At 46.4% G+C, this 52,058-nt stretch carries 50 protein-coding genes and 3 pseudogenes; 35 read left to right on the forward strand and 18 right to left on the reverse strand.

What is annotated here, in order from left to right:
* Positions 1-8: 8 nt before the first annotated feature.
* The 17 genes from fliR to IE163_RS10015 all read left to right on the forward strand — a co-directional run bounded on the left by fliR (position 9) and on the right by IE163_RS10015 (position 16,281).
* Positions 9-782, forward strand: a complete 774-nt coding sequence (gene fliR, locus IE163_RS09935) for a flagellar biosynthetic protein FliR (protein ID WP_189432770.1) — start codon at positions 9-11, stop codon at positions 780-782.
* Positions 783-791: 9 nt separating this feature from the next.
* Entirely contained in the window at positions 792-1,922 is a 1,131-nt protein-coding gene (gene flhB / locus IE163_RS09940; RefSeq protein WP_189432772.1) for a flagellar biosynthesis protein FlhB, read from the forward strand.
* A gap of 128 nt (positions 1,923-2,050) precedes the next feature.
* Positions 2,051-4,162: a flagellar biosynthesis protein FlhA gene (flhA, locus tag IE163_RS09945; RefSeq protein ID WP_189432775.1), complete on the forward strand. Its 2,112-nt coding sequence runs from the start codon at positions 2,051-2,053 to the stop codon at positions 4,160-4,162.
* A gap of 9 nt (positions 4,163-4,171) precedes the next feature.
* Positions 4,172-5,599 (forward strand): flagellar biosynthesis GTPase FlhF, encoded by a 1,428-nt coding sequence (flhF, locus tag IE163_RS09950; RefSeq protein ID WP_189432777.1) that lies wholly within the window; start codon positions 4,172-4,174, stop codon positions 5,597-5,599.
* Positions 5,592-6,458, forward strand: a complete 867-nt coding sequence (locus tag IE163_RS09955; protein WP_189432779.1) for a MinD/ParA family protein — start codon at positions 5,592-5,594, stop codon at positions 6,456-6,458. The genes flhF and IE163_RS09955 overlap by 8 nt, the downstream gene beginning before the upstream one ends.
* A gap of 9 nt (positions 6,459-6,467) precedes the next feature.
* Positions 6,468-7,187, forward strand: a complete 720-nt coding sequence (locus IE163_RS09960) for an RNA polymerase sigma factor FliA (protein ID WP_189432781.1) — start codon at positions 6,468-6,470, stop codon at positions 7,185-7,187.
* 42 nt (positions 7,188-7,229) lie between these two features.
* Entirely contained in the window at positions 7,230-7,613 is a 384-nt protein-coding gene (gene cheY / locus IE163_RS09965) for a chemotaxis response regulator CheY (protein WP_189432784.1), read from the forward strand.
* A gap of 25 nt (positions 7,614-7,638) precedes the next feature.
* Positions 7,639-8,391, forward strand: a complete 753-nt coding sequence (locus tag IE163_RS09970; RefSeq protein WP_189432787.1) for a protein phosphatase CheZ — start codon at positions 7,639-7,641, stop codon at positions 8,389-8,391.
* 15 nt (positions 8,392-8,406) lie between these two features.
* On the forward strand, positions 8,407-10,533 hold the full coding sequence (locus tag IE163_RS09975) for a chemotaxis protein CheA (RefSeq protein ID WP_189432789.1): 2,127 nt from the start codon (positions 8,407-8,409) through the stop codon (positions 10,531-10,533).
* 11 nt (positions 10,534-10,544) lie between these two features.
* Positions 10,545-11,720, forward strand: coding sequence for a protein-glutamate methylesterase/protein-glutamine glutaminase (locus IE163_RS09980; RefSeq protein WP_189432790.1), 1,176 nt, complete (start codon positions 10,545-10,547; stop codon positions 11,718-11,720).
* Complete coding sequence (locus IE163_RS09985; protein ID WP_189432792.1) at positions 11,713-12,456, forward strand: flagellar motor protein; 744 nt, start codon at positions 11,713-11,715, stop codon at positions 12,454-12,456. The genes IE163_RS09980 and IE163_RS09985 overlap by 8 nt, the downstream gene beginning before the upstream one ends.
* A gap of 3 nt (positions 12,457-12,459) precedes the next feature.
* Positions 12,460-13,422, forward strand: a complete 963-nt coding sequence (locus IE163_RS09990; protein ID WP_189432794.1) for an OmpA family protein — start codon at positions 12,460-12,462, stop codon at positions 13,420-13,422.
* A gap of 1 nt (position 13,423) precedes the next feature.
* Positions 13,424-14,200: a ParA family protein gene (locus IE163_RS09995; protein ID WP_189432999.1), complete on the forward strand. Its 777-nt coding sequence runs from the start codon at positions 13,424-13,426 to the stop codon at positions 14,198-14,200.
* A gap of 1 nt (position 14,201) precedes the next feature.
* Entirely contained in the window at positions 14,202-15,011 is an 810-nt protein-coding gene (locus IE163_RS10000) for a chemotaxis protein CheW (protein ID WP_189432797.1), read from the forward strand.
* Between the two features lie 26 nt (positions 15,012-15,037).
* Positions 15,038-15,532, forward strand: a complete 495-nt coding sequence (locus IE163_RS10005) for a chemotaxis protein CheW (RefSeq protein ID WP_189432799.1) — start codon at positions 15,038-15,040, stop codon at positions 15,530-15,532.
* The gene (locus IE163_RS10010; RefSeq protein ID WP_189432801.1) at positions 15,532-15,972 is read left to right on the forward strand and encodes a DUF2802 domain-containing protein; all 441 of its coding nucleotides are present in this window, start codon (positions 15,532-15,534) and stop codon (positions 15,970-15,972) included. Before IE163_RS10005 ends, IE163_RS10010 begins: the two co-directional genes overlap by 1 nt.
* A 3-nt stretch (positions 15,973-15,975) precedes the next feature.
* Positions 15,976-16,281, forward strand: a complete 306-nt coding sequence (locus tag IE163_RS10015; protein WP_189432803.1) for an EscU/YscU/HrcU family type III secretion system export apparatus switch protein — start codon at positions 15,976-15,978, stop codon at positions 16,279-16,281.
* 73 nt (positions 16,282-16,354) lie between these two features.
* Here the strand turns inward: IE163_RS10015 and IE163_RS10020 are convergent, their stop codons facing one another.
* From IE163_RS10020 to IE163_RS10030, 3 genes are all read right to left on the reverse strand, one after another.
* Complete coding sequence (locus tag IE163_RS10020) at positions 16,355-17,368, reverse strand: MJ1255/VC2487 family glycosyltransferase (RefSeq protein ID WP_189432805.1); 1,014 nt, start codon at positions 17,366-17,368, stop codon at positions 16,355-16,357.
* Positions 17,369-17,380: 12 nt separating this feature from the next.
* Positions 17,381-17,974 carry a thymidine kinase gene (locus tag IE163_RS10025; RefSeq protein WP_189432807.1) on the reverse strand — a complete coding sequence of 198 codons (594 nt, stop codon included), beginning with the start codon at positions 17,972-17,974 and terminating at the stop codon, positions 17,381-17,383.
* Between the two features lie 126 nt (positions 17,975-18,100).
* Entirely contained in the window at positions 18,101-20,149 is a 2,049-nt protein-coding gene (locus tag IE163_RS10030) for a transporter-like protein (protein WP_189432808.1), read from the reverse strand.
* 145 nt (positions 20,150-20,294) lie between these two features.
* Between IE163_RS10030 and IE163_RS10035 the strand changes: the two genes are divergently transcribed.
* Positions 20,295-20,714, forward strand: coding sequence for an MAPEG family protein (locus IE163_RS10035; RefSeq protein WP_189432810.1), 420 nt, complete (start codon positions 20,295-20,297; stop codon positions 20,712-20,714).
* A gap of 30 nt (positions 20,715-20,744) precedes the next feature.
* On the opposite strand, the pseudogene IE163_RS18040 reads toward IE163_RS10035, so the two are convergent.
* From IE163_RS18040 to IE163_RS10050, 4 genes and pseudogenes are all read right to left on the reverse strand, one after another.
* Positions 20,745-21,104: pseudogene (locus tag IE163_RS18040) on the reverse strand (ABC transporter permease); the annotation flags it as partial.
* 135 nt (positions 21,105-21,239) lie between these two features.
* Positions 21,240-21,971 (reverse strand): annotated as a pseudogene (locus IE163_RS18045) (ABC transporter permease); the annotation flags it as partial.
* Entirely contained in the window at positions 21,968-22,720 is a 753-nt protein-coding gene (locus IE163_RS10045; RefSeq protein WP_189432814.1) for an ABC transporter ATP-binding protein, read from the reverse strand. The gene IE163_RS10045 and the pseudogene IE163_RS18045, both read right to left, overlap by 4 nt.
* Positions 22,721-24,169 (reverse strand): efflux RND transporter periplasmic adaptor subunit, encoded by a 1,449-nt coding sequence (locus IE163_RS10050; RefSeq protein WP_229833513.1) that lies wholly within the window; start codon positions 24,167-24,169, stop codon positions 22,721-22,723.
* Positions 24,170-24,341: 172 nt separating this feature from the next.
* On the opposite strand from IE163_RS10050, the gene IE163_RS10055 reads away from it, so the two are divergent.
* From IE163_RS10055 to IE163_RS10075, 5 genes are all read left to right on the forward strand, one after another.
* A complete protein-coding gene (locus IE163_RS10055; protein WP_189432816.1) occupies positions 24,342-24,989 on the forward strand; it encodes an energy transducer TonB in 648 nt (215 codons plus the stop codon).
* A 116-nt stretch (positions 24,990-25,105) separates the two neighbouring features.
* Positions 25,106-25,690, forward strand: a complete 585-nt coding sequence (locus tag IE163_RS10060) for a sigma-70 family RNA polymerase sigma factor (RefSeq protein ID WP_189432817.1) — start codon at positions 25,106-25,108, stop codon at positions 25,688-25,690.
* Positions 25,683-26,306, forward strand: coding sequence for a hypothetical protein (locus IE163_RS10065; RefSeq protein WP_189432819.1), 624 nt, complete (start codon positions 25,683-25,685; stop codon positions 26,304-26,306). Before IE163_RS10060 ends, IE163_RS10065 begins: the two co-directional genes overlap by 8 nt.
* 72 nt (positions 26,307-26,378) lie before the next feature.
* A complete protein-coding gene (locus IE163_RS10070) occupies positions 26,379-27,569 on the forward strand; it encodes a serine hydrolase domain-containing protein (RefSeq protein ID WP_189432821.1) in 1,191 nt (396 codons plus the stop codon).
* Positions 27,570-27,797: 228 nt separating this feature from the next.
* A complete protein-coding gene (locus tag IE163_RS10075; protein WP_189432823.1) occupies positions 27,798-31,064 on the forward strand; it encodes a two-component regulator propeller domain-containing protein in 3,267 nt (1,088 codons plus the stop codon).
* A gap of 78 nt (positions 31,065-31,142) precedes the next feature.
* Here the strand turns inward: IE163_RS10075 and rlmA are convergent, their stop codons facing one another.
* The gene (gene rlmA, locus IE163_RS10080) at positions 31,143-31,940 is read right to left on the reverse strand and encodes a 23S rRNA (guanine(745)-N(1))-methyltransferase (RefSeq protein WP_189432825.1); all 798 of its coding nucleotides are present in this window, start codon (positions 31,938-31,940) and stop codon (positions 31,143-31,145) included.
* 96 nt (positions 31,941-32,036) lie between these two features.
* Here rlmA and IE163_RS10085 point away from each other — a divergent pair, with 96 nt between their 5' ends.
* Together IE163_RS10085 and IE163_RS10090 are read left to right on the forward strand one after the other, a co-directional pair.
* A complete protein-coding gene (locus tag IE163_RS10085) occupies positions 32,037-32,360 on the forward strand; it encodes a DUF440 family protein (RefSeq protein ID WP_189432827.1) in 324 nt (107 codons plus the stop codon).
* A gap of 51 nt (positions 32,361-32,411) precedes the next feature.
* On the forward strand, positions 32,412-32,957 hold the full coding sequence (locus IE163_RS10090) for an isochorismatase family protein (protein ID WP_189432829.1): 546 nt from the start codon (positions 32,412-32,414) through the stop codon (positions 32,955-32,957).
* Here the strand turns inward: IE163_RS10090 and IE163_RS10095 are convergent, their stop codons facing one another.
* The 3 genes from IE163_RS10095 to IE163_RS10105 form a co-directional block, all read right to left on the reverse strand.
* Positions 32,958-33,761, reverse strand: a complete 804-nt coding sequence (locus IE163_RS10095) for a S1/P1 nuclease (RefSeq protein ID WP_189432831.1) — start codon at positions 33,759-33,761, stop codon at positions 32,958-32,960.
* A gap of 2 nt (positions 33,762-33,763) precedes the next feature.
* On the reverse strand, positions 33,764-34,603 hold the full coding sequence (locus tag IE163_RS10100; protein WP_189432833.1) for a 23S rRNA (adenine(2030)-N(6))-methyltransferase RlmJ: 840 nt from the start codon (positions 34,601-34,603) through the stop codon (positions 33,764-33,766).
* Between the two features lie 140 nt (positions 34,604-34,743).
* Positions 34,744-35,556, reverse strand: coding sequence for a hypothetical protein (locus tag IE163_RS10105; protein ID WP_189432836.1), 813 nt, complete (start codon positions 35,554-35,556; stop codon positions 34,744-34,746).
* A gap of 197 nt (positions 35,557-35,753) precedes the next feature.
* On the opposite strand from IE163_RS10105, the gene IE163_RS10110 reads away from it, so the two are divergent.
* Positions 35,754-36,629 carry a tRNA/rRNA methyltransferase gene (locus IE163_RS10110; protein ID WP_189432838.1) on the forward strand — a complete coding sequence of 292 codons (876 nt, stop codon included), beginning with the start codon at positions 35,754-35,756 and terminating at the stop codon, positions 36,627-36,629.
* A gap of 125 nt (positions 36,630-36,754) precedes the next feature.
* Here IE163_RS10110 and IE163_RS10115 read toward each other — a convergent pair whose 3' ends face one another.
* From IE163_RS10115 to metK, 7 genes are all read right to left on the reverse strand, one after another.
* On the reverse strand, positions 36,755-37,021 hold the full coding sequence (locus IE163_RS10115; RefSeq protein ID WP_189432840.1) for a DUF1653 domain-containing protein: 267 nt from the start codon (positions 37,019-37,021) through the stop codon (positions 36,755-36,757).
* A complete protein-coding gene (gene ruvX / locus IE163_RS10120; protein WP_189432842.1) occupies positions 37,005-37,424 on the reverse strand; it encodes a Holliday junction resolvase RuvX in 420 nt (139 codons plus the stop codon). The genes IE163_RS10115 and ruvX overlap by 17 nt, the downstream gene beginning before the upstream one ends.
* Positions 37,424-37,981, reverse strand: coding sequence for a YqgE/AlgH family protein (locus IE163_RS10125; protein ID WP_189432844.1), 558 nt, complete (start codon positions 37,979-37,981; stop codon positions 37,424-37,426). The genes ruvX and IE163_RS10125 overlap by 1 nt, the downstream gene beginning before the upstream one ends.
* A 32-nt stretch (positions 37,982-38,013) precedes the next feature.
* Positions 38,014-38,979 (reverse strand): glutathione synthase, encoded by a 966-nt coding sequence (gshB, locus tag IE163_RS10130; protein ID WP_189432846.1) that lies wholly within the window; start codon positions 38,977-38,979, stop codon positions 38,014-38,016.
* A gap of 8 nt (positions 38,980-38,987) precedes the next feature.
* Positions 38,988-39,716: a 16S rRNA (uracil(1498)-N(3))-methyltransferase gene (gene rsmE, locus IE163_RS10135; RefSeq protein WP_189432847.1), complete on the reverse strand. Its 729-nt coding sequence runs from the start codon at positions 39,714-39,716 to the stop codon at positions 38,988-38,990.
* Between the two features lie 98 nt (positions 39,717-39,814).
* Positions 39,815-41,395 carry an AbgT family transporter gene (locus tag IE163_RS10140; protein ID WP_189432849.1) on the reverse strand — a complete coding sequence of 527 codons (1,581 nt, stop codon included), beginning with the start codon at positions 41,393-41,395 and terminating at the stop codon, positions 39,815-39,817.
* 187 nt (positions 41,396-41,582) lie between these two features.
* A complete protein-coding gene (gene metK / locus IE163_RS10145) occupies positions 41,583-42,731 on the reverse strand; it encodes a methionine adenosyltransferase (RefSeq protein ID WP_189432851.1) in 1,149 nt (382 codons plus the stop codon).
* A 378-nt stretch (positions 42,732-43,109) separates the two neighbouring features.
* Between metK and tkt the strand changes: the two genes are divergently transcribed.
* The 9 genes and pseudogenes from tkt to IE163_RS17990 all read left to right on the forward strand — a co-directional run.
* On the forward strand, positions 43,110-45,107 hold the full coding sequence (tkt, locus tag IE163_RS10150; RefSeq protein ID WP_189432853.1) for a transketolase: 1,998 nt from the start codon (positions 43,110-43,112) through the stop codon (positions 45,105-45,107).
* 47 nt (positions 45,108-45,154) lie between these two features.
* Complete coding sequence (gene epd, locus IE163_RS10155) at positions 45,155-46,162, forward strand: erythrose-4-phosphate dehydrogenase (protein WP_189432855.1); 1,008 nt, start codon at positions 45,155-45,157, stop codon at positions 46,160-46,162.
* 24 nt (positions 46,163-46,186) lie between these two features.
* On the forward strand, positions 46,187-47,368 hold the full coding sequence (locus tag IE163_RS10160; RefSeq protein ID WP_189432857.1) for a phosphoglycerate kinase: 1,182 nt from the start codon (positions 46,187-46,189) through the stop codon (positions 47,366-47,368).
* A 111-nt stretch (positions 47,369-47,479) separates the two neighbouring features.
* The gene (fba, locus tag IE163_RS10165) at positions 47,480-48,544 is read left to right on the forward strand and encodes a class II fructose-bisphosphate aldolase (RefSeq protein ID WP_189432859.1); all 1,065 of its coding nucleotides are present in this window, start codon (positions 47,480-47,482) and stop codon (positions 48,542-48,544) included.
* 245 nt (positions 48,545-48,789) lie between these two features.
* Entirely contained in the window at positions 48,790-49,560 is a 771-nt protein-coding gene (locus IE163_RS10170) for a DUF3450 domain-containing protein (protein ID WP_189432861.1), read from the forward strand.
* Between the two features lie 6 nt (positions 49,561-49,566).
* Entirely contained in the window at positions 49,567-50,934 is a 1,368-nt protein-coding gene (locus tag IE163_RS10175) for a MotA/TolQ/ExbB proton channel family protein (RefSeq protein ID WP_189432863.1), read from the forward strand.
* A 2-nt stretch (positions 50,935-50,936) separates the two neighbouring features.
* Positions 50,937-51,461, forward strand: coding sequence for a MotA/TolQ/ExbB proton channel family protein (locus IE163_RS10180; protein WP_189433001.1), 525 nt, complete (start codon positions 50,937-50,939; stop codon positions 51,459-51,461).
* 11 nt (positions 51,462-51,472) lie between these two features.
* Positions 51,473-51,877, forward strand: coding sequence for an ExbD/TolR family protein (locus IE163_RS10185; protein WP_189432865.1), 405 nt, complete (start codon positions 51,473-51,475; stop codon positions 51,875-51,877).
* Positions 51,878-51,879: 2 nt separating this feature from the next.
* A pseudogene (locus IE163_RS17990) lies at positions 51,880-52,058 on the forward strand (energy transducer TonB); the annotation flags it as partial.

Here is a 52,058-nt window from a genome sequence, read left to right on the forward strand (position 1 = left end):
TTGCCTAAATGGAAATTCTAATGGCGACCTTGATGCAGGCTATTGCCGACTTTTTACTGCCCCTGTGCAGGGTATCGGGCATGTTGATGATTATGGCAGGCCTGGGCGTTCGTAATATCCCAACACGTATCAAGACGGGGCTGGTGCTGCTGATTACTGTAGTCATGATGCCGATGTTGCCAAAAACCGTATATCCAGACCTTATTTCTTTGGCGATGGTACTAGAAGTCATGCTGCAGTTGACGATAGGTTTTGCTTTAGGTTTTATTTCTTTAATGTTTATCAATACTTTTGTGTTAGCTGGTCAATTGTTAGCAACACAAACAGGTTTGGCTTTTGCTTCTATGGCCGATCCGGCCAGTGGTATGACAGTGCCAGCAATTGGCCAGTTTTATTTAATTTTGGCGACCTTGTTATTTTTTGTCTTTAACGGTCACTTGATTATGATTCAGATGCTGGTATTCAGTTTTGACACCTTACCTATTACTGGACAATGGTGGGATGTGACTAGCTACTGGACTATTCTTGAGTTTGGCGGTTGGATGTTTGCTACTGCTCTGGCGATAGCGCTTGCTCCTATTGTCGCTATGCTTATGGTCAATTTATCTTTCGGTATTATGACGCGTGCCGCACCGCAGCTGAATATTTTCTCTATCGGTTTTCCGATAACGATGTTATCTGGTTTGTTAATTCTGTGGCTGACTTTAGATACCTTTTTATTCCACTATGATAAACAGTGGCAGCATGTAATAGATTACAGCTGTCGATTGATTGGCTGTTAGGAGGCTGAGATGTCAGAAGGTTCCGGCGGCGAAAAAACCGAACAGCCCACCCCCAAGAAGCTGCAAGACGCAGCGAAAAAAGGCCAGATAGCCCGTTCAAAAGACTTGGGTACTGCCTTTGTATTGATTGGTAGTGCGGCCGCCTTGCTGATATTTGGCAAAATGCTTGCTCTATCAGTGCTCACGATAGGGCAAAGGATGTTGCGTCTTGACCAAAAAGATATTTTTGAGACAAATTCGATGTTCAGTGCCTGGGGAGAAGTAGGCAGAGAACTCGCCTGGCCGATGGCTGGGATTTTCTTTTTTATCTTACTAGCTGCTTTTATTGGTAATACCTTGCTCGGAGGCTTTAATTTCAGTTGGGAAGCAGCAGGTCCAAAAGCGAGTAAAATGAGCCCGCTAAAAGGTTTTAAACGCATGTTCGGTTTACAGGCGTTGGTAGAGCTTGGCAAAAGTATCCTAAAAGTAGCCGTTGTGATTGGAGTGGCCTATTTACTATTAAACGTATTTTTTATGGATATTATGGCGCTGTCTTTAATGAGTGAGCCCAATAATATCGAATCGGCATTGTATTTTCTGGGCTGGTTGTTTTTGGGGCTGTGTGCCAGTATCTCTATTATCGCGCTGGTTGATGCACCTTATCAAAAATGGAATCACGTTAAGCAATTAAAAATGTCCTTGCAGGAAATCAAAGACGAACATAAGAACTCCGAGGGTAGTCCTGAAACGAAAGGCCGTATTCGCCGCACGCAAATGCAGATGTCGATGAAACGAATGATGCAACAAGTCCCTACCGCTGATGTAATTGTAACCAACCCCACACATTATGCGGTAGCGCTTAAATATGATCAGGGCAAATTCCGCGCTCCAGCTGTAGTCGCCAAGGGGGTTGATGAAGTTGCGATGCATATTCGTAAAATAGCAAACGAGCATAAGATCCCGGTATTGGAATCACCAGCACTGGCCCGCTCAATTTATTACACCACTAAGCTTGACCATCCAATACCTGAACAGCTATTTGCTGCTGTGGCACAGGTACTTGCCTACGTCTATCAATTGAAGATGTATCGTAAAGGTAAAGGCAGTCGGCCGAAAAACCTGGCAAAAGAGTTGCCAATCCCAGAAGATTTCCGGCATTAAGATAGCTAAAGAGCCGCTTTACGGTGTTGAATTATTCAGCGAACAGCGGCAATGTCTTTAGCTTACAGTAGAGCTGGAACGTTTTTTGCTAATGCATAGCAGTCCGTCAACAGATTGTCAGGTCTTACATGCAGTTACCCCAGTTTTTCAGCAAATTTGACAAGTCCCACTTACAGCACTTAAAAGGTATAGGCACACCATTATTGATCGTGGCCGCCTTGGCAATGATTGTCCTGCCGTTACCACCATTGATGTTAGACGTGTTGTTTTCGTTCAATATTGCGCTGGCGCTGGTGGTGTTACTGGTCACCGTCTACACTAGGCGTCCGCTGGACTTTGGTATCTTTCCCAGCGTGTTACTCGTAGCAACTATTCTGCGTTTAGCCTTAAACGTTGCCAGTACCCGGGTGGTATTGCTAGAAGGTCACAATGGCGGTGATGCCGCGGGTAAAGTTATTGAAGCCTTTGGCTCCGTAGTGATCGGCGGCAACTATGCTGTGGGTATCGTGGTATTCCTAATCTTGATTATTATCAACTTCGTGGTGGTGACCAAAGGTGCGGGGCGTATTGCCGAAGTATCCGCCCGTTTTACCTTAGATGCGATGCCAGGTAAACAAATGGCGATTGATGCTGATATGAATGCCGGGTTAATTACGCAAGAAGAAGCCCGAGCTCGTCGTGAAGAAGTCACCAGTGAAGCTGATTTTTATGGCTCGATGGACGGTGCCAGTAAATTTGTAAAAGGTGACGCCATTGCCGGTATTGTTATTTTAGTGATTAACCTTATCGGTGGGCTCTTCATCGGTATGATTCAACATGGCTTAAGCTTTGGTGATGCAATGGAAATCTATACCTTGCTGACCATTGGTGACGGCTTAGTGGCGCAGATCCCCGGCTTACTGCTTTCTATCGGTACTGCCATTATTGTTACCCGGCAAAATAAAGAAGGTGATTTGGGTAAACAAATGACCAGCCAGCTTGGTGATAATACCCAAGTCCTTTTCGTGGCGGCAGGGGTGATGACGTTAATGGGCATAGTACCTGGCATGCCACATTTTGCCTTTTTGACTCTAGCGGCTTTATTAGGTGGCGTTGCTTTTTATGTAAAACGGTTGGCCACGACCAAAGCTACACAGCTGATGCCCAAAAATACTGCGGCAGGTGGTGAGCAAAGAACCGAGCTGCAAACAGTCAAAGAAATTGGGTGGGATGATGTACAAGGTGTAGATACCATTGGTTTAGAAGTGGGGTATCGGCTGATTCCGCTGGTAGATAAAGCACAAGGCGGCGAACTGCTTAATCGCATTAAGGGTGTTCGTAAAAAATTATCACAGGAACTGGGGTTCCTGATCCCGCCTGTGCATATTCGTGACAACCTGGATTTAGAACCTAACAGCTATCGCGTTGCGTTAATGGGCGTAACAAATGGTGAAGGTGAATTAAGACATGACAACGAATTGGCGATTAATCCGGGCCAGGTATTCGGTACTGTGAAAGGTATTGCGACTAAAGATCCCGCTTTTGGCCTGGATGCGGTATGGATTAGTAAAGATCAGCGGGAACATGCGCAAACCTTGGGCTATACCGTGGTGGATGCAGCAACGGTCGTTGCGACTCATTTAAGCCAAATCCTGACCAATAGTGCTGCAAGCTTACTTGGCCATGAAGAGGTACAGAATCTGCTAGACATGTTGGCGAAGCATTCACCCAAATTAGTGGAGGGTTTAGTACCTGATACCCTGCCGCTTACCGCAGTCGTGAAAGTGTTACAAAACTTATTGCATGAAGGGGTTCCTATTCGCGATATGCGAACCATAGTGCAAACCTTGGTTGAATATGGCGCTAAGAGTCAGGATGTCGATGTGTTAACCGCTGCTTGTCGTATTGCACTGCGTCGTTTAATAGTGCAAGAGGTCGTGGGGAGTAAGCAAGAAATTCCGGTTATTACCTTTGCGCCAGAGCTTGAGCAAATGCTGCATCAGTCTATGCAGGCTGCCGGAAATGACGGTGCTGGCATAGAACCTGGGCTGGCTGACCGCATTCAACAATCGTTACAGGAAGCGCATCAGAATCAGGAACTAAGCGGTGAAAGTGCGATAATGCTAACGTCAGGAATTTTACGCACAGTTATGGCACGATTCGTGAAATACACTATTCCAGGATTGCGAGTGTTGTCTTATCAGGAAATACCAGACGACAAACAGATTCGCATTGTCAGTGTAATTGGCCAGTCGAACTAGGAGTAACTCATGAAAATAAAACGCTTTGTTGCCAAAGATATGCGCAGCGCCCTGGCAGACGTTAAAGAGTTTCTTGGACCTGATGCCATTATTCTGTCGAATAAGAAAGTCCCCGAGGGTGTTGAGATAGTGGCAGCCATAGATGCAGAGCCAGCAGCTGTCAAACCTCGGCAGAGCGCGCCGGCAAAGGTGGTGGCAGAAGATATTACACCAGTAACCAGGCGTGCTGAGCCAAGACTAGACATTAAAGTCGACGATCAAAGTGACGCTGAGCCAGCCGACTCTTTACGTGCTTTACTTGCCAGGCAAATGATTAAGCAGCAAGGTCGCGATATTGCTGCGGCACAAACGACAAAGCCAAAATTGACAGAGCCGAAAGTTAGTCGAGCGACACAGTTTGAGCGTCAAAACAATGACAACAATAGCAGCATGATGAGTGGTGCTATGCCAAATCAGTTGCAGGAGTTAAGCAAAGTACAGCAAGCACAGGCACAACTCATGCAACAGCAATTTGCCCAGATGCAAAATGAAATGCTCTCCATGCGTCAGCTATTGCAGCATCAGGTATCTGGATTAATGTGGCAGGATTTGGCGCGTAAAGAGCCGGTGCGTGCCTTAGTGATCGAAAACTTAAAGCAATTAGGATTATCAGAGCAAATAGCTGATCAATTAGCTTGTTTTATGCCAGATGATTTAAATGCAGCCGATGCTTGGGATACCGCATTAGAGTTACTAAGTGGTCAACTGACAACGACAAACGACGATATTTTACGTCGAGGTGGTATTATTGCACTGGTCGGGCCAACTGGTGTGGGTAAGACAACAACGGTTGCTAAGCTAGCAGCTGGTTTTGCCAAACGGCATGGCGTTGATCAGGTGGCTTTAATCACTACCGATTGTTTTCGTATCGGTGCTTTTGAACAATTAGCGACTTTTGGGCGCATTATTGGTTGTCCAGTGAAGCAAGCGAAAGACAGTGAAGAGCTATCAATATTGTTGAATCAGTTGCAACAGCGTAAACTTATTCTAATCGATACGGCAGGCATGAGTCAGCGCGATCTTCGGCTAGCTGAGAAACTGGCGTCTTTAGTACACAATTCTCGTGTTAAAATAAAAAGTTATCTGGTATTGTCTGCAACAGCACAAGCTAAAGTTATGCAAGAAAGCGTACAGCAATTTAAACGGATCGGTTTGTCTGGTTGTATTTTCACCAAGTTGGACGAGTGTCTTAGCTTAGGTGAGGTAATAAATGTTGCTATCCAAAATGCATTGCCTGTTAGCTATCTGACCAACGGCCAGCGTGTACCAGAGGATATTTGTATTGCCGATGCCGTTACCCTGGTGAAGGACGCTGAGCAGTTACGCCAGCAACACAGTGGTGATACGCATCAATGGTATCAAGATGATTCTAGCCGGGTAGAAGCAGTTTATGCGTGACGATGTAATAGCAGATGATCAAGCCAGTGGCCTAAGACAAATGAAGAAACAAATGGTGAAGGTAATCTCAGTAACCGGTGGTAAGGGCGGCGTAGGTAAAACTAACGTTACCCTTAACCTTGCTATGGCACTTGCTCAGTTGGGTAAAAAGGTGCTGGTTCTGGACGCCGATTTAGGCTTGGCCAATTGTGACGTTATGTTAGGGCTTCGAGTAGAAAAAAACCTCTCACATTTACTCGCAGGAACAGCCTCGTTGGATGATATTCTGGTTGAAGGCCCTTTTGGTATCAAGATTGTCCCTGCCACCTCGGGTAGTCAGAATATGACTGAGCTTTCTCAAGTGGAACATGCCAGTTTAATTAGAGCCTTTAGCGAGTTACAAACACCGGTTGACGTGTTATTAGTAGATACGGCTGCTGGTATTTCGGATATGGTATTAAGCTTTTCCAGGGCCTCACAGGATGTGCTTGTTGTGGTTTGCGATGAACCCTCTTCCATCACTGATGCCTACGCTTTGATGAAAATACTTAGCCGGGATCATGGTGTAGATAAATTCAAAATTGTTGCCAATATGGTACGCAGCCTGAAAGAAGGGCACGAATTATTTGCTAAACTTACCCGGGTAACAGACCGGTTTTTGGATGTGAGTTTAGAGTTAGTTGCAACAGTGCCGCATGATGAAAATGTGCGAAAAGCGGCACGCAAACAAAAAGCTTTTATTGAAGCCTTTCCGAAAACTCCTGCTAGTATGGCAATTAAGACATTGGCGCTAAAAGCGGTTAAGTGGCCGCTGCCAAGTAGTGCATCAGGGCATTTAGAGTTTTTTTTAGAACAATTAGTGCAGCCGCAGTCTGACTAAGGGGGACCTGTGAACAGTAAGGTGGCCGCTTATGGTGGTATAGACCACACGCAACAACTGGTGGAGCGGCATGCTTCACTGGTTAAACGTATTGCTTATCATCTATTGGCCCGTCTCCCGGCCAGTGTGCAGGTAGACGACTTAATTCAGTCCGGCATGATAGGTCTAATCGAAGCTGCAAAAAACTTTGATGGCAGCAAAGGCGCGAGTTTTGAGACCTTCGCTGGTATTCGTATTCGTGGCTCTATGCTGGATGAAATTCGCCGTGGTGACTGGACTCCTCGCTCCGTACATCGCAATGCCAGGTTAATAGCCGATACTATTGCTGAACTTGAAGCTATACTAGGCAGAGATGTAAAAGATCATGAAGTTGCAGAAAAACTTGCTATCTCTTTAGATGAATATCATCATATGCTATGTGACGTTAGCTCTGGTCGTATTATTGGTATAGAGGATCTGGGTATTTCTGAAGATGTGTTAGTTACATCAGATGACATAGACACTGACCAGCTGTACCATGAACAAGCAAATAGCGCTTTCAGTGAAGCTTTGGCAAAAAATATCAGTAGCTTGCCAGAGCGTGAGGCGTTAGTTCTGTCACTTTATTATAATGATGAGCTAAACTTGAAAGAGATCGGGGCGGTGCTGGATGTCAGCGAGTCACGGATCAGTCAGATTCATAGTCAGGCATTGGTGCGTTTAAAAGCCCGAATGCAGGCTTGGTTGTAATGCATCCTGAATGGCGGGATGACTTTCTCTTCGGAGGGGACTTTGGATAAAAATATGAAAATTCTCGTAGTCGACGATTTTTCGACCATGAGACGTATCATTAAAAACCTATTGCGCGATCTTGGTTTTACAAATATTTCAGAAGCTGACGATGGCAGCACGGCACTGCCGATGCTACAAAGCGGAGATTTTGACTTTGTGGTAACAGACTGGAATATGCCTGGTATGCAAGGTATAGACTTATTGCGGGCAATTCGTGCTGATGCAAAGCTAAAGCACATACCCGTATTAATGGTTACCGCCGAAGCTAAAAAGGAACAGATCATTGCGGCAGCGCAAGCTGGTGTAAATGGTTATATCGTCAAACCTTTTACTGCGGCGACGTTACAGGAAAAGCTGGCGAAAGTATTTGAGCGGATCGGTTAGGCCGTATCTTCCAAGGAGTAAAGCCATGCCTGAGACTACGGTCCCACTTATTACGCTTGAACAAGCCAAAGAACTAGTCCAATTATTGGAAATGGGAGAGCAGGATATCGCAAACCAGCTGGTACAACAGCTTGGTTTGCCCGGTTCTTCTGAACTCTTTGCTGAGGTGGGGAAATTAACCCGGCAGCTCCATGATTCACTTAAAAACTTTCAGATAGATCCCTCCTTAAGTAACATTCTGGAAGAGGATATCCCTGACGCTAAAAAGCGACTTAACCATGTCATTGATATGACAGAGCAAGCGGCTAATCGTACCATGGACGCCGTTGAGTCGTGTTTACCAATAGCGGACCAGATTAGTGCTCAATTAAACCAGCTCATGCCACAGTGGCAACGGTTGATGAACCGGGATTTAGAACTGGGTGAGTTTAAAACCTTATGCCACGGTATCGATAGTTTCTTATTACAGACGGTGGCTGAGTCTACTCGTTTGAATAATTTACTGACTGACGTGTTGATGGCGCAGGATTATCAGGATTTAACCGGGCAAATTCTACGGCGTGTGATTGAGCTGGTGCGGGAAGTAGAAGAAAGCCTAATTGGCTTATTAACTGCTTTTGGTAATGCGAATCCCAAACTGCTGGAACAAAAGCCGACGAAAAGCAAACCTAAAACAGCGGTTACCGCTGAAGGCCCCATTATTGATGCCGCTGAGCGGAATGATGTTGTTTCCGGGCAGGATGACGTTGATGATTTACTGTCGAGCTTAGGTTTTTAACAGAGGTGTCTGCAGATGAGTTTTGATATGGATGAAGATATTCTTCAGGATTTTCTGGTAGAAGCCGGTGAAATTCTGGAGTTGTTGCAAGAGCAGCTCGTTGAGTTAGAGAATAATCCTCAAGACGCCGCTTTGCTTAATGCTATTTTCCGTGGCTTCCATACAGTGAAAGGTGGTGCGGGTTTTCTGTCACTGACTGAACTGGTTGACGCTTGCCACGGTGCAGAGAACGTGTTTGATATTTTACGTACTGGCAAACGTAGCATTACACCTGAGCTTATGGACACCATCTTACAAGCACTGGATGCAGTAAATGGGATGTTTACAGAGGTCAATGCCAAACAACCTTTAACACCGGCAGCACCTGAGTTATTGGCTGCATTACACTATTACAGTGAGCCTGAAACTGCAGGCGAGGTGGCGCCTGTCGCTGTTAAAGCGCCCGAGCCGGTGAAAACCCCTGAACCTCAGCATACCAAGCCTGTTACAGCAGACACTGATAATCAGGACATTGAAAGTATTACTGAAGATGAATTCGAGCGAATGCTTGATGAATTGCATGGTGCTAAGGCTCCTGGTCAAGCGGTAACAGCAGTTGCTACCCCAAGTAATGCAGCCTCTGGCGATGATATTACTGACGATGAATTCGAAGCGTTACTTGATCAACTTCATGGCAAAGGTAGCTTCAAAGCAGAGAAGCCTGCCGATGCTGCTCCGGCACCCATTACCAACTCAGGTAATAGTGGTGACGATATTTCTGACGACGAATTTGAAGCGCTTCTTGATCAGTTACATGGCAAGGGTAAGGCACCTATCGTTGTGTCGAAACCCAATTCAGAGCCTGTCAGTGCGCCCGCACCTGTCACACCTTCTCCGGTACCGGCAAAAGCAGCAGATACTCCGCCAGCGCCTGTGGCAGATAAGGCTGCTGCGGCGGCTGAAACCACAGTGCGTGTTGATACAAAGCGGCTTGACCAGATTATGAATATGGTAGGTGAGCTGGTGCTGGTACGTAACCGGTTAGTCAGTCTGTCGGGTACGGCGCAAAATGAAGAAATGAGCAAAGCCATCGCAAATCTGGACGTAGTGACCGCTGATATTCAAGGCGCGGTGATGAAAACCCGGATGCAGCCTATTAAAAAGGTTTTCGGTCGTTTCCCCCGGGTTGTACGTGATTTAGCACGCTCCTTGAAAAAAGACATCGATCTGGTTTTGGAAGGCGAAGAAACTGATTTAGATAAAAACTTGGTTGAGGCTCTGGCTGATCCGCTGGTGCATTTGGTTAGAAACTCGGTAGATCATGGCATCGAAATGCCTGAAGTGCGCCAAGCAGCAGGAAAGCCACGAACCGGTGTTGTTAAGTTAGCGGCAACTCAGGCAGGGGATCATATTTTACTAACCATCCAAGACGATGGTGCAGGAATGGATCCTGAGAAACTAAAAGGTCTGGCTATTAAACGTGGTGTTATTGATGCTGATGCTGCGACCAGAATGTCTGATACTGAAGCCTTTAATCTGATTTTTGCCCCTGGTTTTTCTACCAAAGAGCAAATATCGGATATCTCGGGTCGTGGTGTGGGTATGGATGTGGTGAAAACCAAAATTACCCAGCTAAACGGCACTGTGCATATCCACTCCAAGCTGGGTGAAGGTACCTTGCTGGAAATTAAAGTACCACTCACGCTAGCTATTTTACCGACCTTAATGGTAATGGTAGGCAAGCAAACTTTTGCTTTACCCTTAGCTGGTGTGAATGAAATCTTCCATCTTGATCTGGCAAAAACTAACATCGTTGATGGTCAATTGACGATAGTGGTTAGGAACAAAGCCATACCGCTCTTTTATCTCGAGCACTGGCTGGTTAAAGGTTCAGATAGAAAAATACGGCGTGAACAAGGCCATGTGGTGATCGTGCAGATTGGTACACAGCAGGTTGGTTTTGTAGTCGATCAGTTAATTGGTCAAGAAGAAGTGGTGATTAAAGCGCTTGATGCCTTACTGCAGGGAACCCCTGGAATGGCCGGTGCAACTATTACCTCTGATGGCGGTATAGCCTTGATTTTAGATGTGCCCAACTTGCTAAAACATTATGCCAAGAAATCTAAGGTTAAATTTGAGCGGTTTAATAAACTGCATGCTTAAGTGAGAGTGGCATGACCATTAGGGTTTTGATTGTTGATGACTCCAGCTTCTTCCGACGTAGGCTCACCGAAATATTGTCGGCTGATGCAGAGTTAGAGGTGATAGACACTGCTAACAATGGTCGTGAAGCTGTTGACAAAGCCTTAGCGCTAAAGCCTGATGTTATTACGATGGATATTGAAATGCCAGTTTTGGATGGGATTTCAGCGGTACGCGAAATAATGCAGGCGCAGCGGATCCCTATCCTTATGTTTTCTTCGTTAACCCACGAAGGCGCTAAGGCTACGTTAGATGCGTTAGATGCCGGTGCGGTTGATTTCTTACCTAAGAAGTTCGAGGATATTGCCCGGGATAAACAAGAGGCTGCCGAGGTATTGCGGGAACGCGTTAAAGCGGTGGCTCGGCGTCGGCCTCTGGGACGGACGACCTTTAGTAACTCGGCTTTAGCACGCAGTTCCTCTTTAACTGGACGAACATTGAGTGAACCACAACGAGCAGTAACTGAGCCAGCCAAGCCGTTAACCGCCCGCAGTATGTTAGAGCGTCCCAAGCTGACTGAGCGTGCGGCCTTAGTCGCTGGTAGACATCATGCCACAAGCAGTGGTAAAGAGTACAAATTGGTTGCTATAGGTACTTCTACCGGGGGACCGGTTGCCTTGCAACGTATTTTAACGGCGCTACCGGCGAGTTTTCCCTTACCGATAATTCTGATACAGCACATGCCAGCAGCTTTTACGGGCGCTTTTGCGCAGCGGTTAAATACGCTGGCGAAAATAGAAATTAAAGAAGCGGAAGACAATGATTTACTGCGCCCTGGAGTTGCTTATTTAGCTCCAGGTGGCAAACAAATGCTAATTGAAGGTAATGATCATCAAGCCAGATTGCGCATTAAAGAAGACGATTCGCCAAGAATAACATTTAAACCAAGTGTCGACATTACGTTTGCTACCGCTGCCCGGGTTTATCACGATAAAGTATTAGCTATAGTGTTAACGGGAATGGGGGCGGATGGCCGAGAGGGGGCAAGACTCTTAAAACAGCAAGGCTCAACCATCTGGGCGCAGGATGAAGCTAGCTGTGTGGTCTACGGTATGCCGCAGGCCATAGCTGCCGCTGGTTTGATGGATGCGGAAATTACCCTAACGGATGTCGCAACTCGAATGTTGACGGAACTTAAGCATGGATAAACTGGCGTTAAGCGGCTTTCTGTTAGCTGTATTGGCCGTTGCTGGTGGCTTTATGCTCGAAGGAGGGACGTTAAGCACTCTCTTACATTTCCCTGCTTTTGTGATTGTCTTTGGCGGCACCATAGGTGCTGTAATGCTACAAACGCCTTTTGCGCAGTTTCGGCTGGGGCTAAGTATGTTGCCTTGGGTATTTAAACAAAATGGATTAAATGTACAAGCGACTACCGAACGGATCGTCGAGTGGGGAACCGCCGCTCGGGTGAACGGTTTTTTGTCGTTGGAGTCTGTGGCTTTAGAAGAGTCTGATACATTTTTGCATCGAGGTTTGAATTTACTGGTCGATGGTGTTGAAGCACAATCAATACAAGCTACGCTGGATGCCGAATTAAGCCTTGAGCAGGAACGTTTACTGCGGGGGGCTCGTATTTATGATGCAATGGGTGGATATAGCCCTACTATTGGTATTATCGGTGCAGTTCTGGGGTTAATTCAGGCACTTAGTCATATTAGTGATCCAGATTTGCTTGGGTTAGGAATTGCAACCGCTTTTGTGGCTACCATCTATGGCGTAGGCTTTGCAAATCTGCTGTTTATCCCGGTGGGGAACAAGTTGAAGAACCTAATACAGCAGCAAAGCTTGTATCGCGAACTGATTATTGAAGGGCTTGTTTCGATAGCTCAGGGACAAAATCCGCGGCTTATTGAACACAAACTGGCCGCCTACTGGCAAGGCTAAGCAATGTACCGACATCGCCGTTTAAGACAGCAACCCGAACGCGAAGAGCTTGATCGCTGGTTGGTATCCTATGCGGATTATATGACGCTGATGTTTGCACTCTTTGTTGTTCTCTACGCGCTTTCTTTGCTAAAGCAAGATGAGTTTAATGCGTTGACCGAGTCTATTACCAAAATTTTCGAAAAGTCACCGCGCCAAGATAGTCTCGGTCCTGCGAGCTCTTTACCCCCTGTTTCGGGGAACTCAGAGTTTGGGTTTTCAGGAGCCGCTGTCAATCAACCGTCCACACCTAAAGAGGTTGCTAACGCGACAACGTTATCTGATGTACGGCAACAACATTTGGGAAGCCCACTGCAGCTGATTGAGCAAGATCTACGATTGGCACTTAGTGATTTGATTGGGCAGGGAGTAGCCAAGCTTATTCAAGATGACGACTGGTTGGTGATTGAACTAAATAGTGGATTATTATTTGCTTCTGGCAGCGCTACAGCCACTAACTCAGCCAGAACGGTACTGCAAGAAATTAGTAAAATCATTAACCCGATCAATAATTTTTTAAGAGTTCGCGGCTATACTGATAATATTCCTATTCGCAATGAAGTGTTTTCATCTAATTGGGAGTTATCAGTTGCTCGAGCGACATCAGTGCTACGGATACTGGAAACTCTGGGTACGCCATCGCATCGAATGGCGATAGAGGGGTTTGGTGAATACTACCCAACTGCAGATAATGCGACAGCCAGCGGCAGAGCAGAGAACCGCAAAGTGGTCATCGCTATCTCTCGTTTTGGGTATCAGTCAGAAGCACAAAAGGCAACAGAACAAAATGCCGTGTTAGAACAACAATTACAAAACGTTACTCAGGCTGATGGCTCTATTCAGGTTGTGCCTCTACCGGGTGGTGGTATTCGTATTACAACGCGTCAGGATAACCCTGATGCTAAGTCAGATAGACAGGATCCGTAAATTGGTCATTTGGACAATAGCAAATCAAAAAGGTGGTGTAGGTAAAACCACGACCACAGTAACACTTGGAGGCTTGCTCGCCGAGCGAGGCTATCGTGTGTTATTGGTCGATACTGATCCGCACGCCTCACTTACCTATTATTTTGGTATTGATGCCGAAGAGCTCGAGGTGAGTGTTTATGATATTTTTGTGCGTGGTAAAAATATCACTCGCGAAGAAATTTTACAGTCGCTTTGTCCTAGTACGGCAGAAAGATTAGACATTTTGCCGGCTTCTATGTCACTTGCCACCTTGGATAGATCTATGGGCAATAAAGGTGGTATGGGGTTGATTGTTAAAAAAGCCCTGCAGTTAATTGCCAAGGATTATGACTACGTGCTTATAGATTGTCCGCCTGTTATGGGCGTACTTATGGTAAATGCGCTAGCAGCCTGCGATAGAGTATTAATACCGGTACAAACTGAATTTTTAGCCTTAAAAGGCCTGGAACGTATGATTGCAACCATGGCTTTAATGCGTAGTTCCCAGCAAGATTTGGCTTTCACCATTATTCCTACTATGTACGACAAACGCACTAAAGCGTCTTTAGAGGCTTATAAAGAACTCAAAGCCAAGTATCAAGATAAAGTGTGGTCAGCGGTCGTACCTATAGATACAAAATTCCGTGATGCTTCGCTAGCACAGACACCACCGAATGCCTTTGCCGGAGCATCACGCGGCGTTTTCGCTTACAACACGCTGCTGACCTACTTGTTGCAACTGGCACCGGAGGCTTAACATGAGCCATTTAATAGCTAGCCAGAAAGTGATTCAGCATTATCTTAAGGCATTATTAACAGAAGAAGATGCTGTTGAAACGCCGGTTAAACCGGCGCTAGCGGATGAAAAAAAGGCCGAGTTAAATAAATTACTGGCACAAGCGGTTCCCGTAGCTACAAAACCCGCTATTGCAACACCCGTTGTGACTCAAACAGCAAAACCTGTAGTTGCCTCACCAACACCACCTATGACCAAGCTGGTGCAACTGGCAGCAAAAAGTACTGTTGATACGAATAGCCCTAATTTGTTACAACGCGATATTCCGGTAGCACAGCGCCTGGCTGCTCCTGCGCCAGTTAAGGCTCCAGTTGAAAAAGCCTACCGTAACAGCAGGTTTCAGGCATTGTTTTTTAGTGTAGCGGGGCTTAAAGTAGCAGTGCCGTTGACTGAGTTGGGTGGCATTCACGAACTTACTGATATTAATACCTTGTTTGGTAAGCCTAGCTGGTTCAAAGGTGTAATGTTGTATCGGGAGCAAAAACTGAATGTTGTTGATACCGCTCGCTGGATTATGCCAGAAAAATATGACGCAACGCTGGCACAAGGGTTAAACTATCAATATCTTGTTATGCTCGGCAGTAGTAACTGGGGTCTTTGTTGTGAGACCTTGATTGATACTATCACGCTTGAACCAGAACAAATTAAATGGCGTGAGCATGAAGGTAAGCGGCCCTGGATGGCTGGATTAATTAAAGAACATATGTGTGTGTTAGTTGATGTAGAAGAGCTAATAACCCTGTTAGGCCGAGGCCTGGACATCAACGCCTGAACAGGCAGACCAATGAGGAGCTGTAGATGAGTAATAAAATTTCCCAAACGGCAGATAAGAACCAGGCCACTGATCAGGTATTACAATGGGTGACTTTTCGCTTGCAAGAGGAAACCTATGGTATCAACGTAATGCAAGTACAAGAAGTACTACGCTATTCAGAAATTGCTCCGGTTCCCGGTTCACCGGATTATGTGTTGGGCATCATCAACCTGCGTGGTAATGTCGTTACCGTGATTGATACCAGAGCCCGTTTCGGACTGCCACCAGCAGAAGTTACCGATAACACAAGAGTTGTTATTATTGAAGCAGAGAAACAGGTTATTGGCATTTTGGTAGATAGCGTTGCCGAGGTGGTATATCTAAAACAATCTGAAATAGATGTTGCGCCTAACGTTGGCACTGACGAAAGTGCTCGTTTTATTCAAGGTGTTGCAAATCGTGAAGGTGAATTATTAATATTAGTCGATCTTAATAAGCTGCTTAATGATGATGAATGGGATGAAATCAGCAGTATCTAATGATTAACCTTAGCTTGCTACCCTGGCTACTTAATGCCATTTTTTTAATATTGCTGCTGGTACTTTGGCTGCGGTGCCGGCAACAATGGCGTGCGCAGCAACAATCTTTAAGCTTACTTAGCTCACAGTTTGAAGCTAGCCAGCAGCAAAGCAGCATCACACAGACCGAAACTGAGGAATTGCGTGCTGGTGTTATTGGTGTTGGGCAAAGAGTATTGGATTTGCAAGAACAGCAGCAGTTATTAAAACTACAAGTGTTGCAGTTACAAGAGCAGCAAGATGCGATAGCGCTCAGTGATCCTGAGAGCAAAATATATAGCAGAGCAATGAAAATGGTAGAGCTCGGCGCTGATTTAGAAGAAATTATTCGTGAGTGCGAACTGCCAAGGGCAGAAGCTGAGCTACTATATAATTTACATCAACAGAAAAACGTTAAATAGCTTATGGCTAAAATACCCGAGCAAAGCGCTGCTGCACTGAAATATGATGGTAAAAACGCACCCGTCATAGTGGCTAAAGGGCATGGACAGCTAGCCTCGGATATTATTTCGTTAGCACGTGAGCATGGAGTGCTGATCCACGAAGATGCTGAGCTGACCAAATTACTTAGCCAGTTACAACTAGGCGAGCAAATCCCCAAAGAATTATATCTTATTATCGCTGAGCTGATCGCTTTCTCTTATGTACTGCAGGGCCAATTCCCCGATAATTGGCATAATATCCATCAGCGTATCGATTTCAAAACTTAAGGCGCTATGCGCTTTATTACTAACTGATTAGTTGCTGAGTCTTTTCCTGCCATTATCTATTCGTTGATGTCAGTTACCAGAGCGCTTTTACCAAGCGCTGTGCTTGGTCAGGAGTGTCTTGCAACAGCCAGTCACAAATAGCTGCAGCCACATTAGGATACTGTATGTTGTTTGCCACTCTTGGGCCATTAAGCCATTCGGCAATAATTTTAGTGCTTAAGGTATTTGCTCTACTGGCGAGTTTCAATTGAGTTAACGCCAGTGCATTAGATTGTTGTTCCATTTGTCCTTGTAGCGGTTTAACCAGAATATGTTTTTGTAATTGTAGCGCTTCGCTTATCAGCTCAAAGCCAGCGTTACTGAGCACTGCTTCACTTTGCAGCAAATCCGTTTTAAAAGCCTGTAACGATGGTGGTTGGGTACGAATATGGCCATAGGTGCCAATGGTTAAACCTGGGCCGTAAATACTAAAGGTGAAGTCGGTTAACGGAGTTAACAACCGCATGACTTGCTGCTGATCTTCAAAGGGTAAATAAACTAGTACCTGTTTTGGTACTAAGGTGCTTTGTATCTTAGGTAAATCAATGATCGGAGGTAAGATAGGTTGATTAAAATGATGCCAATGCAAGCCCAGACTGAATTTAGCTGGGGCAAAATGGCGAAATATATTGTGGCTTAGTAGGCTCGCATTCTCCATTGGGATCGGCTGCAAAAAGGCGTACTGGTGGCCAATCCCTATACAGGTTTTTTGTTGGCGTTGAGCGGCCCAGGCAGTAACAGGTTCAAAGTCGGTTAATACCAGATCATAGCTGCTAACATCTAAACTACGGATATCCCGCCACAGCTCTCGCAAGCTGGCCTGCTTAGCACTTTGCCAATAATTCACCCGTCCAGCCTGACTGATAAAAGTTAAGCCTCGGCGCAATTGATACCGCCCAAATTGCTGCATATCAAAAAATTGCTCAGCAGGCCGGCCCGAAAACAAAAAATCTACAGTAACCCCGGCTTGCCGCAATTGTTGCTCCATGGCTCTGGCCCGGCTAATATGCCCGTTTCCTGTTGCCTGTACGCCATAGAGAATTCGCATTTTATACTCCGATTAATCTGTTGTTGGGTGTCGCCACACCAGGGCTTTAAAATGTTGTCGGCACATCGAGACATAGCTTTCATTACCACCAATTTGTACCTGAGAGCCTGCTGTCGCAGCTTTGCCATGTTCATCTAAGCGCACTACAAAGTTCGCTTTACGGCCACAGTGACAAATGGTTTTCAGTTCAATCAGCTTATCTGCCCAGGCTAATAAAGCCTGACTACCGGCAAAGGTTTCACCTAAAAAATCAGTACGCAAGCCAAAGGCTAATACTGGGATATGCAGGTTATCAACCACGTCGGTCAGTTGCCGAACCTGTGTTTTACTTAAAAACTGCGCTTCATCTAGTAGCACGCAATCTAAACGCCCCTGCGCTTTTAACTGGCTGATATGCATCAAAAAATCAAATTTTTCATCAAAAATATGCGCGTCCATTGCTAAGCCAATTCGTGAGCTTACTTTCCCCAGTCCAAAACGGTTATCCAGTGCTGCGGTATAAATAGCCACTGTCATGCCTCGTTCCTGATAGTTGTAAGCACTTTGCAGCAACGAGGTTGATTTGCCGGCATTCATTGCCGAGTAATAAAAATATAATTGTGCCATTGCATAAACCTTCTAAGATTTGACGGCACAGTATAACTGAAAAATATAAAGGAATAAGATGACAGTAGTAAGACAAGGTACGGGGAAGAAAAATTTTAGCTGCCGCTGGCGCGGCAGCTATTGACCTTAGTTCGGCTGGGGCTTGTCATCTGGTTTAGTGGGCGTCTCATCAACTTTTTTCGACGTTTGGTTGGTTTTTTGCACCGTAACCACCGGAAGAAACAAATTAAGTGGGTTTTGCTTGATTTGTTCCTGCACGCTTTTTAATAGTAACGAAAATTTGCCAATACGAGTGCCGCGGGCGCGCAGGGCTACGGTGAGTGCCAAGGTAAAACTGACCCACAAATTAACAAAACCAATAAGCAGCACCATCACAAGGTAGAACAAAAAACTAAAGGGGCCCAGTTCACCGCTGACTGTACTGTACCCTAAATTAGCAGAGGCGAAGGCTACATGGCGTATATCCAGGGGTAAGCCTAGCAGATACCCCAGATAGCCGGTCATTCCCAGCAGAATACCGAAGATAAAGTTGCCGGCAAAAGCGCCATAATTATCATGCCAATAGTTAGCAAAAGTCTGACGCGGGCGATCGGGCAAGATTTTTTTTAGCAGTGGGTGATGGTATAGCCGTAATTTAAGGTCCAGGTAGTTAGCGCGATTTTCAAAAAAGCCCGCAATAATACCCGAGCAAAATAACCAAATACCGGCAACGGCAGCAAAAAACAATGAACCATGCCAGGGCGACACTGCTTTAAGCTGATAGCTCACTGCAGTTTCGTCAAGTAAGGGCTCTCCTTGCCAAAACCAAAAGGCTAAGGCGATAGCCGAAGCAGTTAATACGGCAACACTAACATTACCCCATACTGCAGCCCATTGTGAGCGATTCACATCTAACAGCAGCGATGCCAGTTTTTTATGGGCCGCCCGGCCATTTTCGCCTTTTTCAACTTCGGCAGCAAAACTAGCGGCTGTCATCGCTGGCTGTTTTGTTGCCACGGTAAGACCCAAGATATGAATCAGTACAAAGCCCAATCCATAGTTTAAACTTACTAATAGCGCATTGGTAAATGCGGGTAGCGTTAAGCTTTCAATATAGATTTTAAGCAGCGCCATGCAAGCAATAATAATACCCGCTCCTGCGGCTGAAGCTATTAAACCCAAATACTGGCTTTTATCTCTGGCGATATAGTGTTCGCCATGACTGCTTTTATTCACGCTAATGCTTTTCGATAACAATTGCGTGCTACTGCGCCAGAGCGCTCTTACACTCTTTTTCTCACGGCTGGTATCAATTAACTGCTCACTTAGCTGCAAGCTTAAGTGACGTAAAGATTCTGCTTGCTCCGCAGTTACCAGAGTAACGAGCTGTTCAATACGGCTTAGTGTTTGCTCCAGGCGCTCTAACAGGTGCGCTACGGCAACTGTGCTGCCTGCCGCGGCAGCTCGCCGTCTTAAGCGATCAATTTGTTCATAACATTGCGCTACCATAACGTGATAATGCGCACAATCGTAGGGGCTTAGCTCGGGATCTTGCTGGCGTTTTCTGGCATGCACCACCAGCAAATTTAATTCTCTGTGTAGGGCAATAAAAGCAGAGTCGATATTATTTAGCCGTTTATCTAAGCGCATTAGGTCTGGTTCCATTTCCTCGGCGGCGATCCAGACGCTTAGCATCTCTAGTGCACAAAGAGCTTCTTCATGCAGATGTCGTTCAAACTGTTGCAGTGCTTCTGCGCAGACGACACTTAAAAAATATTCACTGAAAGCGGCAAACTGCGTAGGGCCCTCAACAATTTCCTCATCGGCAAAGCCAATTTCTTTAAAGATCTCAGCCAGTACGTCTTTTAGTTCGGTTAAATCACGTGGTGCCGGCATCACCTTTTCATATAAACGGCTCGAAAGCTCCCGAAAAAATCCCCGACGTGAAAAAACACCTAAACTGACTAAGGCAGGATAAAGGTGTACGCTGGTAAGCCAGCGCAACAGGCTGTTAGCAATGTGCTGACCTTCGGCTGGGTTTTGCTGCAAGGTTTCCAGCAGTTTTTTACTACGTTTATTGCGTTCAAAACTAAAGCGCGATTCATGCAACCAACTAACCAGCTGTTTAATTAATGCTAAGCCATCTTTTTCTGTGGCTAAGTTTCTAATTAACATTAGCGCATTTATTTGATCCATCGGTGCCTCGTTTGTGCTGCATCATTAAGTTGTCGCTGTGTTGAATGAACGTCATAGCTGTTAATTTGTTATAGCGCTATAGGCGTTTTACCTTAAAAAAGGCATACTGCCAAGTTAATAGACTGAGTGATTAAGGAATAGTGCGATGGAAAAATGGTTATTGATTACGGTATTTGCGCAGGTACTTTTAACGAGCCTGGTGATGGTTATTATGGGGCGACGACGAATAGCGGCGGCAAAACAAAAACAAATCAGCGTGGCTGCTTTTCAAACCATGAATCTAACGGGTGCCAGTGAACAGGTTATTGCTACTGGACGTAATTTTGATAATCAGTTCCAGATGCCTATGCTGTACATATTTAGTGTGCTCTTTATTTTGCAACTGGGCCTGACAGATGTCACTTTCGTTGTGCTGGGTGCTGTTTTTGTTGCCTTACGATACTGGCATACCCTTATTCATATTGGAAATAATGTACTAAGAGCGCGTTTTCGAGTGTTTTTACTCGGTTGTTTAGTGATGTGGCTGATTTGGATCCGCTTATTGGTGCTGGCGCTACTACAATAGCACCAGGCTGTATCCGATTTAAACGGCGGTTTATTCGTACCGAAGCGCTTCTATCGGTTGCAATTGGGCCGCTTTTTTAGCTGGGTAGTAGCCAAAAAATACGCCTATCAGTGCAGAGAAGCCAATACTCATCAACACCACTTCGGGTTGGATAATAGCGGTATAGCGTAAAAAATGCTCGACCGACCAGGTTACCGCTACGGCTAAACTAAGGCCCAAAGCACCACCTAAAGCACAGAGCAACACCGCTTCGATTAAAAATTGCCGCATAATATCTGCTGGTTTAGCCCCCACTGCCATCCGCAGACCAATTTCGCGGGTGCGCTCGGTCACTGATACCAACATAATATTCATGATACCGATACCGCCAACCAATAATGATACCGAAGCGACTGCGGCTAGCAAGCCATTAAAAATTTGCATGGTTTGAGCCCGAGTTTCGACCATTTCTGACAAGTTACGGATCCGGAAGGGTTGATCATTAGCCGTTGTGCGCAAACGTTGTCGTAACAGAGCATCCATTTCTTGTTCAACTAAGCCCATATCCCGCTCGTCTGCAACCTGCACAATAATAGATCTTACCGCTTTCGGACTTGAAAGAGTAATACCAGAGATCCTTTTTCGCACGGTATCTATTGGCATAAAGACTAAATCATCCTGATCATTACCCTGAGTATTTTGCCCCTTACCATTGAGTACGCCGATAATAGTTACTGGAATTTTATTAATCCGAATAGTTTGACCAAGGGCATCACTAGCGCCAAAGAGTTCATGTTTTACTGTTTGGCCGATAACAGCAACTCGGCCTGCACTGCTAAGTTCACTATCACTAAAAGTGCGTCCTTCGGCAATAGACCAGCTTTGCGCCTGATAGATTTTATTATCGACTCCCAGAATAGATGGTGCCCAATTCATATTGCCATAGATCACCTGACCAGAAGACTGCACTGTAGGTGCCGCAACGGTAACTTGTGGGATCTGACTCTCAATCGCTAGTGCATCCATTTCAGTTAAACTCTGGCCGCCGCTGGCTTGTTGCGCCCCCCCCATAAAGCGCAACCGGCTAGAGATGATAAAAACATTCCCACCAAGACTTTTTATTTGCTGATCGACTTCGTAACGGGCACCTGAACCCAGAGCCAGCATAATTATGACCGCCGCAACACCAATAATAATACCTAGCATCGTCAGGATACTACGCAGTAAATTCACTTTCAGCGCTACCCAGGCAACACTAATTAGCATGAGAAAGTTCATGTTAAAGCCTCCGCTAAGCGTGTTTGCCTAAAATGCTGCAGTGCGTTGCCGGCATCTTCAGGCTCACTGTTACGGTCACTCAATAACAGACCATCCCTAAAGACCAATTGGCGGCTGGCAAAGGCCGCAATATCGGGCTCATGGGTCACCAAGACCAAGGTGGTACCTTGTTTATGCAGTTGTTGAAACAACGCCATAATCTCCAGGCCAGTTTCGGTATCTAAGGCGCCGGTGGGTTCATCGGCCAGAATAATAGCGGGTTTATTGACCAAGGCTCTGGCGATAGCGACCCGTTGTTGCTGGCCGCCAGATAATTGCGATGGATGATGGTCCATCCGAGAGCCCAGCCCCACTAAGGTTAAACATTCACTCGCACGTTTAATTGCTTCTGCGCGGCCTATATTGGTGTAAAGCAGTGGTAGCATCACGTTATCCAGAGCGGTAGTGCGGGGGAGTAAATTAAACTGTTGAAACACAAAGCCAATATAACGATTCCGTATCTCGGCGAGTTCTGCCGCTTTTAAATGGGTAACATCGGTCCCTTTAAGGGTGATGTTACCAGCACTGGGGGAATCCAAGCAGCCAAGCATATTCATAAAGGTTGACTTACCTGATCCTGAAGGGCCCATGACAGCTACAAAATCCCCCTGATAAATAGCGACGTTGATCCCCTTGAGTGCTTTAACTTGTTGCTCGCCCATTTGATAATGTTTTTCTATACCTTTGCTGGCAATTACCACCTGTGTCATCTAATCCACCCTTACCGCACGCACAATCACTTTATCATCTAGCTGCAAATTGCCGCTTAATAGCTCACTGTATTCATCATTACTCAACCCCACGCGGATATTCACCAACTGAGGCTGTTGTTTATCATCCAGCACCCAAACTTGGGCGGCGGTACCCAGATCGGCTGGCGCTCCCTGACGATTTGAACGACGCTGGGCGCTGAGCTCGCTATAACGCTGGAATTCTGTTTCCGACAGAACCATTTGCAAATCGTTACCTAGTTTTTGCCGCAATTGCTGCATTTGTTGGCGCATATCTGCCATAGGATTGTTACTGGTGTTACTACGGGCTTGCTGCTGAGCTTTATTAAAGTCAGTAAAAAGTTTTCGGACACTGCTGGCTTTGTCACCTGTAAGGTTTAACGTCTTAATCAGTTCTGCTGCCATATCTGGTGCGGTTTGAATTGACCTGGTAGCGCCAGTGCCTGCAGGCCTAAACCGTAACGCAGCATTAGGCACCCGCAAGACGTCAGCTTGCTGACCACGAATAACGTTAACGTTAGCGGTCATTCCGGGTAACAAAAGTTGTTGCTGATTTGGTGCATCAATAATCACTTTATAGGTGACGACGTTAGACACATTTGTTGCAGCTTTACGCACTTGTGACACCGCACCCAAAAACTGCCGGTTGGGGTAGGCATCCACCTGAAAACGCACATTCTGGCCTTCAGTTAGCTTACCAATGTCAGCTTCGTCTACATCGGCCTCAATTTGCATTTGCCGTAAATCCTGTGCAATGGTGAAGAGTGTCGGTGCCGACAAACTGGCCGCCACGGTTTGGCCTATATCGACTTGCCGATCTATGACTGTGCCATTTACGGGGGAACGGATCTGCGTGCGGTCCAAATCTAGTTTTGCTTGATCGAGTTGCGCTTCTCGCTGTAACAGCTGTGCTTCGGCACTGCTAATCTGGGCTTTAGCCAAGGTAATTTGTGCTTGGGCATTTTCGTAGTCAGCCAGCGCATTGTCTAGGTCCGTTTGATTTGTCAGTTTCCTGGCCATTAATTCTTGCTGGCGCTGATAGGCGCGAGCCGTTTTGTTTAGATCTGTTTCTGCTTTTTGCAGATTGGCTTTTTGCTGAGCCAAACTGGCCTTGGCCATCACCACATCCGCTTCGGACTGCCGTAATTTCGCTACATAGGTTCGATCATCCAGTTTGGCAATAAGCTGCCCCTGGGTAACATCATCATTAAAATCGACCAACAGCTCGGTAATTAAACCCGATACTTCGGTACCTACTTCCACCGTTACCACAGCGCGTGTAGTACCCGCTGTGTTTACCACGCTTTCAATATCACCTTTAGTAATAGCCTGAGTTTGAAAGTGAATTTTCTCCGTTGCAGGTTGCTGCCATTGCCAGCCTACGATAGCTAATAACAGGACCAATAAAGCTGAAATCCAGTAACGCACAGTTAATACTCCAAAATACATCATTAAGCTAACTATACGGTCTTCGCGTGATATGGCACAGCCACAACCAGGTAAAGGTTATGTAAAGGAAACATTTTTTCCTAGCTTAACCCCTTTTTTCTGGTTCAAACGTCTCACTTGGGCAGATACCTAAATAATTCAGGAGTTTGAAATGACTGCAATTCATTATGTTAACCAGCCCAGGCCGATACCCACCTTGTTAAGATTGTTGTGTAGTGGCGTCTTAGCAATTGTCATTACCTTCGCGCTTTTTGCCCTGATGAAACTACTGATCACCCCTGCCACTGATAGGTTAAATTGGGTTGAGCGGGAGTTGCCGGTAGTCGAATTATTTGAGCCGCCGCAAGAGACTGCAGCGGAGATCCGAAAGGCGTTGCCGCCCAAACCAGAATTAACGCCACCAAATATGAAATTAAATCACGTCGAGCCGACAGATACTTCTAATCAAATGATAGTAAGCCATTTCATACCCAATATAGGTGTCACTCTGGATGGGCCGGCATTACCAGGCAGTATGCGCAGTAATATGGCAACACCATTGGTGCGGGTAGAGCCGCGTTTTCCAACAGAGGCAGCGCGTCAAGGGATCAGCGGCTGGGTTTTGCTCAACTTTAATATTGATGAAAGCGGTAGTGTGACAGATATTAGTATATTGGCTGCTGAACCCAAAAATATATTTGACCGGGAAGCCATCAGAGCCTTACGACGCTGGAAATATCAACCACAATTAGTAGAGGGGAAACCGATTAAACAAACCAATTTGCAGGTGCAACTGGATTTTCAGTTACAGCAGGATTAGGGCGTGTTGATTGATATTATGTTGATCTCTGAGCACAGCTTTCGGTGCTTTTGGCCTGATGCCACAAGCACCGAGCAGCCGGTTTTGGATCACGTAAATTAGCCAAGGGAGCGATTATGGCATTATCCTTTTTTCTGCCGGCACGTGTTGGCAATGCCTCTAGCGCAGAGAGCTTGCTGGCATACTTTAGCCGTACTGGGCAACGGCGTTATCTTGAGCAACTGGTAGCACAATGTGGTGACGATTTATATTATTTCTTGCTCAAGCAATCGGATGAAAAAATGGCAGAAGAAATCTGTCAGCAAAGTTGGCTAAAAGTGCTAGAAAAGCATCAGAGTTTTCAGGGTAATAGTAGCTTTAAAACCTGGCTTTTTACTATTGCCCGTAACTGCTTACTGGATGAGTTTCGCCGACAACAGCGTTGGCAGTTACTCGACTTAGAAGAAGAGGTGAGTGTTGCGAACGAGAAATGGCATGACGACGTGATGTTGCAGATAAGCCAACATAGGCAGCAATTACTTTTTGAACAGCAGCTTAAGTTGTTACCCTTTGCACAGCGAGAGGCCTTAATTTTGCAACTGGAGGGTTTCTCGTTGTCGGAGATTGCAGCAATTACGAGCCAACCAATCGAAACCGTTAAAAGCCGGCTGCGTTATGCCCGGCAATTCCTGCAACAATTTTGCGGAGCTGATAATGAGTGAACACAAACATGAGCAGACGCGTTTTGAACAACAGTTACAACGCGCTTATCAACAAAGTAAAGCTAACTACCCGATGCCTAAAAAGATCAGGCAGCAGATCTTACAACAAGCCGATAGCTCAAAGCGCTTCTCTTATCAAAATTGGTTTCGTAACGCACAATTGGTTTTAGGTAGTATTTTTTTAACAGTGCTAGGGTATCTAATGTTGCAACCGGTGAGCATCTCGTCATATCAAATAGTGGTAACCTATACTGATAATGCCACCAAAATCGAAAGCCATAGCCTTACGGTACGTTCGCTGCCGGCAGTGGTGGCACAGTTTAGTGTGGATGAAAATCAACAGCGTTATCAGCAAATGCTGTTAGCCCAGCACCGTATCAACCAGTTTCATGCAGAGTTGGGTGTATTACACAGGGGGCAGCAGCATTGGCAAATTACTATGTGCAATCACCAGGTGGTCAGCATTGATGAAGCCTTGTTACAACAATTAAAAATCTATGACACCCAATTAGCGCAGTGGCAGCTTGAGCAAAGTATAGAAGTTTATCGAGGTCCGCAAGGACAGATCCTGGCAATAAAGCCGGCAGCACAGGAACAACAGTGTCCGCTCAGTTGAAATCTTACTACTTCGTTGTAATAATGCAGGGGTAGTTGAATTAAAGGCATAAATTTGCCGAAGAGGTTAGTAGTGTTGTTTAAAGCTATTTTATTAGTAGGTGTTTTTAGCCTGTTCTCTGTGCAGGCCAGAGAAGTAACACCTGCCCAAATTGCCGAGTTTAAGCAACATTTTGAAACGGTACTGGCAGAGCAAAATATTCCGGGTGGCTCTTATGCCATTGTTTATAAAGATAAGATAATCAGCGCTAGTGGTTTTGGTGTTAGAGAGGTTGGCTCTGCTGCGCCGGTAGATGCTTATACGGTATTTCGTATTGCTTCGGTGTCTAAAACCTTTGCCGGTGGCCTGGCCAGTATTTTAGCTTCGCAAGGGCATTTTCGTTGGGACGAGCCGGTAACTCGCTACCTACCAGATTTTTCTTTTAAAACCCGCTCTTACAACAATAAATTAAAAATTGAACATTTATTGGCGCAAAGTACCGGGGTTATTGCCAATGCTTACGATAATTTAATTGAGGCCAATTTACAGCCTGATCGTATTTTACCGCAATTTCAAAAATTAGATCCTATGTGTAATCCAGGGCAATGCTACGGCTATCAGAATGTCCTTTTCAGTTTGATTGAACCGATTATGCAGCAGACAACCTCGCAAGATTATGCCAGCTTATTGCAGCAAAATATTTTCACGCCGCTAAAAATGCCAACTGCTTCAGTGGGGCTAGAGGGCTTTCTCAATACCGAAAACCGTGCTATTCCCCATGTAAAAGCGCGCGGTCAGTGGCATTCCAGGACGGTAAGCGAAAGCTATTATCGCTTTGCTCCGGCCGCAGGCGTTAATGCTAGTGCAATTGACTTGGGTTACTGGCTGATTGCTCAGCTGGGGTACAACCCGGACGTGTTAAACGAAGAGCAGTTAAAACAAATTACCAGTAAACGTGTCCGCACCGTGCGCGATTTGCGCCGTCGTTTATGGCGTGAGCACATTACCGATGCACATTACGCCTTAGGTTGGCGGGTTTACCAGTTTGGTAAGGAGCAGCTGGTCTATCATGGTGGTTGGGTCCAGGGTTTTCGGGCGGAATTGGCCTACTCGAAAGAACGCGAACTGGGCTTAGTTATTTTGCTTAATGCTGAATCTAATGTGGTGGCTGAGCTGAGTACGCACTTTTGGTCCACTATGTTTACCGCGATGCAGCAACAAGATAAAGCCGCTTTAGTTGCGGGTTGCAAACTACCCGCAGCGCCGGATAACATAAATTGTTAAACCCGGTTTAGCATGCTAAACCGGGTTTACTGGATAGCTGTTTTTCTATCAGTGAATGTTTAGATTATTGCCTCTTGGAGCTCTGTGTTTTGCACAAGAGCCTTAACTTACTTAAATGTGCTTAAGAAGAATAACTTTCTATAAAACATTGCTTTAATGTTGCTCTTTATCTAAGTTAAATCAAGATCAATTCTTATTTCTTCAGAATGACGACACCATAGAGGTAATATGTTGCCAATCAGAGTGTGTCAGCCACTGCTGGTTATTTGTTGCTTGCTGTTGCTCTTTACGGATGTGTTGGCAGCTACCCGGCAGTTACCGACTAATTACGGCTTGTTTCAACAAATTGGCAATGAGGAAGACATACCCGATAATGTGGTAACCAAGCTCATGCAGGATCAGCAAGGTTTCCTTTGGATCGCTACCCCGTCTGGCCTTATCCGCTATGATGGTTATCGCTTTCGTCAGCATTTACATAATGCCAAGGATCCCCAGAGTATATCAGGTAACTTTATCTTCGACCTGTTGCAGCGAGCGGATGAGACTATCTGGATCCTAACCTCACCTGGCGCTATCTCTATATATCATCCTGATACTGGGCAATTCAGTCAATTACAATTATCCGATCCGGAACAACAGCAAGCTTTGATGCAACATGCCCGCACGTTGCTTGAAGATAAATATGGCAGGTTATGGTTGGGGGGGCGTCAGGGCTTGGCATTGTTGGCTAACGATAATCAGAGCGTGCGCTTTATTTCTGAAGATCAACAAGGGCAGCCAATCAGTCTGGTAAGGGCTTTATTAGCGACAACAGATGGCATCCTCATCGGTGCCAGTGAAGGCTTGTTTTATTATCAACAAGCGCAACAACAAGTGCAATTTATTGCATTACCCTGGTCAGATAGAGAGGCCTCTCGGCAAATTCTCAGTTTACAGCAGAGCACCGATGGCTCGGTCTGGATTGGTACTGCCAGCCAGGGCTTATATCGGCTTGATTTGCAGACCCGGCAACTACAATTTATTGCCAGTGCGGTGCAGGGGCAGCCGAATGAGCCTTCAATTTATAGCATACTGCAAATAGCGGAAAATGAGCTGTGGCTTGGTCGCTTCGATGGTATAGCCCGGCTGGAGCTCAGTAGTCAACAATGGCTTGGTCATTTTAATGCAGATGTAAATGATCGTTTTGCATTAGCGCACAATGACGTACGCACCTTACTTAAAGATCGGGCTGGTCAGGTTTGGGTGGGCGGGTACGGCGGCGGAGTGCAGCGTTTTACTGGTCAACCGGCAATCCGTATACTGCGCAGCACACCTAAAACCAGCTCGTTTGCATTGGCCAGCGCTAATATCAGTAGTATTTTGGAACGCAGCAATGGTGAAGTCTGGCTGGGAAATCGGGGGGATGGCATAGAGGTTCTCGATCGCGAACATGGTATCGTGAGACGAATAGCACCGGCGCCTGGCGTGCCAGGCCAGTTACAGTATGGCTGGATCACCAGTATGGTTGAACATAGTGATGGCAGTTTATGGTTGGGGGTAAATCCAGCTCAGCTATATCGGCAAGGTGCCGGAGAAAATGACTTTACATTAATAGGTAATGAGCAAGGTTTTTGGCAGGGTAATGTGCGCAAACTCTTTAGCGACAGCCTGCAACGTTTATGGCTGGGTACCAATAGTGGCGTAGGGCTATGGCAAGATGATACTGGCAAGTTTAACCGGGTGCGCAATGCGCAAGGGCAGATATTTACAGATTATATTAATGGCTTTGCTGAAGATAGGCAGCAACAGATCTGGCTGGCCAGTGGCGATAACGGGTTGTTTCGGTTAGACCCCTTAACATTAATTGCTGAGCAGCCCAAGCTCAGTGCAGATAGTGCCACTATGCCCAATTCATTGACCGGTTTATTATATGATGCTCAGCAACGATTATGGTTAGATAGCACTAATGGTTTGTACTTGATAGCAGACCCTCACGCTGCAGAGTTGACTATTCGCCGTGCCGATATGCAGCTAAGCCATAGCCTGCCTAGTGTTACTGATTTTGGTGCTAACTTGTTGCAAGATGCTAGCGGTCGGATCTGGAGTCAACGTTATCTTTATGAACCCAGCAACGGACAGCTGTATCCACTTACCGTTGCTGACGGTGTCTATTATGGTACGAATTGGTATCGCTCTTTTAGCAAGACACGTGACGGATTATTACTATTTGGTGGTAGTGATGGTGTTATGCTAATTGAGCCGGAACAATTCAAGCTATGGCAATATCAGCCTCAAGTTAGGGTAACTAGCGTCCTTATTGATGGTAAATCGCACATTTTTAACGCAGAGGGGATTAGCATTCCCGCGGACGCTCGTGGTTTTAGCATCGAATTTACTGGCCTGGACTTATCTGCGCCAACTCGTTTGCTCTATCGTTATAAACTAGAAGGGTTTGACAGGGATTGGCAGTATACTGATGCTAGTCAGCGACTCGCAAGCTATACCAACTTGTGGCCAGGTCGCTACCAACTTGTGATAGAGACAACAAATCGTAATCTGCAATGGAGCCCGCATAACCTGCAGCTTAATGTCACTATATTGCCAGCCTTTTGGCAAACCGGCTGGTTTTTGTTTTTGATGATAGGCTCGTTGATGCTACTGTTTTATGGCTTGGTAAAACTGCGCACCGGCTTTTTCAAACGTCAGGCATTATTACTGGCAACAGAGGTAGCGCAGCGTACAGATGAACTAAAACAAACCCAACGCAGTTTAATTGAAAAGGAGAAAATGGCTGCACTAGGGCAGGTAGTAGCAGGTATCGCCCATGAAATTAATACCCCGCTGGGCATTTGCGTTACCGCAGGCAGTTTGCTGCAAGAAAATACCTTAGCGGTTGAACAAAAATATCAGCAGAAGAACCTGACAGGAAGTCAGATGCAGCAGTATTTAACGCAAAGTGTAACGCAACTGCAACTACTCAATTCAAATTTACGCCGGTCAGCTGATTTAGTACAAGCGTTTAAAGAGATTGCGATTGATAACCGTAATACTACAATAGAGGCTGTTAATTTAAATACCTGGCTACACCAACGGCTAGTATTATTTGGTCCCTCTCTGCAGTCATTTAATGTCAAAATCCTATGCCCTCCGCAGCTAGAGGTGCAATTGGTGACCAGCGCATTGGAAACTGTGCTGTTCCAACTGCTACAAAACTCCTTACTTCATGGTTTTGTAGGGGACTATTATCCCGGTCAGATTCAGATCGAAGTAAGATATAGCAAACAGATTTGTACCATCTTATATCAAGACAATGGCGCTGGCGTTCAACCTGAACTCAGTCAAAAGGTGTTTGAGCCCTTTGTCACCAGTAAACGCGGCAGTCATTGTAAAGGTTTAGGTTTGCATCTGTGTTACAACCTGATGACCCAGACATTGGGTGGGAGTATTGAACTGCTCGAGCATGATGAAGCGGGAGTATGCTTTCGTCTGACATTTCCGGTTACTGAAGTGGGCTGACAAGCCCATTTTTGCCGATATTAACAAAAAAGATGAAACACGCTTTAGTTTTCTAATGCTGAGTAAAAGGCTGTGTTGTCAAAGACTAAGAGTGTATAAGTCAAAGTAAAAATCACACTGTATAGTGGGCTTGCTGTTGATAAAGCTGGCCTGCGTTTCTTGGTTAAACTTCCAACCTAGCGGCACCATGGTAATCAGATGGCTTAAATCCTCTGCCGTAAGCCTATCTAGGGTGAAACTTAACTGCTGGCGCGCAAGATGCTGAAAACCCGCTAGTTCTACAATTTCACTGCTATGTAACTTTACCTCGCTGTAAAGCGCCTGTTTAATTTGCAGTAGGTGGTCAGGCGCCGGTGTTACAGTAAGTAAGTAGCCACCAACTTTTAACACCCGTTGTAACTCACTAAGCAGTGATGGCGCATAAATACGCACTATGGCATCAAATTGCCCGGCAACAAAAGGCAGCTGATAAGCACTGGCTACCGCAAAATGGGCCTTGGGATAATGCTTAGCCGCAAAACGAATCGCGGTTTTAGAAATATCAATACCATGTAGCTGTTGTGGTGACAGCCTTTGCTGCAAAATGCCACTGTAATAGCCTTCGCCACAGCCTAAATCTAATAGTTGTTGTGGCTTGACGGCGCTTAGCATCGCTACCGCTTGTTCAGCTACGCGCTGATACCAGCCGGCTTGTAAAAAGGCGCGGCGCGCCTGCATCATCTCAGTGTTATCGCCAGGGTCCAGTGACTTTTTCTGCTGCACCGGCAGTAAATTCACATAGCCTTCTTTCGCCAAATCAAAACTGTGTTTATTGCTACATTGATATTGACGTTGGTTTAACACCAGCGGTAGCTGGCAAAGCGGGCAAAGATACATGCAAACACCGAAACAGAAAAAACGCTATTGTAGCAGCAGGCAAGCTTTCGCTGCAAAGCCTTGGTATACTTAGTGTGAATTGTTTTTGGGGGTACTATGCAAGACGTTGAACTTTGGTCGTTGGATGAGCTATGCGATCATGCCTTTGATATATTTGAAGAGTTAGCGGTAGATAATTTGTCAGCAGCAGATTATCAACGTTATCAACTACATTATGAAACCCGTGGCTACGCTGATGTATTGCCACCTGGTGAGGGCTGGGAAGAGCTGGCCACCCAAGACTTAGATCCCGAGCTGCATTTTGAGGTACAAATTGGCTTAACGGGTGAAGAGGGCAACGCTGATATGGTATTAGCGCGTATTTTGCTTAGTCGGGAAAAAGATGAAAGCCTTTGCCATGCCTTGTGGCGTGGTCAGTGATTTACCTTTTGCAAGACGAAGGGTATTTGGGTATACACTTAGGAGATTGTCATGTTGCTTAACGCCAAACAAAGCCAGGTACTACTTATTGATATCCAAAGCCGTTTAGCGCCGGCCATCTTCGACAGTGCTGCAGTAAGTCAGGCCGCGGCCTGGGTATTACAAATTGCTAGTTTGTGTGAAGTGCCGGTATTAGCAACAGAGCAATATCCAAAAGGCTTAGGGCATACCTTACCCGCGCTGCTGGAACTGTTACCCGAGCAGGCGGTATTTGAAAAAATTCATTTTAGCGCCCTGCGGGAAAGTACGATCGCTGAAGCAATTGCCGCTAAAGCCCGGTCTCAAATTGTGGTACTGGGTACCGAAAGCCATGTTTGTGTACTACAAAGCGTGCTGGACTTATTGGCAGCGGGTTATCAGGTTTTTGTGGTAATTGAAGCTGTTGGTTCGCGCACACCAGAAAATAAACAACTAGCACTTAGCCGGATGCAGCAGGCGGGGGCGGTAATCATTAGCCAAGAAATGTTAGCCTTTGAGTGGCTGGAGCGAGCCGGAACCGAATTGTTCCGGCAAATTAGTAAAGGTTGGATCCGCTAGTTATTCTGCGTTTTCTATCGTGAGTAGCTGCTCGAGTAGAAAGGCCAGGCGCACTGCTGCTTGTTGCAGGCGTTGCTCCAGAATAGGCTGATACTGCAAAACATAGGTGTCGTCGATCAGCATGCCAGGGCGGTACTGCTGGTAAATGTCATAAGTTAGGGCGGCGGACTCATTTGCCCAATCCAATACGGTTCCTTGCTGCCAGTTTGCGATGTTGTCCGCAGTAAGCTGTAAAAATAACGCTTCTTGCTTAACATAATCGTCATCGTAACCCAACTTGCTCAGCATATTTGTGTCCCAAACACCATGCAGGTTAGTGGGCATTTCATGGCTATAAAAATAGACGGCAGTGCGATTGCCCCCCAAGTCATCGGCGTAGCTAACGTGTAATGGCTGATGCAGATCGCCAATATGATGTGCCAAAAACAGCAAGGCTTGCCAATCATGCTTATCTGCTGCTAAGCGCTGCTGCATATCCGCAATGGCCGATAAAATACAGCCTCGTTCCGGACAGTCTTCAATAGTCACTTGCTTTTCACCACGCGGCATATTGACGTAATGATGCGGTGCACTCCAGCGAAACTCATCTTGCCCCCGAACTTCATCTGGCCAAGCGCAGGCGCTGGCAAATTCTGTATGGGGTGAGGCGGCGACCAGGCTTGCCAACTGCTGCTGGGTGGTTACCGAGACCAACTGCAGCGCCATATCGCATACTAAACCATGGCCGGAGCGACCAAAGCTGTAGCTGTGAAAACTAAGCAGCATACTAAAAATTACGCTGGCAAAAACTACTAAAAACCGCATCGTTACTCTCCAACTAACTGGGTGATCTGATAATGGCTGCTTGCCAAACCAAGTTGTTGCTGTACTTCAGTTAGGGCGAGTTTCAGATCTTCCGCTAAGGTATAGGGCGGGTTAATAACCAGCATACCGCTGCCGGTCATACCGTGGCCTTGGCTGTCTGCGTGCAGATTAAACTCAATCCGCAGCTGATTTCTTATGCCAGTATTCACAATAGCTGCAATAAAGGCCTCGATGGCATTGCGTTCAATCACCGGATACCAGATAGCATAAGTGGCTTGTGGCCAGCGCTTATAGGCGTCAAGCAAGCCTGTAACCAAGTCCTGATATTCTGTTCTAAGCTCATAAGGTGGATCAATAAGCACCAGGCCGCGTTTGACCAAGGGCGGCAGCATAGCCTTAAAACCGGCATAGGCATCAGTATTTTCGATACGGGAATAGCGGCGTTTTACAAACTGACTTTTTAAGATCGGAAAGTCAGTAGGGTGCAGCTCGGTGGCTTGCATGTGATCCTGCTCGCGCAGCATTAGTGCGGCAATTTTGGGTGAGCCTGGGTAAAAATTCAGCTCATTGTCCGGATTAAGTTGTTTAATAACTGCCAGATATTTTCTCAGTACGACACTTTGTGGCTGATAATGCCAAAGTTTAGCAATGCCATCTTTAAATTCTGCGGTTTTTTGCGCATGCTCGCTTTGCAAACTATAAAGCCCGGCACCCGCATGGGTATCGTGATAACACAGTGGCTTATCTTTTTTTAGCAAGTAATCTAAGATAGCCACTTCAGTTAGATGTTTTATCACATCGGCATGATTGCCGGCGTGATAACTGTGGCGATAACTGAGCATGGGGAAGGCCTTTTTTTGCGATTTTTCAGGCGCCAAGGATACTGGCTTAGCTGAAAAATACAAGAGTGATGGCTTTATCTAAAAGGCTAGATTTGCTTAATGCTGCGGCATCCCAGCTGTTCTGCCGCAGCATGATATCTTTACCTGTGTAAGTCAGTGTGAAGCGAGTTGCCCAGTACTGGCTTTGATTGCTGCTTGGGCTGGTCGTTTAACTGTTGCTTTTGGTCGTCGACCGCCTCTTTAAGCTGCTGTTTTTGAGCGTCGATAGTCTCTTTAAGTTGCTGCTTGGGCTGTTCGATGAGCTGCTGTTTTTGAGCGTCGATAGCTTCTTTAAGCCGCTGCTGGGGTTGTTCTATTAGCTGCTGCTTCTGCGTTGCGATTGCTTGCTGCAGCTGTTGTTGAGGTTGCTCGAGTAGTTGTTGTTTCTGCTGCTCCAGTTGTTGTTGCAGCAGTTTTTCCGGATCGCTAGCCATTTTTGCGTAGCCCACTAACTCATCTGGCCAGACCGGGAGCACCGCTTTGGCTTTTTGTTCCACGACTTCAGCAAAAATCTGGGTGACGCCGCCCTTACTCATTAATACCGCCATCTGATTGGTTTCGGCATTCCAGACAAAACCCGCTTTTTCCGCTAATTGCGGTAAGGGTGTATAGGTTGAAGCCACATAAAATAGTGGGCCCTGCTGTTTAATTTCATTGGCGGTGTTGAGCAAAGTTACCGCTGTTTGATAGTGCTCACCCAATAGTGGCTCAAGCCGTTTCTTAATTATGGGCTGCTCAAATAAATTCACTTCCTTGGGATCAAGGCCAACCAATGGCTTTAATAGTGCCCACATCAGCTGGCCTTGTGGCGATAATAGCAGGGCTGGCGCAACGCAGGCGCTTAGTAATAACGCCGCGACAAACAACAAGCTTAGGCGCACGGCAGCGCACTTGTTTACGACATAAGTGAACATAGTTTTTGAATACCTGAATGGTGTTGAGATTAGGGTTGAATTGCTTCGGAACCGAAGCGCGCGCACTCTAGCATAGCGTTTAGATTTTGGGCAGAGGAGGGCGCAGATATATTTAAAAGACAAGTATTGTTGCCCTGTAGCTGGTAAAATCCGCGCTATACAGAATTGAACGCCTTAGGGCAACTTCAGGAAAGTTTATGTCACAACACAAGCCAAAAGGCGCTAAAGCGGCTAACTCATTACACAAGCCTTGGGCTAAGACAGCAAAAGTAAAAGCAAATCATCCTCAGCACAGTGTTGCTAGCGCCAAGACACAGGCAACGAAGCCACTAAAATCGGTGCTTGAGGATGAAAGCAAAGTCTATGGTGAAAATGCTTGCCGCGTGCTCTTTACACAAAGACCAGATGCCGTGGTGCGGCTTTATGTATCTGAAAAGTTAGCCCCGAAATTTGCTGACGTGATGAAGCACTTGGCTGCGGCCAAAAAAGCCTATCATATAGTGGATGAGGCTGAGCTTGAGAAAGTGGCGGCTAGCCAACACCATGGTGGTATAGTGTTGCTGGTAAAGCGTAAGCCTATTCCAACGCTGGCCAATTATCTCAATCAAAAAGGCAAAAAACGCGATTGTTTATTGGCCTTAGATGGCGTGGGTAACCCACATAATTTAGGCGCTATTGTCCGCACCTGTGCCCATTTTGGCATAACCGGAGTGATTATGCGGGAGCCGCAATTGCTGCACTCTGGCGCATCGTTACGCACGGCGGAAGGCGGTGGCGAGTTTGTTGAAGCCCTTAAATGCGATGATATGCCACTGGCGCTGCGTTTATGTAAAGAGGCAGGTTATACGCTGGTAACCACCTCTAGCCATGGTGGCCAATCGCTTTATCAAACGGCGTTACCCGAGAAAGTGGTGATCGTATTTGGCGAAGAGATGTTTGGTGTCTCGAAAAACGTGGCTAAGGCGGCCGATATAGCGCTGCAAATCCCGGGTACCGGCAAGGTAGAGTCATTAAATGTTAGTGTGGCGGCCAGTTTGATTTTAGGTGAGTGGTATCGGCAGCAAAAGGGCTAAATTATGCTGATTAGGGGCAGCAGATTGCCCCTGTTCCCTTCACTTTCTGATATAAGCTGGTTTTGCTGCGCAAGTTAACCCAGTGGCCGTTTTGCTGCTTTAGCGCTATTCAGTTTAACTACTGCTTAAATTACTGGTGCCAGCGCCACCCCAGCCGGCGCTTCGGTGCTCAAAAACTGAAAGCGCGGGATTAATTCACCGGCTATCTCGACATTTTCAATAAACATGCTGGCGGGGCGACCCCAAAGACCATAATCACCATACAGGGCACGATACATCACCAGCCACTCCAGTGTTTCACTATGTTGCGCCAAAGCAATAACCTGATAGTAGCGACCTTTATAGTGTTGGTAAAACCCAAGTGGAATTTCTGGCTTAGTCACGTTGTTCATACCAGCCCTCAAAGATAATTTGTGCTGATAAGCTGTCGACTTTATCTTTACTTAAATTACGATAACCGCCTTCGGCAAATAAACGGCTGCGTGCATCAGCTGTCGATAAGCGTTCATCGTGTAGGCTAACGGGCAGGCCAAAGCGACCATGTAAACGGTTAGCAAATTTACGGGTACGCACGGTAAACTCTTGCTCGCTGCCGTCCATATTAAGCGGTAAGCCGACTAGTAAAAGTTGCGGTTGCCACTCTTTAATTAAACGCTCGATTTGCTCCCAATCCGGGATGCCATCACGGGCTTTTAACGCGGCTAGCAGGGTAGCGCTGCCGGTTAATTCCGAGCCAACGGCTACCCCAATACTTTTGGTGCCATAATCAAAACATAAAATGGTGCGATGTTGCATTAAGCGTGGCCAGCCTCATTAGTTAATTGCCAGGGTTTGATGCCCATAGTGGCAGTAGCAGATTGCCATTTCTCGGCATGGGTCAGATCAAAGATAATATGATTCTCAGCCGGGATCACCAGCCAGCTATTGTCAATAATCTCTTGTTCTAACTGCCCGGCAGTCCAACCGGCATAGCCCAGTGCCAAAATAAATTTCTCCGGTGCGCGCTCGGTGGTCAGATCAATTAAGATATCTTTTGAGGTGGTGACCATTAAGCCGTTTTCCAGCGACATACTGCTATGGTAACCGGGTTTAGCGGTATGCAGCACGAAGCCGCGATCGCTTTGCACCGGACCACCCGCGCAAACATTAATAGCGGCCGCTGGGCTTTTCGCATCATAAGCAATTTCTAGTTGCTCAAGTAAATCAGCAACTTTGACATTAAGGGGATGGTTAATGACGATCCCCATAGCACCTTCTTCGTTGTGTTCGCAAATATAGGTCACACTGCGTTTAAACATCGGATCATCCAATGCTGGCATCGCAATTAAAAAATGGTTCTGAAATCCTTGCATACAACCTCCGCTAGAAACTATTGACTTCAAGCTTACTGCGTTGAGCGTGTTGCCAGGCGCTGTTCTATGGCGTCAAACAACATACCGGTGATACTGACCGGGAAAGCTGCTTCAATTTCCCGAATACAGGTTGGACTGGTAACATTGATTTCAGTTAATTTATCGCCGATTACATCTAAACCGACGAAGATTAAGCCTTTCGCTTTAAGGGTAGGGCCGATAGCTCTGGCTATAGCCCAGTCAGAATCAGACAAAGGGCGCGCTTCACCGCGACCACCTGCTGCCAGATTACCGCGAGTTTCACCGGATGCCGGGATCCGTGCTAAACAGTATGGCACAGGTTCGCCGTCTACTACCAATATACGTTTATCACCGTCTTTAATTTCCGGAATAAAGCGTTGTGCCATGGCATAGCGCTGACCATGCTCGGTAAGGGTTTCAATAATGACGCTAACATTGGCATCATCTGGTTTTAAGCGGAAGATAGAAGCGCCACCCATGCCATCTAAAGGTTTTAAAATAACATCCTGCTCTTGCTGATAAAAGGCTTTTAAGCGGCTAGCATCACGGCTAACCAGGGTTTTGGGCGTGTAGTGACTAAACCAACTGGTGTACAGCTTCTCATTAGCGTCACGCAGGCTTTGCGGTTTATTGATAATCAGTGTGCCCGCATCCTCGGCCCGCTCCAGCATATAGGTAGCGTAGATATACTCGGTATCAAAAGGCGGATCTTTGCGCATCAAAATCACCTGTAAGTCACTTAGCGCGATATCCTGCTCGGTATCAAACTGATACCAGCGTTGATAATCTTGCTGCACTTTTAAGATTTTACTGCGGGCGCGGGCCTGACCTTGTAGCAGATATAAATCAGCCATTTCCATATAATGGATTTCATAGCCGCGTTCTTGTGCCTGCAATAGCATGGCAAAGCTGGAATCTTTTTTAATGTTAATCTGGCTGATGGGATCCATCACAATACCAAGTTTAATCGCGCTCATAGTTATCCTCAGGCAAGATCGCCAAATTGCAATTGCAGGGCACTGATCGCTGTTAAAGCGGCCGTTTCGGTGCGTAAAATACGCGGCCCTAGTTGAATACCGTTAAAGCCAGCTGTGGCGGTGATGGCCACCTCATAGTCGGTGAAGCCACCTTCTGGGCCAATGACCAAGCGAATAGCCGCTGCCGGTGCTAAGGTCTTAATGGTGGCACTGGCCCGTGGATCCAAGGTGAGTGCTAATTCTTTTGTGGGTTGTGCTAACCAGTGCGCCAGGCTAATGGCTGGATGTACCGTCGGCACCACGCTACGACCACTTTGTTCACAGGCGCTAATGGCAATTTTTTGCCATTGTTCGTTGCGCTTTGCCAGACGTTCACCGTCCAGCTTTACGCCACAGCGCTCGGTAAAGAGTGGGGTAATTTCGGTTACGCCCAGTTCTACCGCTTTTTGAATGGCAAAGTCCATCCGGTCGCCCCGGGAAATACCCTGACCAAGATGAATACGTAACGGTGATTCCACTGGATTCGCAGCTACGTTATCAATACGAACCTGAACCTGCTTTTTGCTCACTTCGGTAATGATAGCGGTGTAGTTATTGCCGTCGCCATTAAACAGTTGCAGCGGCTGCCCATTTTGCATCCGCAGTACCCGGCCAACGTGATTGGCGGCATCTTCAGCTAACAGTAGGGTGGTGCCTACTTGGATTGGCTCGGGGTGATAAATTCGTACAGTTCGCATAGCGTTATCATTAAGAGTAAAAACGTTGATATTAGCAGCTTTTCGCCACCGCTGAAAAAGGCCCCGCAGGGCCTTGTCTAAGTTTGTTAAAACGCCGTTTAGCGAGCTGGGATATAGTCGTATGATGCGCCCAAGCCAAGTGGAATGTCCAATGCCCAGAAGCCCAGCAAAAAGGCGGTCCATAGCAGCAGCATCGCAATAGAGTAGGGCAGCATTAAGGCGACTAAGGTACCAATACCGCTATTTTTCACATATTTTTGGCAGAACACCACAATCAGTGGGAAATACGGCAATAAGGGCGTAATGATGTTAGTAGATGAATCACCTACCCGATAGGCCGCTTGGGTTAAATCTGGCGAAATACCCAGCTCCATCAACATAGGCACCATAATGGCGCCAATTAGCGCCCATTTGGCAGAAGCAGAGCCGACCACTAAATTAACAAAACCGGATAAAAACACGATACCCACCAAGGTCATCGCTAGCGGTAAACCCATGGCTTTTAAGGCGTTGGCACCTTTAAGCGCAAGCAGTGTACCCAGATTAGACTGGTTAAACGCATATAAGAACAGCGCACAGAAAAACGCCATAACAATGTAATAACCCATGCCACTCATGGCATGGCTCATGCCTTTGATAATATCACGGTGATTGCTTACCGAGCCTGAGACATAGCCATAGACAATACCGGGTACCAGGAAGAACACTAAGATCAATGTAACGATAGATTTCATTAATGGGGAAGCGGCAACCAGTAACGGATTCATCCCTTCAGCAACTTGTTCAGCAGGTGCTGCCCAGGGGGTCGCGGCCGGCAAAACAATACTTAGTGCAAGTAACAAGGCTACCACAAACATGGAGGTCACAGCAGCACGTAACCCTTTGCGTTCTTGCGTACTCAACGCTTCCATAGTGATCATTTGTGAGGTATCGCCATCCACTTTGGTTTTGGCTAAGCGCGGCTCAATCACTTTGTCGGTTAAAAACCAGCCTATTACTACTATTAACACGGTGGATGCGGTAGTGAAAATATAGTTATTAAGCGGGTTAATAATTACTGTTGGATCGAGTATTTGGGCAGAGACCTGAGTCATGCCCGCCAGCAAAGGATCTAAACTGGAGGGCACAAAGAAGGTTGCCGAGAACCCACCCGATACACCCGCGAAGGCAGCAGCAATACCCGCTAACGGATGACGACCTGCGGCATAGAAGATCACCGCGCCCAAGGGAATAACTAAGACATAACCGGCGTCTACCGCAACATGACTTAATACACCCACGGCAATTAATACCGGAGTAAGAAAGGTCGCTGGCGTAACCGCTAAAATAGAACGTAAACCCGCATTAATAAAGCCAGTATATTCCGCGACACCCAAGCCTAACATAGCCACTAAAACCACACCTAAGGGGGGGAAGTTAACAAAGGTTGTGACGATATTGGAGGCAAAAGTTGTCAGGGCATTACCCGATAATAAGTTAACAATTTGAATTTGTTGGCCGGTGCGCGGATCGATTTCGCTAAAGGTCATGCCAGAGAATAACCAGGACATCCCCCAGACAATCACCATCAGTAGCGCAAACAACACAGCAGGATCCGGTAATTTATTACCTACCACCTCGATGGTATTGAGCGCACGATTCATCCAGCCATTGTTAGTGGCTGCGGTTTGTTCAGACATAACATATCCTTTTTTATTTTTTTATTGTGTACTCACTGTTGCAGTGAGTGACCCTGGAAGGTACAGCGTGGTCATAATCATACACAAAACTGTGCCGCAGTTAAGCGGCAATTTTGTATTAATGCCAAATTAAAATAACAAAAAGGAGAGCCAGGCTCTCCTTAATTACATATTTTAAGCAAACTGCTTACTTAGCATACTGCCGCAGCAGCTCAGCTTTGTCGGTTTGTTCCCACGGGAACTCATCGCGGCCAAAGTGGCCATAAGCCGCTGTTGGTAAGTAAATTGGGCGCTCTAACTTTAACATTTCGATTAAGCCATAGGGGCGTAAATCAAAATGCTCACGCACTAATTTAATTAATTCATCTTCAGACAGTTTGCTGGTACCAAAGGTTTCCAAGCTAATTGAGGTAGGTTCTGCTACACCAATAGCATAAGATACCTGTAACTCGCAGCGATCTGCTAAGCCAGCAGCTACGATGTTTTTCGCGACATAGCGAGCGGCATACGCGGCTGAACGGTCAACTTTTGATGGATCTTTGCCCGAGAAGGCACCACCACCATGGCGGGCCATACCACCGTAGGTATCAACGATAATTTTGCGGCCAGTTAAACCACAGTCACCCATAGGGCCACCGATCACAAAACGGCCCGTTGGGTTGATAAAGAATTTAGTGTTACTGGTTAACCATTCTGCTGGTAATACCGGCTTAATGATGTGTTCCATTACCGCTTCACGAAGGTCTGCCGTGCTGATAGTGTCACAATGCTGAGTTGACAATACAACAGCATCAATACCCACAGGCTTGCCATCTTCATAAATAAAGCTGAGCTGTGATTTGGCATCGGGGCGTAACCAAGGCAAAGTACCGTCTTTGCGCACTTGCGCCTGGCGCTGCACTAAACGGTGTGAATAAGTAATAGGAGCCGGCATTAACACATCAGTTTCATTGCTGGCGTAGCCGAACATTAAACCTTGATCGCCTGCGCCTTGCTCACGCGGGTCAGCCTTATCAACACCTTGGTTAATATCCGGTGATTGTTTACCAATAGCGTTTAATACTGCGCATGAATCGGCATCAAAACCCATATCAGAGTGCGTATAACCAATTTCGCGTACGGTTTTACGTACCAGCTCTTCAATATCAACCCAGGCTGAGGTAGTCACTTCACCACCTACTAACACCATACCGGTTTTGACAAAGGTCTCACAAGCAACACGCGCCTTGCTATCTTGCGCTAAGATTGCGTCCAATACTGCATCAGAAATCTGGTCAGCAATTTTATCCGGATGACCTTCAGATACCGACTCAGACGTGAAAATATGTTGTGCCATTTGTTGTTTTCCACCACGTTAGTTAAAGCGGAGTACGCCAATACAAAAATACAAAAGGCGCCATTTGCTATGCAATTAAGCCAAGGTGTAATAAACACTCGTTGGTCTTAACAACTGCCTTCGCAAAGTACCAGGCGCCAAAAATAGCCGTCAATTTTAGAGAAATTCGCGGGCGAATACCAGAATTATTTGACGCCCAGACGTCTTTCTTTCCGTTTTTTACGCAAACAGGGACAATCAGATCAGCCCACAGGAAAATAAAGGCCTGGCCAGAGATTAACATTTGCCATCTTAGGTCGACTGAGTGAAAATAGCGCACAAATAAAGAGTAAAAACATTAAATCTGCACACTTTTAGCTTATTACCCCAGGAGTGAACATGCCATCTCGTAAACAACTCGCCAATGCCATCCGTGCCTTAAGTATGGATGCCGTACAACAAGCAAAATCGGGCCATCCCGGCGCCCCTATGGGCATGGCGGATATTGCCGAGGTGCTCTGGCGTGATTACCTGAAGCATAATCCGCAAAATCCTAACTGGGCTGATCGCGATCGCTTTGTGTTATCGAACGGTCATGGCTCTATGCTGATATATTCTTTATTGCACCTAAGCGGCTATGAACTGGGTATCGACGACTTAAAACAATTCCGGCAGTTACATTCTAAAACGCCTGGCCATCCAGAGTATGGCTATGCACCAGGTGTAGAAACCACTACGGGGCCACTAGGCCAGGGCATTACTAATGCAGTAGGTATGGCGCTGGCCGAAAAAGCATTGGCTGCCCAATTTAACCAGCCTGGCTTTGATATTGTTGATCATTACACCTATGTGTTCTTAGGTGATGGCTGCTTAATGGAAGGGATCTCGCATGAGGCTTGCTCTTTAGCCGGCACCCTGGGTTTAGGTAAGCTGATTGCGTTTTGGGATGATAACGGTATCTCTATCGATGGTCATGTGGAAGGCTGGTTTACCGATAACACCCCAGCGCGGTTTGAAGCCTATGGCTGGCATGTGGTGGCTAATGTTGATGGTCATGACGCTGACGCCGTTAAAGCGGCAATTGAGCAAGCGCGTGCAGTAACCGATAAGCCTACCGTAATTTGTTGTAAAACCGTCATCGGTTATGGTTCGCCGAATAAAGGTGGTAGCCATGACTGCCATGGTGCACCACTGGGTGATGCTGAAATTGCCGCGGCCCGCGAGTTTTTGCAATGGCCGCATGCGCCTTTTGATATTCCAACGGATATTTATGCCGATTGGGATGCGAAAACCGCAGGTACAGCGCGCGAGCAAGCCTGGCAAAACCTGTTTAACGATTACGCCAAAGCGCACCCTACTTTAGCTGCCGAGTTTAGCCGCCGCTATAGCGGTACCTTACCAGCAAACTGGGCAGAGCAAAGCCAAGCCTATATCGAAAAACTGCAAGCCAATTCTGCGACTATTGCTACTCGCAAAGCCTCGCAAAATGCCCTAAATGCCTTTGGCCCCTTATTGCCAGAATTTATGGGCGGTTCTGCCGATTTAGCCGGTTCTAACCTGACCATTTGGGCGGGCTCAAAACCGTTAACGGCTGCTGATGCCTCAGGCAACTATGTATATTACGGTGTGCGCGAGTTTGGTATGTCAGCCATGATGAATGGTATTGCCCTGCATGGTGGTTTTGTACCTTATGGCGCAACCTTCTTAATGTTTATGGAATATGCGCGTAATGCGGTGCGCATGGCTGCTTTGATGAAGCAGCGCGTTATCTTTGTTTACACCCACGATTCCATTGGTTTGGGGGAAGATGGCCCAACGCACCAGCCGGTAGAGCAATTAGCCAGCTTGCGGGTAACGCCAAATTTAATGAACTGGCGTCCTTGTGATCAGGTAGAGTCCGCTGTGGCTTGGCAGCAAGCCATTGAGCGTGCTGATGGTCCTAGCAGCTTAATTTTTACCCGGCAAAATCTGGTACAGCAAAGCCGGACAGCCCAACAGCTGGCCGACATTAAACGTGGCGGCTATGTGTTGTTAGACAGCGATAGCGCACCAGAGCTAATTATTATCGCCACGGGTTCTGAAGTGGAGTTGGCCATGCAAGCCGCTAAACAATTACAGGCCGAGGGTAAGGCTGTGCGGGTAGTCTCTATGCCATCAACCGATGTGTTTGAGCAGCAAGATGCCGCCTACCGTGCTAAGGTATTACCTGCAACGGTAACTAAACGTATTGCGGTTGAAGCGGGCATTATGGACACTTGGTACAAGTATGTTGGCTTAGAGGGTAAAGTTATCGGTATGAGTACCTTTGGGGAATCCGCACCTGCCGAGCAATTATTTGCTTATTTTGGTATTACCACCGAAAACGTGCTGGCCGCAGCGCACGAGCTGCTGGCTTAAATTAAGCTTAATGGGCTCGTTGCGAGCCCATTTTTTTATTGAAGTCTATGACAATTAAACTGGCAATAAACGGTTTTGGCCGTATTGGTCGCAATATCTTGCGGGCAATTTATGAAAATGGCTGGCAACAGCGTTTTCGGGTAGTGGCAATCAATGAACTTGCCGACGCTGAAGGCGTTGCCCACTTATTAAAATACGACAGTTCCCATGGTCGCTTTGCGCAAAAAGTGCAGTCTTATCCTGGTGGGATCAGTGTTGCCGGCGATAAGATCGCCTTATTTGCTGAAGCCGATCCGCTAGAGCTTTCCTGGCAAGAGCTTGACGTCGATATTGTCTTAGAATGTACCGGCGTATTTTATAGCCGTGAACATGCCCAGTGGCATTTGGCGGCAGGCGCGAAAAAAGTCTTGTTCTCACACCCTGCAGCAGCCGATATTGATGCCACTATTATTTTTGGTATCAATCAACAGCTGTTAACCCAGGAAATGCAGGTACTGTCGGCAGGCTCTTGCACCACTAACTGTATTGTGCCGGTGATTCAGGTGCTGGATCAGCATTTTGGGGTGGAGAGCGGTACCATTACCACTATTCATGCCTCGATGAATGATCAACAAGTGATTGATGCTTATCATCCGGATCTGCGTCGTACCCGTGCTGCCAGCCATTCTATTATCCCAGTCGATACCAAGTTGGCACTAGGGATTGAACGCATTATGCCGCATTTAGCGGGCCGCTTTGAAGCGATTGCCGTGCGGGTACCTACGTTAAATGTTACGGCAATGGATTTAAGTGTTACGCTGCATCAGGATGTCAGCATCCATGATATTAACCGGGCATTGCGTGAAGCCAGTCAAGCGGCGTTGCAGGGGATCCTGGATTACACCGAAGAGCCGTTGGTATCGGTAGATTTTAATCATGATCCGCACTCGTGTATTGTCGATGGCTCGCAAACGCGAGTCAGTCATAAACGTTTAGTAAAGTGCTTAGTCTGGTGTGATAACGAATGGGGCTTTGCCAATCGTATGCTGGATACCGCCTTTGTTATGGCGCAATAAGGTTTTTTAGAAGGGAGAAAACTAATGTCTGTAATTCGCATGGCTGAGCTTGCACTCAGCGGTAAAAGAGTATTAATTCGCGAAGATCTTAATGTGCCGATAAAAAACGGCGTGGTTACCTCAGATGCGCGCTTAAAAGCCGCTATACCCACTATTGAACTGGCGCTTAGTAAAGGTGCCAAAGTGATGGTGATGTCACATTTAGGCCGGCCAGAAGAGGGCGTATTTGATGCAGAAGCTTCCATGCAGCCCGTGGCAGACTATTTAGCAAAAGCTTTAACTGCGCCGGTTCGTCTGGTTGCAGATTATCTTGATGGCGTAGAGGTTGCTACTGGTGAAGTGGCCGTCTTTGAAAACGTCCGTTTTAATAAAGGCGAAGGCAAAAATAACGACGAGCTGGCGCAAAAACTGGCGGCTTTGTGCGATGTGTTTGTAATGGATGCCTTTGGTACCGCGCACCGCGCGCAAGCCTCTACTCATGGTGTCGCTAAATATGCGCCTATTGCCTGTGCTGGCCCCTTGTTAACAGCGGAATTAGATGCACTGGCTGCGGCTTTAAAAAATCCAAAACGTCCCTTGGTGGCCATCGTTGGTGGTTCAAAAGTGTCTACCAAGCTAACGGTGTTAGAATCGCTTTCGGGTATTGTTGACCAGCTGATCGTGGGCGGCGGTATTGCCAACACCTTTATTGCCGCTAATGGCCATAATGTGGGCAAATCACTTTGTGAAAACGACTTAATTCCAGAAGCACAACGCTTAATGGCGCAAGCAAAAGCGCGTGGTGGCAATATTCCGGTGCCAACCGATGTGGTAACGGGAACGGCTTTTAGTGCGGATACGGTTGCCAGTTTAAAAGCAGTAGATGCGATCAGCGATGACGATATGGTATTTGATATTGGTCCAGACAGTATCGCGGAATTAAAAGCTATTCTAAAACAGGCTGGCACTATTGTTTGGAACGGTCCTGTCGGTGTGTTTGAGTTTGACCAATTTGCAGCCGGGACCAAAGCCATTGCAGAAGCTATTGCAAAGAGTGAGGCGTTTTCCATTGCTGGCGGCGGTGATACCTTAGCCGCGATAGATAAATATGGCGTGGCAGCGCAAATTTCGTACATTTCTACCGGTGGTGGTGCATTTCTGGAATTTTTGGAAGGAAAAACCTTACCCGCGGTGGCAATTTTAGAAGAACGCGCGCAAAATTCATAAAAATAATAACACAAATACCCAAAACCTTGCTGTTGCAGCTAACACCGCTGCAGCATCAAGCGCTAAGGGTCTATATCTTAAAAACTGTACCTACAAAATAGAGAGGATCTCATGGCACTGATATCATTACGGCAGATGCTGGATCACGCCGCCGAATTTGGTTATGGCGTTCCAGCATTTAACGTGAATAATCTGGAGCAAATGCGCGCTATTATGCAAGCTGCCGATAAAACCGACAGTCCGGTAATAGTGCAAGCTTCCGCTGGCGCAAGAAAATATGCCGGAGCACCTTTTTTGCGTCATCTTATTTTGGCCGCAGTAGAGGAATTCCCGCATATCCCTGTGGTGATGCATCAGGATCACGGTACCTCACTGGCAGTATGTCAGCGTGCGATTCAAATGGGTTTTTCATCCGTTATGATGGATGGCTCTTTGGGTGAAGATGGTAAAACCCCCAAGGATTATGCCTACAACGCCAATATAACGCGTAAAGTCGTTGAAATAGCGCATGCCTGTGGTGTCTCGGTTGAAGGTGAATTAGGTTGCCTGGGTTCACTGGAAACCGGTGAAGCAGGTGAGGAAGACGGTATTGGTGCAGATTGTAAGCTTACGCATGATCAAATGTTAACGGATCCGGAAGAAGCGGCACAATTCGTACGGGAAACCCAGGTAGATGCGCTAGCTATCGCTTGTGGTACTTCGCACGGTGCTTATAAATTCAGTCGGCCACCAACAGATGATATTTTAGCGATTGATCGCATTAAAGCCATCCATCAGCGCATTCCAGATACCCATCTGGTGATGCATGGTTCGTCATCCGTACCACAAGATTGGTTAGAAATAATTAACGAATATGGCGGTGCTATTCCGGAAACTTATGGCGTACCGGTAGAGCAAATTCAGCAAGGCATTAAGTATGGTGTACGTAAAATCAATATTGATACTGACTTACGTTTAGCTTCCACTGGCGCGATTCGCCGGTATCTGGCAAAACACCCGGCTGAGTTTGATCCGCGTAAATATTTACAAGAATCAGTAAAGGCAATGTCTGATATCTGTATTGCCCGGTATCAAGCCTTTGGCTGTGCCGGACAAGGCAGTAAAATTAAGCCCTTGTCACTGGATACGATGGTTGATTTATATGTTTCGGGTAAACTGACGCCAAATATAAAATAACCAAAGTGCAAAATCCCGGTTAAACAAAAACGTCTTGGCGTTTAACCGAGTTTACAATTGGTGCTAAACCGTACAATAAGCCGCACTAATACAGGTGTTGTAGGCCTTTCTGTCTGTTGACAACAGGCTTTTTACCTGTAATGATGCGGACGGTTTACCCTCTAAATCGAGGGTCCGCTGTCGTTGTTAAACGGCGACCCTTATAACATCAGGTTACGTTAATCAGCAATAATTGGTTGGGAACTATGTTTAATAAAAAAATCCACATGAGTCTTGTTGCCTCTGCGTTGGCGGGCAGTTTTGCCTTGGCTGGCTCAGCCGCAGCAACAGACCTAAAAGATCTGCATCAGGCTAATACTCAAATTCAGCGCGCCGCAGTACAGTCTCAAGAAAAAATTAATACTATTTACGAACAGACTCAGGAACTGTTGGGTGAATATCGTGTTGTCGTTGATCAAACTGACAACCTGAAAGTTTACAACGATTTCTTAGCTACTTTAGTTGCTGACCAACAACGTCAAATTGATCGCATTCAGCGCCAAATTGATGGTCTGGAAAAGACCAACCAAGGTACGGTGCCATTAATGTTCCGGATGATTGATTCACTGGAGCAGTTTGTTAAGGCTGATATCCCATTACGTACCGATCGCCGTTTAGAGCGTATTGAACGTTTACGTGATTTAATGAGCCGTTCAGACGTACAACGTTCTGAGCAATTCCGTCAAATCCTGGAAGCTTATGAAATTGAAATGGGCTACGGCACAGAGCTAGCTGCTTTCCAAGGCACCTTAGCACTAGGCGGTAACGACATCACTGTTGATTTCGTGCATTTAGGCCGTTTAGCTCTGATGGCTGTTGCTTTAGATAACAGCGCTGCATGGGTATATAACAAAGGTACTGGTAGCTGGGAAAGTTTAGCAGCATCATACATACCTTCAATCGGTAACTTTATCAAGATGGCACGTCGTGAAGCCACGCTTGAAATGGACCGCGTACCACTTTTCGCAGCGGAGTAAGAATAGATGAAATTGGCAATTAAAAATTTAGTCGTCGCTGCGGCAGTTACTCTATCTGCTTCTTTAGCGTTTAACGCGACAGCAAATACCCAAAAATTGGATCAGTTGTTACAACAAATCCAACAACAACGTACTGTTGAAGGCCGTGTTAATCAGGAACGTGAGCGTGCTTTCCTGGCAGAACGTGCTGACAAACAAGCATTGTTAAATACCGCAAAGCGGCAATTAGCAGATGAAGAAGCTCGTGGTAAGCGTTTACAACAGCAATACGCGCAAAACGATATTCTGATTGCGCAAAAGCAACAAGAATTACAAAGTGCCCTGGGTACTATGGGTGAAGTATTCGGTGTGGTTCGTCAAACTGCGAACAAGACCGTAGGTACTATCTCTAGCTCTATTATCAGCGCCCAATATCCTGGTCGTGATGTAGTGCTGCGTGAAATCGCTGCAGCTACTGAGTTACCAACCATCGAGCAGATGGAAGAGCTATGGGTAGCGATGCTGACCGAGATGACTGAGTCAGGTAAGATTGCCAAGTTTGATGCTGAAGTGGTTGAGCTGGCAGGTGGTAGTTCTACACAACGTGTAACACGTTTTGGTGCTTTCCATTTAACAACGGCTACTGATTATCTGATCCGTAACGTTGATACTGACCAAATCCAGCCATTAGGTCGTGCACCACAGTCTAAAATTCAAAGCTCGGTAGCGGCTTTCAACAGCACTCGCGCTGGTGAATTATCCAGCCTGTATGTTGACCCAACCAAAGGCAACTCGCTATTACGCTTAAACCAGCAGCGTTCTACCTTAATTGAATACTTCCACGAAGGTGGTACTGTTGGTTACTTAATCACTGTATTACTGGCCATCGGCTTACTGATTGCGCTAGAGCGTATTCTAGTATTATCTGCAGTTGGTGCAAAAATGCGCTCACAGCTGAAAAACCCAGGCAATCCTTCTACTAACAACCCATTGGGTCGTATCTTAAAAGTTTACCATGATAACAAAGACTCAGACGTTGAAAACCTGGAGCTTAAGTTAGACGAAGCTATCCTGCGCGAAACACCAAAAGTGGACCGTGGTATTGGTTTAATCAAACTGTTGGCTGCTGTTGCACCCTTGATGGGTCTGTTAGGTACGGTAATCGGTATGATCTTAACCTTCCAGCAAATCACACTGTACGGTACGGGTGATCCGAAGTTAATGGCAGGTTCTATCTCTTTAGCCTTGGTTACCACTGCACTGGGTCTGATTGCTGCATTGCCACTGTTGTTTGCACACAGCATCGTACAATCTCGTGCTAAATCTATTCTGCAAGTTCTGGATGAGCAAGCCGCTGGTATTGTTGCTGCTCACGCGGAGAAGGAGAAAGCCTAATGATGCTCCAGCTACTAGGGCTGTGGGAATCGGTTCAGGATTTTATCCATACGGGAGGCAACGTCCTGTACGTTGTCGCCGCAGTGCTCTTCTTCATGTGGGTATTGATGATTGAGCGCTACTGGTATGTCACGGCAATATTCCCGAAAACTAAACGGGACATTATTGCCAAGTGGGATGCCCGGGAAGATACAACTTCCTGGTATGCGCATAAGATCCGTGATTGCTGGATTTCCGAAGCAACGGACAAACTCGATCAAAGAATGTTACTGATAAAGACATTAGTTGCAATGTGCCCATTAGTGGGTCTGCTTGGAACGGTGACGGGTATGATTGCGGTGTTTGATATTATGGCCACCCAAGGTACCGGTAACCCACGCACTATGGCGGCGGGTATTTCCATGGCAACTATTCCAACAATGGCCGGTATGGTTGCGGCGTTGTCGGGTGTATTTTTCAGTTCGCGGCTGGAAGTTAAGGTTAAACGGGAAAAAGCAGATCTCGTTGACAGCTTACCGCATCATTAAGAGAGAATTTTATGGCACGTAAACGTATACGCGAAGACGAAGAAGCCGCAATCGACATCACGCCGATGATGGATATCGTTTTCATTATGTTGATCTTCTTTATCGTTACCACTTCTTTCGTGAAAGAGGCCGGTATTGATGTCAACAAACCTGAAGCGACCCAGGCCACCAAAAAGCCAAGTGCAACAATCTTTATTGCAATTCGTGCTAACGGTGAAGTGTGGATGGATAAGCGCCCGGTAGATGTTGAGCGGGTTGCAGCAAACATCGAACGCTTAAGAGCTGAATCGCCAACTGATACTATTATCATTCAGGCAGACAAAGAAGCGAAGCACGGTATAGTAATGGAAGTTATGGACCAGATTAAAGTAGCTGACCCATCGCTAGTAATTACTGTGGCTGGGGAGAATAACTAATTATGGTACGTTTCCTATCATCGTTAATTATCGGTGCTGTGGTAACGTTCCTGCTGTTTCTGATTATGGCGCTGCTCATTGAGGGCAGCGGCGACCGCCGGCCTCCTGAGCAGGAGCGTATTATCATAGAGATTAATACGACACCGCCGGATTCAGATACACAGACGCGGAACCCACCACC

It is taken from the genome of Alishewanella longhuensis (assembly GCF_014653435.1).
Taxonomy (GTDB): Bacteria; Pseudomonadota; Gammaproteobacteria; order Enterobacterales; family Alteromonadaceae; genus Alishewanella; species Alishewanella longhuensis.

Excerpts from the sequence above, each read along its gene's own strand:
- IE163_RS10095 (WP_189432831.1), bottom strand. The coding sequence starts at position 33,761 with ATGCGGTTTTTAGTAGTTTTTGCCAGCGTAATTTTTAGTATGCTGCTT.
- IE163_RS10140 (WP_189432849.1), bottom strand. The coding sequence starts at position 41,395 with ATGTCTGAACAAACCGCAGCCACTAACAATGGCTGGATGAATCGTGCG.
- gshB (WP_189432846.1), bottom strand. The coding sequence starts at position 38,979 with ATGAGCGCGATTAAACTTGGTATTGTGATGGATCCCATCAGCCAGATT.
- IE163_RS10125 (WP_189432844.1), bottom strand. The coding sequence starts at position 37,981 with ATGCAAGGATTTCAGAACCATTTTTTAATTGCGATGCCAGCATTGGAT.
- IE163_RS10020 (WP_189432805.1), bottom strand. The coding sequence starts at position 17,368 with ATGCGAATTCTCTATGGCGTACAGGCAACAGGAAACGGGCATATTAGC.
- IE163_RS10170 (WP_189432861.1), top strand. The coding sequence starts at position 48,790 with ATGTTTAATAAAAAAATCCACATGAGTCTTGTTGCCTCTGCGTTGGCG.
- IE163_RS10055 (WP_189432816.1), top strand. The coding sequence starts at position 24,342 with ATGACTGCAATTCATTATGTTAACCAGCCCAGGCCGATACCCACCTTG.
- IE163_RS10075 (WP_189432823.1), top strand. The coding sequence starts at position 27,798 with ATGTTGCCAATCAGAGTGTGTCAGCCACTGCTGGTTATTTGTTGCTTG.
- IE163_RS10025 (WP_189432807.1), bottom strand. The coding sequence starts at position 17,974 with ATGGCACAATTATATTTTTATTACTCGGCAATGAATGCCGGCAAATCA.
- tkt (WP_189432853.1), top strand. The coding sequence starts at position 43,110 with ATGCCATCTCGTAAACAACTCGCCAATGCCATCCGTGCCTTAAGTATG.
- fba (WP_189432859.1), top strand. The coding sequence starts at position 47,480 with ATGGCACTGATATCATTACGGCAGATGCTGGATCACGCCGCCGAATTT.
- IE163_RS10035 (WP_189432810.1), top strand. The coding sequence starts at position 20,295 with ATGGAAAAATGGTTATTGATTACGGTATTTGCGCAGGTACTTTTAACG.
- IE163_RS10105 (WP_189432836.1), bottom strand. The coding sequence starts at position 35,556 with ATGTTCACTTATGTCGTAAACAAGTGCGCTGCCGTGCGCCTAAGCTTG.
- IE163_RS09970 (WP_189432787.1), top strand. The coding sequence starts at position 7,639 with ATGCCTGAGACTACGGTCCCACTTATTACGCTTGAACAAGCCAAAGAA.
- IE163_RS10115 (WP_189432840.1), bottom strand. The coding sequence starts at position 37,021 with ATGAACAACGTGACTAAGCCAGAAATTCCACTTGGGTTTTACCAACAC.
- flhF (WP_189432777.1), top strand. The coding sequence starts at position 4,172 with ATGAAAATAAAACGCTTTGTTGCCAAAGATATGCGCAGCGCCCTGGCA.
- IE163_RS10010 (WP_189432801.1), top strand. The coding sequence starts at position 15,532 with ATGATTAACCTTAGCTTGCTACCCTGGCTACTTAATGCCATTTTTTTA.
- flhA (WP_189432775.1), top strand. The coding sequence starts at position 2,051 with ATGCAGTTACCCCAGTTTTTCAGCAAATTTGACAAGTCCCACTTACAG.
- IE163_RS10185 (WP_189432865.1), top strand. The coding sequence starts at position 51,473 with ATGGCACGTAAACGTATACGCGAAGACGAAGAAGCCGCAATCGACATC.
- IE163_RS10085 (WP_189432827.1), top strand. The coding sequence starts at position 32,037 with ATGCAAGACGTTGAACTTTGGTCGTTGGATGAGCTATGCGATCATGCC.
- IE163_RS09985 (WP_189432792.1), top strand. The coding sequence starts at position 11,713 with ATGGATAAACTGGCGTTAAGCGGCTTTCTGTTAGCTGTATTGGCCGTT.
- IE163_RS10160 (WP_189432857.1), top strand. The coding sequence starts at position 46,187 with ATGTCTGTAATTCGCATGGCTGAGCTTGCACTCAGCGGTAAAAGAGTA.
- ruvX (WP_189432842.1), bottom strand. The coding sequence starts at position 37,424 with ATGCAACATCGCACCATTTTATGTTTTGATTATGGCACCAAAAGTATT.
- IE163_RS10030 (WP_189432808.1), bottom strand. The coding sequence starts at position 20,149 with ATGGATCAAATAAATGCGCTAATGTTAATTAGAAACTTAGCCACAGAA.
- flhB (WP_189432772.1), top strand. The coding sequence starts at position 792 with ATGTCAGAAGGTTCCGGCGGCGAAAAAACCGAACAGCCCACCCCCAAG.
- rsmE (WP_189432847.1), bottom strand. The coding sequence starts at position 39,716 with ATGCGAACTGTACGAATTTATCACCCCGAGCCAATCCAAGTAGGCACC.
- metK (WP_189432851.1), bottom strand. The coding sequence starts at position 42,731 with ATGGCACAACATATTTTCACGTCTGAGTCGGTATCTGAAGGTCATCCG.
- IE163_RS10180 (WP_189433001.1), top strand. The coding sequence starts at position 50,937 with ATGCTCCAGCTACTAGGGCTGTGGGAATCGGTTCAGGATTTTATCCAT.
- IE163_RS10175 (WP_189432863.1), top strand. The coding sequence starts at position 49,567 with ATGAAATTGGCAATTAAAAATTTAGTCGTCGCTGCGGCAGTTACTCTA.
- IE163_RS10090 (WP_189432829.1), top strand. The coding sequence starts at position 32,412 with ATGTTGCTTAACGCCAAACAAAGCCAGGTACTACTTATTGATATCCAA.
- IE163_RS10000 (WP_189432797.1), top strand. The coding sequence starts at position 14,202 with ATGAGCCATTTAATAGCTAGCCAGAAAGTGATTCAGCATTATCTTAAG.
- IE163_RS10045 (WP_189432814.1), bottom strand. The coding sequence starts at position 22,720 with ATGACACAGGTGGTAATTGCCAGCAAAGGTATAGAAAAACATTATCAA.
- IE163_RS10100 (WP_189432833.1), bottom strand. The coding sequence starts at position 34,603 with ATGCTCAGTTATCGCCACAGTTATCACGCCGGCAATCATGCCGATGTG.
- IE163_RS10015 (WP_189432803.1), top strand. The coding sequence starts at position 15,976 with ATGGCTAAAATACCCGAGCAAAGCGCTGCTGCACTGAAATATGATGGT.
- IE163_RS10065 (WP_189432819.1), top strand. The coding sequence starts at position 25,683 with ATGAGTGAACACAAACATGAGCAGACGCGTTTTGAACAACAGTTACAA.
- IE163_RS10005 (WP_189432799.1), top strand. The coding sequence starts at position 15,038 with ATGAGTAATAAAATTTCCCAAACGGCAGATAAGAACCAGGCCACTGAT.
- IE163_RS09990 (WP_189432794.1), top strand. The coding sequence starts at position 12,460 with ATGTACCGACATCGCCGTTTAAGACAGCAACCCGAACGCGAAGAGCTT.
- IE163_RS10110 (WP_189432838.1), top strand. The coding sequence starts at position 35,754 with ATGTCACAACACAAGCCAAAAGGCGCTAAAGCGGCTAACTCATTACAC.
- rlmA (WP_189432825.1), bottom strand. The coding sequence starts at position 31,940 with ATGTATCTTTGCCCGCTTTGCCAGCTACCGCTGGTGTTAAACCAACGT.
- fliR (WP_189432770.1), top strand. The coding sequence starts at position 9 with ATGGAAATTCTAATGGCGACCTTGATGCAGGCTATTGCCGACTTTTTA.
- IE163_RS09955 (WP_189432779.1), top strand. The coding sequence starts at position 5,592 with ATGCGTGACGATGTAATAGCAGATGATCAAGCCAGTGGCCTAAGACAA.
- IE163_RS10060 (WP_189432817.1), top strand. The coding sequence starts at position 25,106 with ATGGCATTATCCTTTTTTCTGCCGGCACGTGTTGGCAATGCCTCTAGC.
- IE163_RS09980 (WP_189432790.1), top strand. The coding sequence starts at position 10,545 with ATGACCATTAGGGTTTTGATTGTTGATGACTCCAGCTTCTTCCGACGT.
- epd (WP_189432855.1), top strand. The coding sequence starts at position 45,155 with ATGACAATTAAACTGGCAATAAACGGTTTTGGCCGTATTGGTCGCAAT.
- IE163_RS09975 (WP_189432789.1), top strand. The coding sequence starts at position 8,407 with ATGAGTTTTGATATGGATGAAGATATTCTTCAGGATTTTCTGGTAGAA.